Source organism: Pseudomonas sp. FG98, from assembly GCF_057808595.1.
The window spans coordinates 56,266-106,829 of sequence record NZ_JBMDIJ010000015.1 but is presented as its reverse complement, the minus strand read 5'-3'; the positions used below and the strand labels follow the sequence as shown (position 1 = coordinate 106,829).

At 64.0% G+C, this 50,564-nt stretch carries 44 protein-coding genes (1 of these 44 running past the window's edge); 31 read left to right on the top strand and 13 right to left on the bottom strand.

Features of this window, described 5'->3' with window-relative positions; translation table 11 throughout:
• Positions 1–300: 300 nt before the first annotated feature.
• The 8 genes from ACODSK_RS12880 to ACODSK_RS12845 all read left to right on the top strand — a co-directional run bounded on the left by ACODSK_RS12880 (position 301) and on the right by ACODSK_RS12845 (position 10,796).
• The gene (locus ACODSK_RS12880) at positions 301–2,418 is read left to right on the top strand and encodes a TonB-dependent receptor family protein (protein WP_489016490.1); all 2,118 of its coding nucleotides are present in this window, start codon (positions 301–303) and stop codon (positions 2,416–2,418) included.
• Between the two features lie 133 nt (positions 2,419–2,551).
• The gene (locus ACODSK_RS12875; protein ID WP_489016488.1) at positions 2,552–3,805 is read left to right on the top strand and encodes a cystathionine gamma-synthase family protein; all 1,254 of its coding nucleotides are present in this window, start codon (positions 2,552–2,554) and stop codon (positions 3,803–3,805) included.
• A gap of 139 nt (positions 3,806–3,944) precedes the next feature.
• A complete protein-coding gene (locus ACODSK_RS12870; protein WP_489016486.1) occupies positions 3,945–5,384 on the top strand; it encodes an amino acid permease in 1,440 nt (479 codons plus the stop codon).
• A gap of 49 nt (positions 5,385–5,433) precedes the next feature.
• Positions 5,434–6,324 carry a LysR substrate-binding domain-containing protein gene (locus ACODSK_RS12865; protein ID WP_489016485.1) on the top strand — a complete coding sequence of 297 codons (891 nt, stop codon included), beginning with the start codon at positions 5,434–5,436 and terminating at the stop codon, positions 6,322–6,324.
• Positions 6,325–6,342: 18 nt separating this feature from the next.
• Positions 6,343–7,698: a threonine synthase gene (thrC, locus tag ACODSK_RS12860; RefSeq protein ID WP_489016483.1), complete on the top strand. Its 1,356-nt coding sequence runs from the start codon at positions 6,343–6,345 to the stop codon at positions 7,696–7,698.
• Positions 7,695–8,132, top strand: coding sequence for an Lrp/AsnC family transcriptional regulator (locus tag ACODSK_RS12855; protein ID WP_489016482.1), 438 nt, complete (start codon positions 7,695–7,697; stop codon positions 8,130–8,132). The genes thrC and ACODSK_RS12855 overlap by 4 nt, the downstream gene beginning before the upstream one ends.
• Positions 8,133–8,328: 196 nt before the next feature.
• Positions 8,329–9,366 (top strand): homoserine dehydrogenase, encoded by a 1,038-nt coding sequence (locus ACODSK_RS12850; RefSeq protein ID WP_489016481.1) that lies wholly within the window; start codon positions 8,329–8,331, stop codon positions 9,364–9,366.
• A gap of 11 nt (positions 9,367–9,377) precedes the next feature.
• On the top strand, positions 9,378–10,796 hold the full coding sequence (locus ACODSK_RS12845) for an aldehyde dehydrogenase family protein (protein WP_489016480.1): 1,419 nt from the start codon (positions 9,378–9,380) through the stop codon (positions 10,794–10,796).
• Here the strand turns inward: ACODSK_RS12845 and ACODSK_RS12840 are convergent.
• Both ACODSK_RS12840 and ACODSK_RS12835 read right to left on the bottom strand, forming a co-directional pair.
• Positions 10,788–11,687 carry a DMT family transporter gene (locus tag ACODSK_RS12840; RefSeq protein ID WP_489016478.1) on the bottom strand — a complete coding sequence of 300 codons (900 nt, stop codon included), beginning with the start codon at positions 11,685–11,687 and terminating at the stop codon, positions 10,788–10,790. The two genes, ACODSK_RS12845 and ACODSK_RS12840, sit on opposite strands and share 9 nt — an antisense overlap.
• A gap of 22 nt (positions 11,688–11,709) precedes the next feature.
• Complete coding sequence (locus tag ACODSK_RS12835) at positions 11,710–12,336, bottom strand: glutathione S-transferase family protein (protein ID WP_489016476.1); 627 nt, start codon at positions 12,334–12,336, stop codon at positions 11,710–11,712.
• Positions 12,337–12,420: 84 nt separating this feature from the next.
• Here ACODSK_RS12835 and ACODSK_RS12830 point away from each other — a divergent pair, with 84 nt between their 5' ends.
• Positions 12,421–13,248 carry an AraC family transcriptional regulator gene (locus ACODSK_RS12830; protein WP_489016474.1) on the top strand — a complete coding sequence of 276 codons (828 nt, stop codon included), beginning with the start codon at positions 12,421–12,423 and terminating at the stop codon, positions 13,246–13,248.
• Positions 13,248–13,934: a TraX family protein gene (locus ACODSK_RS12825; protein WP_489016472.1), complete on the top strand. Its 687-nt coding sequence runs from the start codon at positions 13,248–13,250 to the stop codon at positions 13,932–13,934. The genes ACODSK_RS12830 and ACODSK_RS12825 overlap by 1 nt, the downstream gene beginning before the upstream one ends.
• 113 nt (positions 13,935–14,047) lie before the next feature.
• Here the strand turns inward: ACODSK_RS12825 and ACODSK_RS12820 are convergent, their stop codons facing one another.
• Positions 14,048–14,587: an RrF2 family transcriptional regulator gene (locus ACODSK_RS12820; RefSeq protein WP_489016471.1), complete on the bottom strand. Its 540-nt coding sequence runs from the start codon at positions 14,585–14,587 to the stop codon at positions 14,048–14,050.
• A gap of 152 nt (positions 14,588–14,739) precedes the next feature.
• On the opposite strand from ACODSK_RS12820, the gene ACODSK_RS12815 reads away from it, so the two are divergent.
• The gene (locus ACODSK_RS12815) at positions 14,740–15,927 is read left to right on the top strand and encodes an NAD(P)/FAD-dependent oxidoreductase (RefSeq protein WP_489016469.1); all 1,188 of its coding nucleotides are present in this window, start codon (positions 14,740–14,742) and stop codon (positions 15,925–15,927) included.
• 280 nt (positions 15,928–16,207) lie between these two features.
• On the opposite strand, the gene ACODSK_RS12810 is transcribed toward ACODSK_RS12815, so the two are convergent.
• A complete protein-coding gene (locus ACODSK_RS12810; protein ID WP_489016468.1) occupies positions 16,208–16,819 on the bottom strand; it encodes a hypothetical protein in 612 nt (203 codons plus the stop codon).
• A gap of 328 nt (positions 16,820–17,147) precedes the next feature.
• Between ACODSK_RS12810 and ACODSK_RS12805 the strand changes: the two genes are divergently transcribed.
• Both ACODSK_RS12805 and ACODSK_RS12800 read left to right on the top strand, forming a co-directional pair.
• Positions 17,148–18,014: a phytanoyl-CoA dioxygenase family protein gene (locus ACODSK_RS12805; RefSeq protein ID WP_489016466.1), complete on the top strand. Its 867-nt coding sequence runs from the start codon at positions 17,148–17,150 to the stop codon at positions 18,012–18,014.
• Entirely contained in the window at positions 18,011–18,733 is a 723-nt protein-coding gene (locus tag ACODSK_RS12800; RefSeq protein WP_095156909.1) for a TylF/MycF/NovP-related O-methyltransferase, read from the top strand. Before ACODSK_RS12805 ends, ACODSK_RS12800 begins: the two co-directional genes overlap by 4 nt.
• A gap of 165 nt (positions 18,734–18,898) precedes the next feature.
• Here ACODSK_RS12800 and lpdA read toward each other — a convergent pair whose 3' ends face one another.
• From lpdA to ACODSK_RS12780, 4 genes are read right to left on the bottom strand one after another with little or no spacing between them, the layout of a single operon-like run.
• Entirely contained in the window at positions 18,899–20,287 is a 1,389-nt protein-coding gene (gene lpdA, locus ACODSK_RS12795) for a dihydrolipoyl dehydrogenase (protein ID WP_489016464.1), read from the bottom strand.
• A gap of 2 nt (positions 20,288–20,289) precedes the next feature.
• The gene (locus ACODSK_RS12790) at positions 20,290–21,585 is read right to left on the bottom strand and encodes a dihydrolipoamide acetyltransferase family protein (protein WP_489016462.1); all 1,296 of its coding nucleotides are present in this window, start codon (positions 21,583–21,585) and stop codon (positions 20,290–20,292) included.
• Complete coding sequence (locus ACODSK_RS12785) at positions 21,586–22,644, bottom strand: alpha-ketoacid dehydrogenase subunit beta (RefSeq protein WP_489016460.1); 1,059 nt, start codon at positions 22,642–22,644, stop codon at positions 21,586–21,588.
• Between the two features lies 1 nt (position 22,645).
• Positions 22,646–23,878, bottom strand: a complete 1,233-nt coding sequence (locus tag ACODSK_RS12780; protein WP_489016458.1) for a 3-methyl-2-oxobutanoate dehydrogenase (2-methylpropanoyl-transferring) subunit alpha — start codon at positions 23,876–23,878, stop codon at positions 22,646–22,648.
• 199 nt (positions 23,879–24,077) lie between these two features.
• Here ACODSK_RS12780 and bkdR point away from each other — a divergent pair, with 199 nt between their 5' ends.
• The 3 genes from bkdR to ACODSK_RS12765 all read left to right on the top strand — a co-directional run bounded on the left by bkdR (position 24,078) and on the right by ACODSK_RS12765 (position 27,650).
• Positions 24,078–24,569, top strand: coding sequence for a Bkd operon transcriptional regulator BkdR (gene bkdR / locus ACODSK_RS12775; protein ID WP_489016457.1), 492 nt, complete (start codon positions 24,078–24,080; stop codon positions 24,567–24,569).
• A 344-nt stretch (positions 24,570–24,913) separates the two neighbouring features.
• Complete coding sequence (locus ACODSK_RS12770) at positions 24,914–26,155, top strand: glutamine synthetase family protein (RefSeq protein ID WP_489016495.1); 1,242 nt, start codon at positions 24,914–24,916, stop codon at positions 26,153–26,155.
• A gap of 151 nt (positions 26,156–26,306) precedes the next feature.
• Complete coding sequence (locus tag ACODSK_RS12765; RefSeq protein ID WP_489016455.1) at positions 26,307–27,650, top strand: MFS transporter; 1,344 nt, start codon at positions 26,307–26,309, stop codon at positions 27,648–27,650.
• Positions 27,651–27,689: 39 nt separating this feature from the next.
• Here ACODSK_RS12765 and ACODSK_RS12760 read toward each other — a convergent pair whose 3' ends face one another.
• The 4 genes from ACODSK_RS12760 to flgA form a co-directional block, all read right to left on the bottom strand.
• Positions 27,690–28,433, bottom strand: coding sequence for a flagellar brake protein (locus ACODSK_RS12760; protein WP_489016453.1), 744 nt, complete (start codon positions 28,431–28,433; stop codon positions 27,690–27,692).
• A gap of 75 nt (positions 28,434–28,508) precedes the next feature.
• Complete coding sequence (locus ACODSK_RS12755; RefSeq protein WP_489016452.1) at positions 28,509–28,976, bottom strand: flagella synthesis protein FlgN; 468 nt, start codon at positions 28,974–28,976, stop codon at positions 28,509–28,511.
• A gap of 45 nt (positions 28,977–29,021) precedes the next feature.
• On the bottom strand, positions 29,022–29,339 hold the full coding sequence (gene flgM / locus ACODSK_RS12750) for a flagellar biosynthesis anti-sigma factor FlgM (protein WP_489016450.1): 318 nt from the start codon (positions 29,337–29,339) through the stop codon (positions 29,022–29,024).
• A gap of 180 nt (positions 29,340–29,519) precedes the next feature.
• A complete protein-coding gene (gene flgA / locus ACODSK_RS12745) occupies positions 29,520–30,272 on the bottom strand; it encodes a flagellar basal body P-ring formation chaperone FlgA (protein WP_489016448.1) in 753 nt (250 codons plus the stop codon).
• 67 nt (positions 30,273–30,339) lie between these two features.
• Here flgA and ACODSK_RS12740 point away from each other — a divergent pair, with 67 nt between their 5' ends.
• Both ACODSK_RS12740 and cheR read left to right on the top strand, forming a co-directional pair.
• Positions 30,340–31,272: a chemotaxis protein CheV gene (locus tag ACODSK_RS12740; RefSeq protein WP_489016446.1), complete on the top strand. Its 933-nt coding sequence runs from the start codon at positions 30,340–30,342 to the stop codon at positions 31,270–31,272.
• Positions 31,273–31,324: 52 nt separating this feature from the next.
• Entirely contained in the window at positions 31,325–32,152 is an 828-nt protein-coding gene (gene cheR, locus ACODSK_RS12735; RefSeq protein WP_489016444.1) for a protein-glutamate O-methyltransferase CheR, read from the top strand.
• Positions 32,153–32,416: 264 nt separating this feature from the next.
• Here cheR and ACODSK_RS12730 read toward each other — a convergent pair whose 3' ends face one another.
• The gene (locus tag ACODSK_RS12730; RefSeq protein ID WP_489016493.1) at positions 32,417–35,023 is read right to left on the bottom strand and encodes an autotransporter family protein; all 2,607 of its coding nucleotides are present in this window, start codon (positions 35,021–35,023) and stop codon (positions 32,417–32,419) included.
• 343 nt (positions 35,024–35,366) lie between these two features.
• Between ACODSK_RS12730 and flgB the strand changes: the two genes are divergently transcribed.
• The 13 genes from flgB to ACODSK_RS12665 all read left to right on the top strand — a co-directional run.
• Positions 35,367–35,777, top strand: a complete 411-nt coding sequence (flgB, locus tag ACODSK_RS12725; protein WP_489016442.1) for a flagellar basal body rod protein FlgB — start codon at positions 35,367–35,369, stop codon at positions 35,775–35,777.
• Positions 35,778–35,780: 3 nt separating this feature from the next.
• Positions 35,781–36,221 (top strand): flagellar basal body rod protein FlgC, encoded by a 441-nt coding sequence (gene flgC, locus ACODSK_RS12720; RefSeq protein WP_009402938.1) that lies wholly within the window; start codon positions 35,781–35,783, stop codon positions 36,219–36,221.
• A 15-nt stretch (positions 36,222–36,236) separates the two neighbouring features.
• Positions 36,237–36,962: a flagellar hook assembly protein FlgD gene (gene flgD, locus ACODSK_RS12715; protein WP_489016440.1), complete on the top strand. Its 726-nt coding sequence runs from the start codon at positions 36,237–36,239 to the stop codon at positions 36,960–36,962.
• 27 nt (positions 36,963–36,989) lie between these two features.
• Positions 36,990–38,321: a flagellar hook protein FlgE gene (flgE, locus tag ACODSK_RS12710; protein ID WP_489016438.1), complete on the top strand. Its 1,332-nt coding sequence runs from the start codon at positions 36,990–36,992 to the stop codon at positions 38,319–38,321.
• A 75-nt stretch (positions 38,322–38,396) separates the two neighbouring features.
• On the top strand, positions 38,397–38,579 hold the full coding sequence (locus ACODSK_RS12705; protein ID WP_489016437.1) for a hypothetical protein: 183 nt from the start codon (positions 38,397–38,399) through the stop codon (positions 38,577–38,579).
• Positions 38,580–38,795: 216 nt separating this feature from the next.
• Positions 38,796–39,536, top strand: coding sequence for a flagellar basal body rod protein FlgF (locus ACODSK_RS12700; RefSeq protein WP_489016435.1), 741 nt, complete (start codon positions 38,796–38,798; stop codon positions 39,534–39,536).
• A gap of 46 nt (positions 39,537–39,582) precedes the next feature.
• Complete coding sequence (gene flgG, locus ACODSK_RS12695; RefSeq protein ID WP_489016434.1) at positions 39,583–40,368, top strand: flagellar basal-body rod protein FlgG; 786 nt, start codon at positions 39,583–39,585, stop codon at positions 40,366–40,368.
• 52 nt (positions 40,369–40,420) lie between these two features.
• Complete coding sequence (flgH, locus tag ACODSK_RS12690) at positions 40,421–41,116, top strand: flagellar basal body L-ring protein FlgH (protein ID WP_489016432.1); 696 nt, start codon at positions 40,421–40,423, stop codon at positions 41,114–41,116.
• A gap of 12 nt (positions 41,117–41,128) precedes the next feature.
• Positions 41,129–42,238 (top strand): flagellar basal body P-ring protein FlgI, encoded by a 1,110-nt coding sequence (locus tag ACODSK_RS12685; RefSeq protein WP_489016431.1) that lies wholly within the window; start codon positions 41,129–41,131, stop codon positions 42,236–42,238.
• Positions 42,239–42,250: 12 nt separating this feature from the next.
• Positions 42,251–43,456 (top strand): flagellar assembly peptidoglycan hydrolase FlgJ, encoded by a 1,206-nt coding sequence (gene flgJ, locus ACODSK_RS12680; protein WP_489016430.1) that lies wholly within the window; start codon positions 42,251–42,253, stop codon positions 43,454–43,456.
• Between the two features lie 10 nt (positions 43,457–43,466).
• The gene (flgK, locus tag ACODSK_RS12675) at positions 43,467–45,515 is read left to right on the top strand and encodes a flagellar hook-associated protein FlgK (protein WP_489016429.1); all 2,049 of its coding nucleotides are present in this window, start codon (positions 43,467–43,469) and stop codon (positions 45,513–45,515) included.
• Between the two features lie 14 nt (positions 45,516–45,529).
• On the top strand, positions 45,530–47,101 hold the full coding sequence (locus tag ACODSK_RS12670) for a flagellar hook-associated protein 3 (RefSeq protein ID WP_489016427.1): 1,572 nt from the start codon (positions 45,530–45,532) through the stop codon (positions 47,099–47,101).
• 115 nt (positions 47,102–47,216) lie between these two features.
• A protein-coding gene (locus ACODSK_RS12665; protein ID WP_489016426.1) for a glycosyltransferase crosses the window boundary here: on the top strand, positions 47,217–50,564 show its 5' portion. Its footprint extends 237 nt past the window's final position; 3,348 of the gene's 3,585 nt are visible here — the first part of the coding sequence; its start codon is at positions 47,217–47,219; its stop codon lies off the right edge, out of view.

Genomic DNA, 50,564 nt, shown 5'->3' with positions numbered 1-50,564 from the left:
TGCTGGCCTCATCGTCGGCAAGCCGACTCCCACAGGGATCTGGGCCAGCCACAGTGTCTGTGCCTGGCTCGGTTCCTTTGGGAGATTCCATGGTGGCAGGCAAGCAGATAGATGTTGTGACTGCTGGCCTCATCGTCGGCAAGCCGACTCCCACAGGGATCTGGGCCAGCCACAGTATTTGTGCTTGGCTCGGCCCCTGTGGGAGCTGGCTTGCCAGCGATAGCTATGGTGAGTTCAGCAATGATTACCTTGGTTCATCCGCACCAGATTTTCCTACATCGTTTTCGCAGATTTTTTCTTATGCCCAATCCGCCCAAGCACCCAGGCCGTTTCACGGCCCGTGTTCCGCACCTTTGTTTTTGCATCGCCTCTCTTGCAACCGCCACCCCAGCTCTGGCCGAGGACCAGCCACTCACCCTCGACCCGCTCGCCGTGACCGGCACCTACCTGCCGTCCGCCACCTTCGACGTCCCGGCCTCGCTGGATATCGTCGGGCGCGAGCAGTTCAGCGACGGCCAGGCGGGCGTCAACCTCTCCGAAGCGCTGTCGCGGGTACCCGGGGTGGTGGTGCAGAACCGTCAGAACTACGCCCAGGACCTGCAGATTTCGACCCGGGGCTACGGCGCTCGCGCCGCCTTCGGCATCCGCGGCATCAAGCTGCTCAGCGACGGCATCCCCGCCAGCACCCCGGACGGACAGGGCCAGGCCGCCTCGCTCAACCTGGACGTGGCGGACCGTGTCGAAGTGCTGCGCGGCCCGGCGTCGGCGCTCTACGGCAGCAATGCCGGCGGGGTGATCCAGATGTTCAGCAAGGACGGCAGCGGCCCGGCGACGATTGGCGCGAGTACCCTGCTGGGCAGTGATGGCTTCCTCAAGAACCGCCTGTACAGCCAGGGCGGCAACGACCAGGCCGGCTTCGTCCTGGATGCCTCGCGCATGGACACCGATGGTTACCGCGACCACAGTTCGGCGCGCCGTGACCAGACCTTCGCCAAGGTCCATGTGCGCCCCGACGACGACAGCCGCCTGGCGCTGATCTTCAACACCCTGGAGCAGAACGGCACCGAGGACCCGCTTGGCCAGACCTGGAGCGGCTACCGGCAGGACCGCCGCTCGGTCATCCCCCAGGCCGAGCAGTACGACACGCGCAAAAGCATCCACCACCAGCAGGTGGGCCTGAACTACGAGCGTGATTTCGGCGACGCCACCCTGCAGTTCAATGCCTATGCCGGCCAGCGCAGCGTGATCCAGTACCTGTCCATTCCGCGTGGCACCCCGGCCAACGAGCGCGGTGGCGGCGTGGTGGATTTCGACCGCGAATTCCATGGCGGCACCCTGCGCTGGATCCAGCCGATCAGCGCAGCACCGGGTAACCTGACCCTGACCGTCGGCGCCGACTACGACCAGAGCCGTGACGACCGCCGTGGCTACCAGAACTACAGCGGTACTACCCTCGGGGTGAAGGGCGAACTGCGCCGCGACGAGATCGACACCGCCACCAGCCTCGACCCCTACATCCAGGCCCACTGGGAACTGCAGCGCTGGACCCTCGACGCCGGCCTGCGCTACAGCAGCATGGAGATGGAGGTGGATGACCGCTACCTGTCCAACGGCGACGCCAGCGGCTCGAAAAAATACCAGCGGACCACGCCGACCCTGTCGCTGATGTACGCCTTCACCCCGGAGCTGCATGGCTATGTCAGTGCCGGCAAGGCCTTCGAAACCCCGACCCAGGCGGAAATGGCCTACGCGCCGGGCGTCAGCGAAACCTTCAACTTTGCCCTCAAGCCGGCCACCAGCACCCAGTACGAAATCGGCGTGAAGGCCCGGCTCAACGAGCAGGCGCGGCTGAACATCGCGGTCTTCGAAATCCACACCGAGGATGAAATCGTCGTCGCCGGTTCCAACTCCGGACGCACCAGTTATGCCAACGGCGGCAAGACCCTGCGCCGTGGCCTGGAAGTCGGCCTGCAAAACCAGCTCGCCGAAGACCTCGAACTGAACCTGGCCTACACCCACCTCGACGCCACCTACCGTGACGATGTGACCGGTGGCAGCAGCACGATCGAGAAGGGCAACCGCCTGCCGGGGGTACCGAAGGAGAGCCTGTTCGGCGAGCTGGTATGGAAGCCAATGGCCGGGTTGAGTACCGCCCTGGAGGGCCAGTACCGCAGCCAGGTGTATGTCGAGGACAGCAACGAACAGAAGGCCGCACCGGCCTACACCGTGTTCAACTGGCGCGCGCGCATGGAGCAGCAGCTCGACCGCTTTACCGTCTACGAGATGGTGCGCCTGGAGAACCTGCTCGACCGCCACTACGTCGGTTCGGTGATCGTCGGTGACGGCAATGGCCGTTACTACGAGGCGGCGCCGGGCCGTTCGTGGTATGCCGGGGCGGGGGTGGAGTACCGTTTCTGAGCCCGGCTTCGAGCCATTAAAAAAAGCTCCCCTCAGGCCCGGATAACATCGTTTTTCATGAGGGAGCAGCCTCCCTATAGTCCTCGCAGACCAGTCGAAACACACGCCGTGTTTCATCGATGCGAGAACAGACATGAACAACGAAGCAAAAGCCGCCCAGGGCGCGCAGCCGGGTATCGGCACCCGGGTGGTGTGGGGCGGCGAGCAGGTCGAGCATCCGTTCAACGCCACCCAGGCGCCGATCGTCCTCAGCGCCGCCTACGGCTACCAGGACATCGACGCCTGGTACGACGTCGCCCTGGGCAAGGCACCGGGCTTTATCTACAGCCGCATGAGCAACCCCACCGTCGCGGTGCTGGAAGACAAGCTGTGCGCGCTGGAGGGTGCCGAATCGGCGGTGGCCTTCAGCACCGGCATGGCGGCCATCAGCGGCGTGCTGCACACCTTCCTCGGCAACGGCAAGCGCGTGGTCTCGACTCGCGACAGCTACGGCGGCACCAACAAGATCTTCGAAGAATTCCTGCCCCGTCAGGGCGTCGAGGTGACCCTGTGCGACACCCTCGACACCGAAGCCATCGAGGCGGAGATCGCCCGTGGTTGTGACCTGGTCTACCTGGAAACGCCGAGCAACCCGACGCTGAAGATCCTCGATATCCGTCGCCTGGTGGCTGCTGCGAAACGCGTGGGTGCCCTGGTCGTTGCCGACAACACCTTCGCCACGCCGCTGAACCAGAACCCGCTGCAATTGGGTGTCGACGTGGTGGTGCACAGCGCCACCAAGTTCCTCTCCGGACATGGCGACGTGCTCGGCGGCGTGGTCTGCGGCGCCGAGGAACTGATGGCCCAGGTGCGCCATTACCGGGAAATCAACGGTGCGTCGTTGGACCCGTTTTCCGCCTACCTGATCATCCGCGGGATCAAGACCCTGGCCCTGCGCCTGCGCCAGCAACAGGCGAGCGCTCAGGCGTTGGCGGAGTACCTGGGCAGCGAGCCGCTGGTGGAGTCGGTCAACTACCCCGGCTTGCCCAGCCATCCCGGTCATGAGGTGGCCCGCTCGCAAATGAAGGGCTTCGGCGCGATCGTCAGCTTCGTGCTGGTCGGCGGCATGGACAGCGTGGTCAAGCTCCTGCCGTGCCTGCGCTACGCCCACCGGGCCGGCAATCTCGGTGCGGTGGAAACCATCTACGGGCCGGCACGGACCACCAGCCATGTGGAAAACACCCTCGAAGAGCGCCAGGCGCTGGGCATCTCCGAGGGCCTGGTGCGGATCTCGGTGGGCATCGAGGACACCGCCGACCTGCTCGCCGACCTGCGCCAGGCCTTCGCCACCCTGCGTGCCCGCCAGGACGACGTGCACGGTACTCGGCACAACGCCGTAACTGCCTGACCCCAAGGGCGGCCGGACCGGGATAGCCGGCCGCCCTGTTTCATGAAAGCCATAACAACAACAGCTGTTGGCACATCGATTTGTACTGCCTCGTTGTCGGTTTCAAGTTCATTGCCAGACACTTCATGAGAATCCAACCATGTCCAGCGAACACTCCTCTACGGCTTCGGCTCATCCGGCCGGCTACAAGAAAGAAATGCACACCCGCCATATCGTCATGCTGGCGCTTGGCGGGGTGATCGGCACCGGCCTGTTCCTCACTTCGGGCTATACGGTCAACCAGGCCGGCCCGCTCGGCGCGGTGATCGCCTATATCGTCGGCGCGGTGATGGTCTACCTGGTGATGGTCTGCCTCGGCGAACTGGCCGTGCAGATGCCGGAGACCGGCTCGTTCAGCAGCTACGCCACCCGCTACCTGGGCGCCGGCACCGGCTATACCGTGGCCTGGCTGTACTGGCTGACCTGGGCCGTGGCCATCGGCTCGGAGTTCACCGCGGCGGGCATCCTGATGGTGCGTTGGTTCCCCGATACACCGGTATGGATCTGGAGCGCGCTGTTCGCCGTTACCGTGTTCATGCTCAACGTGATCTCCGTGCGGCTCTTCGCCGAAACCGAGTTCTGGCTGTCGCTGATCAAGGTCCTCACGGTGGTCGCCTTCATCGTGATCGGCGCCGGGGCGATCATCGGTGTGTTCAATGTCCAGCATGTGCAGGGCATCGGCTTGTCCAACTTCACCCGCGAGGGCCTGTTCCCCACCGGGTTGCTGCCGATCGCCATGACCCTGCTGGCGGTGTCGTTCGCCTTCTCCGGCACCGAGCTGATCGGCATCGCCGCCGGCGAGGCGCGTGATCCGCAGGTCAGCGTGCCGCGGGCCATCCGCACCACGGTGGTCCGCCTGGCGCTGTTCTTCGTCGGCACCATCATCGTCCTCGCCACCCTGTTGCCCCGGGAGCAGGCGGGCTTGGTGGAAAGCCCGTTCGTGATGGCCTTCGACCTGATCGGCATCCCGTACTCGGCGGACATCATGAACTTCGTGATCCTCACCGCGCTGCTGTCGGCGGCCAACTCCGGTCTGTACGCCGCCTCGCGCATGCTCTGGACCCTCAGTGACCAGGGTCATATGCCGCCATGCTTCGCCCGCCTGTCGTCACGCGGCACGCCGGTCAACGCGATCATCCTGAGCATGGCCGGCGCGGTGGCCTCGCTGTTCAGCAGCGTGGTCGCGCCGGACACGGTGTACCTGGCCCTGGTGTCGATTTCCGGCCTGGCCGTGGTGGTGGTGTGGATGAGCATCGCCGCCAGCCAGATTGCCTTCCGCCGGCATTACATGGCCAACGGCGGTCGGGTCGAAGACCTGCACTTCCGCGTGCGCGGTTACCCCTGGGTACCGCTGGGAGCGATCGCCTGCTGCCTGCTGGCCTGCGTCGGCATCGCCTTCGACCCCGAGCAGCGGGTGGCGCTGTATTTCGGCCTGCCCTTCATCGCCTGGTGCTACTTCGTCTATTGGGTCACCCGCAAGAAGCGCGAGCAGCGCCTGGCGGCCCTGGCCCCGGCGCGGCCCGGTGTTGGCGCGATCTGATCGTTCAGGTCCATGATGGGCGGATCCCACCGCGAACGAGGTCGTGCCGATGAAACAGAAATCCCTGCCGCCACTGAACTGGCTGCGCTCTTTCGAAGTGTCGGCGCGATCATTGAATTTCACCCATGCGGCCGAGGAACTGCACCTGACCCAGGGCGCAGTCAGCCAGCAGATCCGGCAACTGGAGAGCCACCTGGGCGTGGCCCTGTTCAAGCGCCTGCCCCGGGGGCTCGACCTGACCGAGGAAGGGCAGTCCTATCTGCCGGTGGTGCAGGACGCCATCAGCCGCCTGGCGGTCGGCACCAATGAGATCTTCGGCCAGCACAAGCGCCGGCCGGTGAAGGTGCGCGGCAGCCTGTCGTTCCTGCAGTACTGGCTGGCGCCGAAGCTGGCCGGTTTCAGCCGTGAACATCCGCAGATCGACATCCGCTACATCAGCAACCTGTGGGTCAAGGCACCGGATGGCGAGGACGATCTCGAAGTGCGCTGGGGCAACGGCGAATGGCCGGGACTGCATGCCCAGCGGCTGACCTGGGACCACCTGGTGCCGGTGTGTTCCCCGGCGCTGCTGGCGCGCTCGCCGATCCGCCAGGCGCAAGACCTCCGGCACCATCCGCTGCTGCATGTGCTGGGTTACGAAGAAGGCTGGGGTTACTGGCTGCAGCGCATGGGCGCCGATCAGGTCGACTACTCGCGCGGGCTACAGTTCGACACGTTGATCTCGACCATCCGCATGGCGGAACTGGGGCAGGGCGTCGCGCTGGCGCGCTCTTCGGTAGTCGAGGACCTGCTGCGTGAAGGGCAGCTGGTCGCGCCCTTCAGCCAGCGCATCGAAGCCAGCGAATCCTTCTACCTGGTACGCGAGCAAGGGCGGCCGCTGCCGCCCGATGCCGCGCTGTTTTCAGCCTGGCTGGTGGCTCAGGCCCACCGGCCTTCTTGATGTTGTCCTGGAGCGTTCATGCACTATGTGAGTACCCGTAATGGCGCCGTTCGGGCGGATTTTCGCGAGGTCGTGCTGTCGGGGCCTGCCGCCGATGGCGGGTTGTACGTACCGGCCTGGTTGCCGCAGATCAGCCCGGAGGAAATCGCCAGCTGGTCGTGGCTGCCGTTCGACGAACTGGTCTGGCGGGTAATCGCACCCTTCGTCGGTGATGCCGTGGACGAGCGCACCTTGCGCGCCCTGCTCAGCGACAGCTACCGCGGCTTCAGCCATCGCGCCATCACGCCGTTGCAGCAGATCGGCCACAACGAATGGATTCTCCAGCTGTTCCACGGCCCGACCCGCACCTCGAAGGACTTCGCCGCCCAGCTCCAGGCCCGGCTGATGCGCCACTTCCTCGCCGACTCGCAGGAGCCGGCATTGGTGGTCGGTGCCACCAATGGCGATACCGGCGTGGCGGCCATCGAGGCGTTCGCCACATGCCCGAACCTGCGCCTGGCGATTCTCTATCCCCGCGATCAGGTTCCCGCCGATCGCCTCGCGGCCATGCAGGCGGCCGATCCCGAGCGGGTCCAACTGCTCGCCGTCGATGGCAGTTTCGATGATTGCCAGACCCTGGTGGCGCGGCTGTTCCGCGCCTGGCCGCTGGAGGGGGTGACCGCGGCCTGTTTCAACTCCAGCAACTGGGTCGGCGTGCTGGCCCAGATCGTCTTCTACTTCCATGCCGCCCTGCAGTTGGGCGGTGGTACCCGTCCGGTCGGGTTCAGCGTGCCGGCGGCCAGTTTCGCCGAGATCTACGCCGGTTTCGTCGCGCAGAAAATGGGCCTGCCGATCAACCAGGTGATTGTTTCGACCAACAGCAACGATGCACTGCACCGCTTTCTCCATCGCAACCGCTACGCCGCCCACGCCAGCCAGCGCACGCTGGCGCCGGGCATGGACTTTTCCCTGTACTCGAACCTGGAGCGCTTCATCTGGGAGTTGTACGGGCGCGACGGCGAGAGCGTCAGGACGCTGATGGAGCACTTCGAGGCCTGCGGCGAACTGAGCATCGGCAACCCGCAGTGGTTGCAGGCGCGGGTGCTGTTCGATTCCTACGCGGTGGACGAAGCCGAGGTACGGCGTGAGGTCGTCAGGTTGCGCGAAGAAAGCGCGACGGTGGTCGACCCGCAGGCCGCAGTCGGGGCGCTGGCCGGGCGCATGCACCGACGCAGCCTGGGCGCACCGATGGTGACCCTGGGCCAGATCGCACCGGAAAAGTCCGCCGTGTTGTCGGCGCAACCCACCAGAGATCCGCTGCCATCCACCTTGCGTCGCGACGACCTGGACGGCTTGTGCCAGGTGCTGCTGGCGGCGCAGTCGAGGTCGGCATGAAGCGCATCCTCGATCCACTGGACGAGCGCATCCTCGCCGAGCTGAGCGCCAATGCACGGATTGCCCATGCCGAGCTGGGGGCCAAGGTCAACCTGTCGCGCAATGCGGTGCGCCAGCGCATCGAGCGTCTGGAACGCGATGGCGCGATCCAGGGCTACACGCTGAAGCTGGGTGAATCGCGGCGGCCATCGTCGCTGATCAGCGCGGTGATCTTCGTCTATCGCCACGACCGCATGCGCGGTGACGATGTGCTCAGCACACTGCGCAGCCTGCCCGAGGTGGTGCAGTGCGAAGTGCTCAGTGGCGAGTTCGACCTGATGCTGCGGGTCAACGCGGCCAGCCCCGAGCGGGTGCATGCGGTGTGGAAGGACATCGCCGCCATGCCCGGGGTGGAAAATACCCTGACTTCCTTCGTGCTCTCCGCGGTTTTCTAAGACCTTTACGGCTGATGCCAGTCTGGGGCCACAAAGTGGCCCTAACTGACTGTCATTACCCTTTCCGCCTGGCTTCCTGCGCCCGCTCGGACCTTGGTCAGATCGCCCAGCAAATACAGCGTTCTGACCAATTCAACTGCCCTGGCCCACCTCGTACGCTGATTCCCATCGAACAACAGCAAAGAGGAATGCCTTCGTGACTGAATACAAGATTGCCCTGGTCGGCTTTGGCGGCGTGAACCGTGGTCTGGCCCAACTGATCGCCGAACGCAATGCCAGCTGGAAAGCCGCGCTGGGCTTCGGCTTGACCATCGTCGGCGTGACCGACCTGTTTCTCGGTTCGGTGGTGAATCGCAACGGCCTCGACGCCGCCGAGCTGGCCGCATTGCCGGCTGAGAAGGGCGCGTTGGCGCGGATTGCCGGCGGCACCGCCGAGGCGTTCAACGAGACCGTGATCAAGCAGTCCGACGCCGACATCATCGCCGAGGCCACCTTCACCAATCCCGTGGATGGCGAGCCGGCGGCGACCTTCTGCCGCTGGGCGCTGGAGAGCGGCATTCATGTGGTGACCACCAACAAGGGACCGATCGCGTTGCATGGCGCCGAGCTCAAGGCGCTGTCCCGTCGGCACCAGGTAGCGTTCGAGTATGAAGGCTCGGTGATGAGCGGCACGCCGGTGATCCGCCTGGCCCGCCAGGCCCTGGCCGGTTCGCAGATCCACGGCTTCGAGGGGATCCTCAACGGCACCTCCAACTATGTGCTGACCCGCATGAAGGACGGCCTGTCGTTTGCCGACGCAGTGGCCGAGGCGCAGCGCCTGGGTTACGCGGAGGCCGACCCGACCGCGGATGTCGAGGGGCACGACGTGCGCCTGAAAGTGGTGATCCTGGCCAACGAGTTGCTCGATGCCCGCCTGACGGTCGCCGACGTGGCGTGCTCGGGCATCAGCGCCATCACTGCCGCGGACATCGCCGAGGCCGAGGCGGCAGGGCAGTGCTGGAAACTGATCGGTTCGGCGCGCAAGGCGGCTGATGGCTCGGTCTCGGCCAAGGTCGAGGCGCGGTTGCTGCCGGCGGCGCATCCGCTGGCCGGGATTGCCGGCGCGGTCAATGCCGTGTCGTTCAACACTGACCTGCTCGGCGCCGTCACCGTGTCCGGACCCGGGGCAGGGCGTATCGAGACGGCGTTCGCCCTGCTCTCCGACATCATCGCCCTGCACACCCGCACCTGCTGAACGGAGGTCTTATGAATGTCTCTCACCTCGCCAGCGTTCAACCCCTGGCACCCAGTCATATCGATGTGCTCAGCCCGTTCGATGGCCGCCTGGTCGGGCGTGTGCCTTGCCTGGGCGCAGCCGACGTGCCGGCGCTGCTGGCGGCTGCCCGCAAGGGCGTGATCGACAGCGCGGCCATGCCCCGGCATCGCCGCGCGCGCATTCTCGAAGAGGCTGCGCGGCGGGTCGAGGCCGACGCCGAGGCGTTTGCCCGGTTGATCGTGGCCGAGGCCGGCAAGACCCTGCGCCAGGCGGAAAAGGAAGTGAAGCGCTGCGTCAACACGCTGAAACTGTCCGCCGAGGAAGCACGGCGCAATGCCGGCGAAGTGGTGCCGTTCGAGGCCTACGAGGGCTCGGAAGCACGGCAGGGCTGGTTCAGTCGCGAGCCGTTGGGCCTGATCGTGGCGATCACTCCCTACAACGACCCATTGAACCTGGTGGCGCACAAGCTGGGGCCGGCGATTGCCGGTGGCAACGCGGTGATTCTCAAACCGTCCGAGTTAGCGCCGTTGTCGGCGTTGAAACTGGTGGAGTGCCTGGTCCAGGCCGGGTTGCCGGAGAGCGTGGTGACTGTCGCTACCGGTGGTGTCGAGCTTGGCAGGGCGTTGGTGGCATTGCGCGAGGTGCGGATGATTTCCTTCACCGGCGGCTTCGTCACAGGCGAATCGATCGCCCGCGAGGCCGGGCTGAAAAAGCTCGCCATGGACCTGGGCGGCAACGCGCCGGTGCTGGTGCTGGAGGATTGCGACCTCGGCCTGACGGTGGAGTCCTGCGTGTCCGGCGCTTTCTGGGCGGCGGGGCAGAACTGCATCGGCACCCAGCGCATCCTGGTCCAGCGGCAGCTTTACCCGGCGTTCCGCGAACTGTTTGTGGCCCAGTCCGCAGCGCTGAAGAGCGGCGACCCGGCCAGTCGGGAAACCGATGTCGGGCCGATGGTCAACGAGCAGGCCGCGCGGCGTACCGAGTTGCTGGTGGAGGAGGCGCTGGCGCAGGGCGCGACCTTGCTCTGCGGGCATCGCCGCGACGGCGCGCTGTATGCGCCGACCGTGCTGGAGCAGGTCGGTCATGACAGCCGCCTTTGGCAGCAAGAGGTATTTGCGCCGGTGGTGATCCTTGAGCCGTTCGACGATCTCGACCAGGCCGTGGCCCTGGCCAACGCCCCGGAATACAGCCTGCATGCCGGGGTGTTCACCCGTGATCTCGGTACCGCCCTGAAGCTGGCCAAGCGTATCGAGGCCGGCGGGGTGATGATCAACGACTCGTCCGACTACCGCTTCGACGCAATGCCTTTCGGCGGTTTCAAATACGGCAGCCTGGGGCGGGAAGGGGTGCGCTTTGCCTATGAGGACATGACCCAGCCCAAGGTGGTGTGCATCAACGACCTAGGCTGATTCGGCCGTGGTCTCGGCGCGTTGCGGCGGCTTCAGCGAGCCGATGTACACCGCCAGCACCGTCAGCAGCGCGCCACCGATCTGCACCGCCGAGCTGGGCTTGCCAAGGAAGGCCACGTCGACGAAGTAGGTGATCACCGGCTCCAGCAGCAGGATCAGCCCGGCCAGGCCGAGGCTGATGAAGGCGATGGAGCGATTGACCATCAGCCAGCCGACGAATTGCACCATCACCCCGTAGATCACCAGCATCAGCAGGGTCTGGCCATCGCCGATGGCCAGGCTTTCGCCGCGCAGCAGGGCATAGCCGAGCATGATCAGGCCGGCCCAGAGGCTCAGGTTGAGCATCTGCGCGAGCGTGTCGCCGCCGCCTTCGGGCAGGTTGCTGGCGGCTTTCAGGTAGTACACGCAGATGGCGTAGGCCAGGCCCGAGGCGATGCCGAATGTCACCCCGCGGATACCGAGGCTGCTGGTCATTTCCGGAGCCAGCAGCAGGTACAGGCCGAAGAACGCCAGGACGATGGCCAGGCTGAAGTTCAGCGACGGTTTTTCCTTGAGCAGCCAGAGGCCGAGCAGGGTCATGAAGAACACCTGGCAGTTGGTCAGGATCGAGCCGATGCCCGGGCCGACGATGTAGATGCTGTGGTGCCAGAGGATCAGGTCGATGGCCAGGAATACCCCGGCCAGTGCGGTGAGTTGCGCGGCCTTGCGGCTGGGCAGGCGCACCGGCACCTTGCGCCACTTGAGGGTGAGGTAGAACAGGATCGAGGCGAACAGCATCCGGTAGAAACCGGCGCCGCCCGCGCCGATGTCGGCGAAGGCCACGGCCAGCGCCGAGAGGCTGAGCATCAGGCCGCCAAGGGTCAGTTCGAGCAGAGCGCGTTTGTTGTGCATGACAGGGACTCGCGAATCAGGATCAGGGCCGGGTGGTGGCCAGGTGCAGCCAGGTGCGTACGGGGCCGAAGTCGAAGATGGCGTCGGCATAGGGCTGGAGCGCTTCCGGCAGCTCGATGCCGAAGCGGCGGAAGCGGAACAGCACCGGGACGTACATGGCGTCGACGATGCCGAAGTGGTCGCCGCACAGGTAGGTGGCGTGGCCGCTGCGGGCGCGCAGGTCGGTCCAGATCTGCAGGATCCGCGCGATCTCCTCGCGGGTCTGCTCGGTCAGTTCCGGGCGTTGATCGCCAGTGCCCAGGCCGAAGGACATCTGTGTGCGCAGATTGACGAAGCCGGCATGCATTTCCGCCGCGGCAGCGCGGGCGAGGGCGCGCAGGTCGAAGTCCTCGGGCCAGAGGTCGGCATCGGGATGCAGGTCGGCGGCGTACTCGGCGATGGCCAGGCTGTCGTTGATCGTCAGGTCACCGTCGATCAGTACCGGCAGCTTGCCCGAGGGCGAGTGGGCGAGGATGTTGGCCCGGGTGTCGTCCTGCTCCAGCAGGACCTGTTCGAGGTCCGCCTCGATTCCGGCTGCGGCCAGCACCAGCCAGGCGCGCAACGACCAGGAAGACTTGTTGAAATCACCGATTACCAGCTTGATTGCCATGGAAGGGAAACGCCTGTTAGCTTGAATGGAAATCAAACTTAACAAGTTGTTTCGTGCGTCGATTGTACGAAACTGGACAGCCGCATGAACGACGGATCGCCCACCACCGCCAAGGACTTTTCCAGCTTCCAGCGCATCCCCGAGGGCCGCTGCGAGCTGCTCAGTGCGCGCTACAGCCAGCAGCATTTCGGTCGCCATTCCCATGATCGCTATGGGTTCGGTGTGATTACCCGAGGGGTGGAGAAACTCTGGTACCGCGGTGCCCATCAGTTCGGCACGGCGGGTACGGTGGTCACCCTCAGTCCCGGTGAAATCCACGACGGCGTGCCGGTGGATGGCGCCGGTTGGGAGTACCGCATGCTCTATGTCGATCCGCAGTGGTTGAACGATGTGGTGTTGCACGGTGCTGGCGGCGCTGCCTCGATTCACCTGTTCCGTGAGGCCATGGCGGACGATCCTGGCCTGGCTGCGCGCCTGCTGGACGCGCACCACCGCATCAGCACGTCGCAGCTGTCGCTGGAGCGCGAGACGGTGTTGATCGAAGTGCTGGCGGCGTTGTTCGAGCGCCATGGTCATGCCGCGCAGCCACTCCGGCGTCCGGAGCGTGCGGCGGTCGCGCGGATTCGGTCACTGCTCGACAGCGAGTCGGAGCTGAACCTGTCCCTCGAATCCCTCGGTGAGGAAGTGGGCATGGACCCGCTCTACCTGATCCGTGTGTTCAAGCGCGAGGTCGGCGTGGCGCCGCACAGCTATCAGATCCAGATGCGCGTCGCCCGGGTGCAGGCCTTGCTGCGGGGCGGCATGGACCTGGCCGAGGCGGCCGTGGCCTGCGGATTTTTCGACCAGAGTCATATGGCGCGCGCCTTCAAGAAGGTCGTCGGGGTCACCCCGGCGGCGTTCCGTTCGCGCTGATGGCCCGCTCGGCCTCCCTCGACCTGCTCAAGTGGCTGGCCATCGTCAGCATGATCGGCGATCACCTGCGCTATCTCTGGCCACAGCAGGACTGGTTGTTCATCAGCGGGCGCCTGGCGTTTCCGTTTTTCTGTCTGGCGCTGGCGGCCAACGTAGCGCGCTCGACGGCTGTCAGATGGCATTACCTGTGGTGGTTCCTGGGTTTCTCGCTGCTCTCGGAAGTGCCGTATCGCTGGCTCGACAATGGCTCGCAGACCCTCAACGTCATGCCCACCCTGACCCTCGGCCTGCTGCTCGCCTGGGGTGTGCACCTGCGCACTCGCGTCACCGCTGGCATGGCGCTGCTGGCGGTGGTCGTCGGCGTGTTGGGGAATGACTGGCTGATGTATGGCTTGCCCGGGGTGCTGTTGCCGGCGGCTTTGCTGATGGCGGTCAAGGACGGGCGCCATACCTGGTTGGCGGGTTTGCTGGCGGTGGCGGGCAATCTGACCAACAGCTGGCTGTTCCACCACCCTTTGGCGCCGGTGTCCTTGCTGGTGATGGCGGTGGCGTTCATGGCGGTGTTTTTCGGTCTGGAGTTGCTGCGCCGCGAATGGCCCGGGCGCGTGCCGCCGGTGGGGCGCTGGGCCTGGGTGTTCTATCCGCTGCACCTGGCGGTGATCAAATTGCTGAGTGCTGTCGTGTAGCGGCTGGCCCCATCGCTGCATGGGTATCTACACATCTCGAGCACAGATACTGTGGCAGACCCAGCACTCTGTGGGAGCCGGCTTGCCGGCGATGAGGCCAGCCGCTACACCACTCAGGCTTCAACCAGCGGAATATCCCCGGCGCCTTTCCTGTCTCGCCGTCCACCCATCCAGTCATCGACCTGCGCACTGAACCCGGCCGGGGCCTTGCGCCCGACCCGGCGCGCCAGGTCGAGCACGGTCTGCTGGGCCAGGGCTTCTTCCATGCGCTTTTGCGCGGTGATCATCGCCGCATGTACCGCACACGGACCTTCGGTGGCCCAGCCCGGCGGTTCGCCGTCGAACAGCGCGCAGCGCCCGCGGATTTCGCGGCAATCGAAAATCAGTTTCTGCCCGTCGATGGCGCCGACGATATCCAGCAGGGTGATTTCGTCGGCCGGGTGGGCCAAGCGAAAGCCGCCGCGCACGCCCTCGGTGGCCACCACCAGCCTGGCCTTGGCCAGCTTGGTGAAGATCTTCGCCAGGTAGTCCTGGGGCACGCCTTGCAGCTCGGCCAGGTCGCGCACACTGGCGTCACGGCTTTCGCCACCGTCCCCGACCAGGAATATCAGGCAATGAATGCCGTATTCGACCCCCGCGCTGTACAACGACATCTGCCTATCTCCGACTGAACTGGTCGCCAATAGTAGCGCCTGATCCGAACCACAGCAAAGCAGGCTGCCGACCAATGGTGGCTTGATTTTATAAACTACGACTAATACAGTCGTAGTTATTGAATCGAACCTCACTGATGCGGAGCAACACGATGAAGCAGCACATTCTTGTTCTTGGCGCCGGCTTCGGCGGTCTGTGGAGCGCCCTCAGCGCTACCCGCCTGCTGGAGATGCACGGCCGTGCGGATATCCAGGTCAGCGTCCTCGCGCCCCAGGCCGAGCTGCGCATTCGCCCGCGCTTCTACGAGCCTGATGCGGCCAGCCTCATGGCACCGCTGGGTGAACTGTTCGCGGTGACCGGAGTGCGCTTTGTCCAGGGCCTGGCACAGCAGATCGATGTGGCTGGCAAGCGCGTCGAGTACCTGGACGGGCACGGCCAGGCGGCGGTCGCGCATTACGATCAACTGGTACTGGCGACGGGCAGCGGGCTGGCCCGCGCGGTCGAGCATGCCTTCGACGTGGACCGTATCGAGGAGGCCGTGCGCCTGGAGGAGCATCTGAAATCCCTGGCCCAGCGCCCCGATTCACCAGCGCGCAATACCGTGGTGGTAGCCGGCGGCGGCTTTACCGGGATCGAGACCGCCACCGAGATGCCGGCGCGCTTGCGCGAGGTATTGGGTGAGGACGCCCAGGTGCGGGTGGTCGTGGTCGACCGCGGCCAGGCCATCGGTGCCTCCCAGGGCGTCGAGATCGCTCGCTCCATCGCCGAGGCCAGCGCCGAACTGGGCGTGGAATGGCGCTTGAACGCGTCGGTGGAAGTGGTGGACGCCGAGGGCGTGACCTTGTCGGATGGCCAGCGCATCGAGGCCAGCACCGTGATCTGGACCACCGGCGTGCAAGCCAGCGCGCTGACCGCGCAGATCCCTGGCGAGCGTGACCGCATGGGCCGCCTGCATGTCGATGAGCACCTGCGGGTGATCGGTCAGGACGCGATCTTCGCCGCGGGGGATACCGCCTATGCGGCTACTGACGATCTGGGTAACCACGCGCTGATGACTTGCCAGCACGCCATCCCGTTGGGGCGCCATGCCGGCAACAATGCGGCAGCGCAGTTGATCGGGGTGGAGTCGACGGTCTATCGCCAACCGAAATACGTCACCTGCCTCGACCTGGGCGGCTGGGGTGCGGTGTTTACCGAAGGCTGGGAGCGCCAGGTGAAGCTGGTGCGGGAGGAGGGCAAGGCGCTGAAACGGCAGATCAACACCCAGTGGATCTACCCGCCGGTGGCGGACAAGGCCGTGGCCCTGGCGGCTGCGGATCCGTTGATTCCGATTGCCTGAAGCTGTTGTGTAACGGCTGCCGGCCTCATCGCCGGCAAGCCGGCTCCCACGGGGTCCCGGTCGACTACAGGACCGAGACCAGACACAAATCTTGTGGGAGCTGGCGTTGCCAGCGATGAGGCCCGCAAGAACAACACAAGCCAAAGCGATCGATGTCGAGGCAGATGGCCTCATCGTCGGCAACGCCGACTCCCACAGGGTCCCGGGTCGGCCGCAAGAGTCAGGCCAGCCACAGAACCTGTGGGAGCTGGCATTGCCAGCGATGAGGCCCCAAGGCTCATCACACCTTGAACGGATCCTCCCGGTCTTCCTTGTCCTTGCGCAACTGCGCAGGATCCGTTGCCTCCACCTCGCTCACCGGCCTGATCAAGGTCTGTGCCGCCACGGCGGCCTGCATCTGCGGCTCCACCTGGGCCATGGACTTGATCTCGCCTTCTTCCTTCATGCGCTGGGCAATCTGCTTGTCGATGGCGTCCTTCTTCTCCGGCGGCAGGGCCTCGTAGTCTTCCTCGGTCAGCCCCAGCTCGTTGAGCATCTTCAAGCGGATCTTCTCTTCCGGCGACAGCGCCATGTAGTCGCGGAACTCCTGGGCCGCGGTGCGGGTGGTCGGGGTGCCTTCCTCCGACTCGCTGACGCTGGCGGACTCATTGCTGCCACTGTTCTGCAAGGCCACCTTGAGCTTGGCGAAGGCCTCGTCCTGGGCATCCTTGGCGTCCTGGTAGGTCGAGTCGGAGGCGCTGCGCGAAGCGGCGGCGCTGGCGACGGTGGTCACCGACGAAGCGGTCGCGGTTTCCGCCTGATAAGCTTGCCCGTCGACGCCGGACACGGCGGGAAGGCTACGTTGCTGCTGGATGGCTGCGTTCTGCCAGCCATGGCCATTGATGATGCTCACGGGATCATTCTCCTTGGTTGGGCACAGGTCATGGTTGCAGGGCAAGAGCTGTGCCAGGCTGGCGGAACCCTTGCAGGACGGGGCTTCGAGGATTTGCACAGGGTTCGCCATTGCCTTGCGGAGGAAGACCCTTGCCGCTGGCGGCAAGACTGGCGGCATTAAAGTTTGCCCCTGCGATGCCGATCACAAGAACACCAGAGCCGGGCCATGACCCGGATCCATGCGGTTGGAGTTCCCTGCCGGAAGGGCAGGGGGACGTCGCCTTGCGTCCACTTCAATTCATGGCCCGCCTTGCGGCGGGCATCAGTCTTTATGAGGAAGAGGCACTATGAATCTCTACATCAACCAGTTGCAGAAGAAGCCGGCATTCCGCGAGCGCGTCTATGCGGGCGACATCTTCCTCGATACCCAACTGCGCAGCGCCCACGAGCTCTGCGCCCTGGCCCGGCACAGCATCACCGAGGCCTTCGACGGCGAGACCGACCACGTCTCGCTGCACAAGAAGATGCCGGTGGAAACTTTCGTTGACCACGTCACCCGGCTCAAGCGCAAGTTCACCAACGGCCCGCAGGCCAAGGCGCTGATCCGCGACTACATCCTCGAAATCGGTGCCGACCCGCAGGACTACATCTTCGACGTGCCGCGGGTGCGCGTAGTGCCCAACTACGACTACCTGCACGCCGGCGTCAGCTATGCCTACAAGCCGCACCGCGACACCTGGTACGGCAGCGTCGACTGCCAGCTCAACACCTGGATGCCGATCTACAGCATCGAGCCCGAGCAGACCATGATGATCAACCCGGCCTACTTCACCCGGCCGGTGCAGAACTCGTCCCATGCCTGGAGCCTGACCGACTGGATCAACAACCAGCGGCTCAAGGCCAAGGACAACATCACCCAGGAAACCCGCGTGCATCCGGTGCCCCTGGAAGAAATCGACGACTCCTCGGAGATCCGCATCGCCGGCAACAGCGGCGAGATCCTGATGTTCTCCGGCGCCCACCTGCACGGTACCGTGGCCAACCATACCGACCGCATCCGCTTCAGCGTGGACTTCCGCCTGATCCACCTGCAGGACCTGATTCAGAAGCGCGGCGCAGCCAACGTCGACAACGGTTGTTTCGACGTCGAAGCCGGCTTCAAAGACCTTTTCCATGCCAGCGACTTTTCGCAATTCCAGGGAGTTAATCCATGACCAAGCGTCGCCTGACTGCTGCCGAGGTCGAGTACAACGAAAAGCGCGCCAGCGTGCTGAGCCGCGTCGATGCCCAATACGTGGCCGACGCCCCCTTCGTCTTCGCCAACCGCATCGCGGTGACCGCAGCACTGTCGCGCATCGAACTGTTCAAGATGGTCCAGGACATCCCGGGCGCCATCGTTGAATGCGGCGTGTACAAGGGCAACTCGTTGATGCTCTACATGCAGCTGTCGATGATCCTAGAACCCTATGCGATCAACCGTTCGATCATCGGCTTCGACACCTTCCAGGGCTTTGCCAGCATCGACCAGAAGGAAGACCCGGCGGACATCAACGAAAGCATGTTCTCCGACACCGACGAGACCCTGATCCAGGACATGATCGACGCCAACGACCTGGTGCGTCCGGTCAACCGCATCCCGCGCTGCGAGATCGTCAAGGGCGACATCCTCGAAACCGTACCGGCCTTCGTCAAGACCCGTCCGGACCTGGTGGTGGCGATGCTGATCCTCGACACCGATCTGTACTCCTCGACCAAGGTCGCTCTGGAAACCTTCCTGCCGTACATGCCCAAGGGCGCCATCGTGGTCCTGGACGAAGTCGCCTACCGCAACTTCCCCGGCGAAACCGCCGCCCTGCGTGATGTTCTTGACCTGAACAAGGTCGAGCTGAAGCGCCTGCCGTTCGATTCGTCGGTGGGTTACTTCCGCGTCTGACGGGACAGCACAAATAAAGAAGGCCGCTCATCGAGCGGCCTTCTTTTTGTCTGCGGACTTTGTGGGAGCGGGTTTACCGGAACTCCGGACCGCCGCGATTGCTTTAGTGGACTCACCTTCGTCATCGCGGGTGAACCCGCTCCCACAGTGGAGCGCGTCGTGCTTCTAGATATGCAACGCATGCCCCAACGCTCTCAGCGCCGCTTCCTGCACCGCCTCACCCAGCGTCGGATGAGCATGGATGGTCCCCGCCACATCCTCCAGCCGCGCGCCCATCTCCAGTGACTGGGCAAAGGCCGTGGACAGCTCCGATACGCCAACCCCCACCGCCTGCCAGCCGACGATCAGGTGATTGTCACGCCGCGCCACTACACGGACGAAGCCGCTTTTCGATTCCAGGGTCATGGCCCGGCCATTGGCGGCGAAGGGGAAGCTGGCCACCAGGCAGTCGAGGCCTTCGGCCTTGGCCGTTTCCGGCGTCAGGCCGGCCACCACCAGTTCCGGATCGGTGAAGCACACCGCGGCAATCGCTGCCGGGGTGAAGGCGCGCTGCTTGCCGGCGATCAGCTCGGCGACCATCTCGCCCTGGGCCATGGCCCGGTGCGCCAGCATCGGTTCGCCCGCTACGTCGCCGATGGCCCAGACATTGCGCATGCTGGTCTGGCACTGGGCGTCGATGGCGATGGCGGCACCGTTCATCTTCAGGTCGAGGGCTTCGAGGTTGAAGCCCTTGGTCCTCGGCCGACGACCCACCGCGACCAGCACCTGGTCGGTGTCCAGGGCCAGGCTCTGGCCGTCCGGCTGGCGTACCGTCAGGCGCTTTTCCTTCGCGTCGAAGCCTTCGACGCTGTGGCCGAGGTACAGCTTCACCCCGAGCTTTTTCAGTGACTCGGCCACCGGCTGGGTCAGCTCGGCATCATAGGTCGGCAGGATGCGCTCGCGGGCTTCGACCACGCTGACCTCGACGCCGAGCTTGCGATAGACGATGCCCAGTTCCAGGCCGATATAGCCGCCGCCGACCACGGTCAGGCGCTTGGGCAAGGAGCTTGGCGACAGTGCTTCGGTGGAGGAAACCACCGGACCGCCCAGAGGCAGCATTGGCAGTTCGACGCTGCTGGAGCCGGTGGCGAGCAACAGGTGTTCGCAGCGGATGCGCAGGTCCTGGCCGTCGATCTCCACCAGCTTGCCGTCGATGACCTTGGCCCAGCCGTGGATGACCTTGACGTCGTTCTTCTTCAGCAGGGCAGCGACGCCACTGGTCAGGCGATCGACGATGCCGTTCTTCCAGGCCACGCTCTGGCCGATGTCCAGGCTCGGCGCGGCGACCTTGATGCCGAGGCTGGACTGCTGGCTGTGCGCCTGGGTCTGGTGGAACTGCTCGGCTACATGGATCAGCGCCTTCGATGGAATGCAGCCGATGTTCAGGCAGGTGCCGCCGAGGGCCTGGCCTTCGACGAGGATGGTCGGGATGCCCAGTTGGCCGGCGCGGATGGCGGCGATATAGCCGCCGGGACCGCCGCCGATGATCAGGAGAGTTGTGTCGAGGGTCTGCATGCTCACTCCACGAACAGGCTGGCGGGTTGTTCGAGCAGGCCACGTACGGCCTGGATGAATTGTGCGGCGTCCATGCCGTCGACCACCCGGTGATCGAAGGAGCTGGAGAGGTTCATCATCTTGCGGATGACGATCTGGCCGTTGACCACCATCGGCCGTTCGACGATGCGGTTGACCCCGACGATGGCCACTTCCGGGGTATTCACCACCGGCGTGCTGGCGATGCCGCCGAGGGCGCCGAGGCTGGTCAGGGTGATGGTCGAGCCGGACAGTTCTTCGCGGCTGGCCTTGTTGCTGCGTGCGGCATGGGCCAGGCGCGAGATCTCGCTGGCATTGGTCCACAGGCTGCCGGCTTCGGCGTGGCGCAGCACCGGCACCATCAGGCCGTTGTCGCCCTGGGTGGCGATGCCGACATGCACCGCGCCATGGCGGGTGATGACCTGGCCTTCGTCATCGTAGGTGGCGTTGATCTGCGGGAACTCGCGCAGGGCCACGACCATGGCGCGGACCAGGAACGGCAGCAGGGTCAGCTTGCCGCGGCTGTCGCCCCATTTCTTGTTCAGGTGCTGGCGCAGCTCTTCGAGGGCGGTGACGTCGATTTCCTCGACGTAGCTGAAGTGGGCAACGCGGCGCTTGGCGTCCTGCATGCGCTGGGCGATCTTGCGGCGCAGGCCGATTACCGGAATCTGCTCGCTGTCCTCGCGCTTGGCATAGCCGCTCGGTGCGGCCTGGCCACGACTCGGCTGGGTGAGGAAGGCGTCGAGGTCTTCGTGGAGGATGCGCCCGGCCGGGCCGCTGCCATGCACGTAGCGCAATTCGATACCGGCATCCCAGGCGCGCTTGCGCACGGCGGGGGAGGCCAGGGGCTTCTCGCTGGCCGCGCGCGGCACGATGGGGGCGCTCTGGGCAGTGCTCAGCGCCGCGGCTGGCGCGGCAGGTGCAGCCGGGGTTTCCACCTTGGCCGGCTCTGGCTTGGGCGACGCGGCGGGTTTGTCTGCCGCCGCGCTGGCTTTCTCGGCGCCTTCCTGGTGATCGCCGGCCTTGTGGTTGCCAGCGCCTTCCACTTCGATGCGGATCAGCTCGCTGCCCACCGCCATGACCTCGCCGGGCTGGCCGCCCAGGGCGAGGACCTTGCCGGAGACCGGCGAGGGGATTTCCACCGTGGCCTTGTCGGTCATGACATCGGCCACGACCTGGTCTTCGGTGATGGTGTCGCCGACCTTGACGAACCATTCCACCAGTTCAACCTGTGCGATGCCTTCGCCAATGTCCGGCATCTTGATGACGTGCGTGCCCATTCAGACCTCCATGACCCGTTTCAATGCCGCACCGACCCGCGACGGGCCGGGGAAGTACGCCCACTCCTGCGCGTGCGGGTAGGGGGTGTCCCAGCCGGTGACGCGCTCGATGGGCGCTTCCAGGTGGTGGAAGCAATGTTCCTGGACCAGCGACACCAGTTCGGCGCCGAAGCCGCAGGTGCGGGTGGCCTCGTGCACGACCACGCAGCGGCCGGTCTTCTTCACCGAGGCGACGATGGTCTCCAGGTCCAGCGGCCACAGGCTGCGCAGATCGATGACCTCGGCATCGACGCCGGTTTCCTCGGCGGCGACCTGGGACACGTAGACCGTGGTGCCGTAGGTCAGCACGGTGACATCGTTGCCCGGGCGGGTGATCGCCGCCTTGTCCAGCGGCACGGTGTAGTAGCCGTCCGGCACGGCGCTGGCCGGGTGTTTCGACCAGGGGGTTACCGGGCGGTCGTGGTGGCCGTCGAACGGGCCGTTATACAGGCGCTTGGGTTCGAGGAAGATCACCGGGTCGTCGTTCTCGATCGAGGCGATCAGCAGCCCTTTGGCGTCGTAGGGGTTGGATGGCATCACCGTGCGCAGGCCGCAGACCTGGGTGAACATCGCCTCCGGGCTCTGGCTGTGGGTCTGACCGCCGTAGATGCCGCCGCCGCAGGGCATGCGCAGGGTCAGTGGAGCGACGAACTCGCCGGCCGAGCGGTAACGCAGACGGGCCATTTCCGAAACGATCTGGTCCGAGGCGGGGTAGAAGTAGTCGGCGAACTGGATTTCCACCACCGGGCGCAGGCCGTAGGCACCCATGCCCACGGCGGTGCCGACGATGCCGCTCTCCGAAATCGGTGCATCGAATACCCGTGACTTGCCGTACTTGTTCTGCAGTCCTTCGGTGCAACGGAACACGCCGCCGAAATAGCCGACGTCCTGGCCGTAGACGACCACGTTGTCGTCGCGCTCGAGCATGATGTCCATGGCCGAGCGCAGGGCCTGGATCATGGTCATGGTGGTGGTCGACATGGCGTTTTCAACCTGGATGGAAGTGTTGTGATCGTTCATGTCAGATCCCCAGTTCCTGGCGCTGCCGGCGCAGGTGCTCCGGCATTTCCTTGTAGACGTCCTCGAACATCGAGGCCGGGCTCGGCATCTGCCCGCCGGCGAGGGTGCCGTACTGCTCGGCTTCCTTCTGCGCCTTGATGATCTCGGCATCCAGTTCGGCGCTGACCGCCTGGTGTTCCTCTTCGGACCAGTGGCCGTTGGCGATCAGGTGCTGCTTCAGGCGCACGATCGGGTCGCCGAGGGGGAAGTGAATCCAGTCGTCGGCGGGGCGGTATTTGGACGGGTCGTCCGAGGTGGAGTGCGGGCCGGCGCGGTAGGTGACCCACTCGATCAGGGTCGGGCCGTAGCCGCGGCGGGCGCGTTCGGCGGCCCAGCGCGAGGCGGCGTAGACGGCGACAAAGTCGTTGCCATCGACCCGCAGCGAAGCGATGCCGCAGCCGACGCCACGACCGGCGAAGGTGGTGGCTTCACCGCCGGCGATGGCCTGGAAGGTGGAGATCGCCCACTGGTTGTTGACCACGTTGAGGATCACCGGGGCGCGGTAGACGTGGGCGAAGGTCAGGGCGGTGTGGAAGTCGGACTCGGCGGTGGCGCCGTCACCGATCCAGGCCGAGGCGATCTTGGTATCGCCTTTGATCGCCGAGGCCATGGCCCAGCCGACGGCCTGGACGAACTGGGTGGCGAGGTTGCCGCTGATGGTGAAGAAGCCGGCTTCACGCACCGAGTACATGATCGGCAGCTGACGGCCCTTGAGCGGATCGCGCTCGTTGGACAGCAACTGGCAGATCATCTCGGTCAGCGATACCTCGCGGGCCATCAGGATGCTCTGCTGGCGGTAGGTCGGGAAGCACATGTCGCTGCGGTTCAGGGCCAGGGCCTGGGCGCTGCCGATGGCTTCCTCGCCGAGGCTCTGCATATAGAAGGACATCTTCTTCTGGCGCTGGGCGACCACCATGCGGCTGTCGAACTGGCGCGTCTTCATCATCGCGCGCATGCCCTGGCGCAGGACCTGCGGGTCGATGTCCTCGGCCCAGGGGCCCACGGCATTGCCCTCGGCGTCGAGCACGCGGATCAGGCTGTAGGCCAGGTCGGCGGTATCGGCAGGTTCGACATCGATGGCGGGTTTGCGGACTTGACCGGCGTCGTTCAGACGCAGGTAGGAAAAATCGGTCTGGCAGCCTGGCCGGCCGGTGGGCTCGGGCACATGCAAACGCAGGGGGGCGTACTCGTTCATGCTTTTTACGCTCGCTCTGTCTTGTGTTTTTGTTGAGCTTTGAAGCGGTAGCTACCGAACCCCGGCTTGTGACCAGGGAGTCAGTCTTACTTAAATGATATTCCGACCCCGGAAGAATATTTTTCTGATGTTGGTTGCCTTTGAATGGGCGGGCGGATAAATATTCTGCAAAACAACAACAGGCAGGAGAATTTATCTGATGCGAAAACTGGATCGTACCGACATCGGTATTCTCAACAGCCTTCAGGAAAATGCCCGGATCACCAACGCCGAGCTGGCCCGCTCGGTGAATCTGTCGCCGACGCCCTGTTTCAACCGGGTCAAGGCCCTGGAAGAGCTGGGGGTGATCCGCCAGCAGGTGACCTTGCTGGCGCCGGAGGTGCTGGGGCTGGATGTGAATGTGTTCATTCATGTCAGCCTGGAGAAGCAGGTGGAGCAGTCGCTGCACCGTTTCGAGGAGGAAATCGCCGAGCGCCCCGAGGTGATGGAGTGCTACCTGATGACCGGCGACCCGGATTATCTGCTGCGGGTGCTGTTACCGAGCATCCAGGCGCTGGAGCGCTTTCTTGATTATCTGACGCGTCTGCCGGGAGTGGCGAATATCCGTTCCAGCTTTGCCCTCAAGCAGGTGCGCTACAAGACCGCGTTGCCGTTGCCGGCCAATGGGCTGACCTTGCGCGAGTCTCGTTGATTCCACTCTTGTGTTGCTCTTGAGGGCCTCATCGCTGGCAAGCCAGCTCCCACAGGGTTTTGCATACACCGCGAACCTTGTGGGAGCTGGCTTGCCAGCGATGAGGCCCTCAAGAGCAACACACTTGCAAAGTGTAGAAAATCACGATCAGGCACCTGCTTATGTGCTTGATATTTTGAACGCCCCCTGAGATGTTGTCCGGGTCGCCGTTTCCGGCATGCGAAAACAACAAGGACAGAGTCATGACGACCAATGTTCAGCGCTCCCTGGAAGAGCGTTTGACGGGCATTGATGAAATCGAATGCGTCACGCCAGACCTCAACGGCGTGCCGCGCGGCAAGGTGATGACCGCCGAGGGCTTCCTCGAAGGCCGGCGCCTGCAACTGGCGCGGGGCGTGCTGTTGCAATGCATCATGGGCGGCTATCCGCCGGCGCGCTTCTACGGTGGCGACGATGGCGACCTGGCACTGGTGGCCGACCCCACGCAGATCCACCGCCTGCCCTGGAGCGCCGAGCCGCGTGCCCTGGCCATCTGCGATGCCGACGAACTCAGTGGCGCAAGCTCCGGCCTGTCCACCCGCGGCCAGCTCAAGGCGGTGATCGCCCGTTACGCTGCTCGCGGTCTGGCGCCGGTGGTGGCGACCGAACTGGAGTTCTTCGTCTTCGCCGCCAACCCCGACCCTACCCAGCCGTTCCAGCCGCCTCTCGGCCTGGATGGCCGCCGCGAGGACGGGCATTCGGCTTTCAGCGTCAGTTCCAACAACGGCCTGCGTCCGTTTTTCCAGGAGGTCTACCGTTGCATGAAGGCGCTGGGCCTGCCGCGTGACACCTTCATGCACGAAATGGGTGTCAGTCAGTTCGAGATCAACCTGCTCCACGGCGATCCGCTGTTGCTGGCCGACCAGACCTTCCTGTTCAAGCATCTGCTCAAGGAAGTCGCGCTCAAGCATGGCCTGACCGTGGTGTGCATGGCCAAGCCGCTGGCGCATACACCGGGCAGTTCGATGCATATCCACCAGAGCCTGGTGGAGATCGCTAGCGGTCGCAATGTGTTCAGTGCTGCCGACGGCAAGCCTACCGACCTGTTCTATCAGTTCATCGCGGGCCAGCAGGCATGCATGGCGGACTTCACGGCGTTGTTCGCGCCTAACGTCAATTCCTACCAGCGCCTGTGCCATCCCTATGCGTCGCCGAACAATGCCTGCTGGTCGGAAGACAACCGCGCCGCCGGCCTGCGTATCCCGGCCAGTTCGCCGGTGGCCAGGCGGGTGGAGAACCGCCTGCCGGGTGCCGACGCCAACCCTTACCTGGCGATCGCCGCCAGCCTTGCCGCCGGCCTGCACGGTATCGAGCAGGGCTTGCAGCCTACTGCGGCGATCCAGGGTGAATTCGAGGTTCCGGATCATCTCTCGCTGCCGTGCACCCTGCATGCGGCCATCGATCGACTCAAGCGCAGCAGCCTGGCGCGGGAGTTGTTCGGCGAGGAGTTCATCGCCGGCTACATCGCCACCAAGACCCAGGAGCTGACCAGCTTCTTCGATGAGATCACGCCTTGGGAGCGACGCGTGCTGGCGGCCCAGGCCTGACAGCAAAGGCACGGGATAGAAGGCCGATTACGCTGTTTTCTGGCGTAATCGGCCTTTTGTTTTTTTCGCCAGGGCCGGCCGCGCCAGAGGAATAATCACTTATGCTTTCAGGCAGTTTTTCCACCAGCTCAAGAGGCCGTTCGGGACGCTGATGCGCACTATCTGGAAGTCTTTTCGCGCGCTGTATTTTGCCGCGTTGATGATGTTGATCGGCTCCGGCCTGTTGAGTACCTACCTGGCCTTGCGCCTCACCGCCGACCAGGTCGACAGCCTCTGGGTCGGTGCCCTGATGGCGGCCAACTACTTCGGCCTTGCTCTTGGCGGCAAGATCGGTCACCGCCTGATCGCCCGGGTCGGGCATATCCGCGCCTATGCCGCCTGTGCCGGGATCGTCGGCGCGGCGGTGCTGGGGCACGGGCTGGTCAGCTTCCTCCCGGCCTGGCTGTTCCTGCGGGTGATCGTCGGCCTCGGCATGATGTGCCAATACATGGTCATCGAGAGCTGGCTCAACGAACAGGCCGATGCCAAGCATCGCGGTGCGGTGTTCAGCGGCTACATGATCGCCTCCTACCTGGGCCTGGTGCTGGGCCAGCTGATCCTGGTGGTGCACCCGCAGCTCGGGCCTGAACTGCTGATGCTGGTCGCCATGTGCTTTGCCCTGTGCCTGGTGCCGGTGGCGCTGACCCGGCGCATCCACCCGGCGCCGCTGCGCCCGGCGCCGATGGAGCCGCGCTTCTTCATCAAGCGGGTGCCGCAGTCGTTGAGCACGGTGCTTGGCGCCGGACTGATTCTCGGCGCCTTCTACGGCCTTGCGCCGCTGTATGCCTCGAAGCAGGGCCTGACCACCGAGCAGGTGGGTATCTTCATGGGTGTGTGCATCTTCGCCGGGCTGCTGGTGCAGTGGCCGCTGGGCTGGCTCTCCGACCGTTATGACCGCGCGGTGCTGATCCGCAGCGTGGCCATCGGCCTGGCGGTAGCTTCGCTGCCGCTGGCGATCCTGCCCGGGGTGCCGATGCTGGTGCTGTTCGTCGCCGGTTTCCTGGTTTCGCTGCTGCAGTTCTGTCTCTATCCGCTGGCGGTGGCGTTCTCCAACGACCATGTGGAGGGCGAGCGGCGGGTATCGCTGACGGCGATGCTCCTGGTCACCTATGGCGTCGGTGCGAGCATCGGCCCGTTGGCGGCGGGGGCGCTGATGCAGGCCTTCGGCGACCAGATGCTGTATGCCTTCTTCACGTTCTTCGCTCTGGTGCTGGTCTGGCGGATTCGCCCGGATGCGGTTACCGGGCTGCATCAGGTGGACGATGCGCCGCTGTCCCACGTGGCCATGCCGGCGGCCAGTTCGCCGTTGGCTGCAGCCCTCGACCCACGGGTGAACGAGCAGGTGGTGCAGGAACAGATGCAGACGCCGGTGGCGGCCGAGGATACCGAAGCCGAGGAAGAGGCGGGGGAGGTAAAGCCGGAAGGGGCTGCTCAGGAGCCGGCCAAGCCGCTCTGAACGAAGCGGGGACCGCATGCGGTCCCCGTTGTCGATTGATCAGTAATCGTCTTTGTCGAAGCGCCGCGCTTCGCGTTGCAATTGATAGACGAAACTCTCGATCTTGCGTTGCATCTGACCGGTGAGGTTGTGGAAGCGCACGCCGGCGAAGGTTGCGCCCAGGCGCTCTTCGAAGTGCAGGTGGCGCAGCTCAACCGACATCTGGGTCAGGCCCAGAGGGGCACTTGCTGCGAATTTGTCGTAGACCTGGCCCAGTTGCAGGCGCTCTTCGATATCGCCGTCGAAACGCAGCTTGCAGCCGGTTGCGGAGATGTCCAGCAGCTTGCCACGGATGGCGCCAGCACCCTTGAGCTTGTCGCCATCGAGCACGACGTCGACCAGTTGCGACAGCTTGAGGGCGGCACGGAAGGCGTTGCGACGCTGGTGATAGGTCACTTCGACGGGCAGGGTGCCGCGGTAGCAGCGGACGTCACCGGAGTTATCGATGCTCAGCGGCTGGTTGCATTCCCAGGCGATCCGCACGCCGTCGTGGAAACCTTCGACCCGGAAGGGTTCGCCGTTTTCCAGGAAACGCTCGCCGTCACGCGGGATCATTTCATCCAGGGCCAGGACATTGTTATCGCGGTCGACCTCGACCACGTAGCTCTGGAAACGCTGACTGCGCTCATGGAAGGTAATGATCAGCGGATCATGGCTCTCTTGCAGCATCCGCAAGTTGGCGGCAATTTCCAGAGGCGTGGTGAACACCTTCGGAGGCTGCGGAGCTTCTACGTCATTGAACACGGTTGATGAATCTCCAGGCAAAAACGACACACGCAGCGGGCATTCTGCCAGCATGCGGTGTGCCTTGATAGAGGGTCACGCCTGGCTGAGCGCACGAGGCTTGGAGAGCGGCGAGGTCGAGCCCCGGCTGTCGTAGAGCGAAGGGGCTTCGCCGCCCATGAGGATTCTGATCTGGTTGGCCGTGCTGGCCTGCTGCAGCACGATGGATGCGCCGTTCTGCTCGTTGACCGCCTTGCACTCGTTGAGCAGATTGCCCAGCACATCGAGTTGTTGCAGCAATTGCGGGCCAAGGTGCGACTGGCTGGCCAGAACCTCGACGCCGGCGCGGTTCGGGGTCAGGCCCAGGCTGGCGAGCAGCTCGCTGCGCCGACGCCCGTTCTGATCGAGCAGCACTACCAGCGATTGCTTGTAGGCCAGGATGTCTTCCAGCGTCGGCATGTCCCGGCCGTGCAGGGCGACATATTCGTCCCGCAGCAGCTGGAGCAGCTGTTCCGCCGGGCCGATATCTTCTTCGATCAGTTGCAGCAGGGTCGTGTCGTGCATGGCTGGCTCTTGGTCTTGGCGTCCTTGAAGTCAGCGCGCCGAGGGCTAGCGCTGAGCTTCGAAATTGAGCAGTTTGCTGGCGACGCGGTTGGCGTCGACCTGGTAGCTACCGTCGGCGATGGCCTGTTTCAACGCGGCCACGCGGTCGCTGTTGACGATAGGCTGGTCGCGCAGCTTGTCGCTGACCTGTTGCAACTGCTGGGCCTCATGGCTGAGGTGTACGGTCTCCCCGCTCTGGGCGGTGGCGGCAGCCGCGTCGGACTGGCCTGCGCGGTTGCTGGCGGCGCTTTCCTGGCTGGTGCCAGTGCGCAGGCCGCCCGTCACTGACGGGGAGTTATTCAAACGACTGAAGTCGATGACCATGATCAGAAAACCTCTCGGGAATAGGACGCTTGCCCTTTTTTCGGCCAACCCGAAAAAAACTTTAGGCACGAATGAACGAACATTCGTGGCGGCGCCATCAGCCCGTAATACGCATAGTCTAGAAAATGCGCCTGCTGATCGCCAGCCTTCATCTGCGCCGTAGTGGCGTGCGTCACAAGGTCACATGGAAACCTCTACCTGTCCCGGTCCGGTTACCCTGGCCTTTACCACCCGCTTGGAGTTCAGGTTGCGTACCCGGATCTGCTCGCTGATCCCGCCCTTGCTTAGTGCTTCGCCCGGCATGCGCACGGCCAGCGTGCCGCTGCGGGCGGTGATGACCACATGATCACCCTTGCGGATCACCTCGGCCTGTTCCAGATGGACGGGCGTGACGATCTGGTCGATGACCATTGGTCGGACGACTTTCTGTCCTATGGCCTGGTCGAGGCTGGAGAGAAAACCCTGGTTGAGCAGGCCGACGTCGCGTTCACGCAGGGCCACGTCCTGTTCCACGACCACGGCGTCGCGCTTGAGCGGACGGCTGACCACCACCACATCGCGGAACAGCTTGACCTGGGCGGGTACGAAGACCGTCCATGGCGAACTGCCATCGCAGCGCACCCGCACGGTCACCCGGCCCAGGGGCTGGGCCGGGCTTTCCAGGCTGGCGCCGAGCTGTTCGCTGCACAACGGCATGCGCAAACGCGGGTCGAGGTTGTTGACCTGGATCTCGTAGCGACCCTCGGTCTGGCTCTTTTGCAAATAGTCTTCGACGGAGAACTCAAGAAAGCCCTGGGTGACACCGATAAGCACTTCAGGCAAGGTGAAGGTGTCAGCCAGAGTTCGAGCGCCAGGAGTCAATAAGCACAGCGCAGCAAGGAAGCCGGGCAGATGGCGGTGCAGGCGTCGGAAAAATGTCGTTTTCGTAATCATAAAAGTTGAAAAGCAAGGCGCGTGCCGACCGGGTACGCTGCCCCAAGCTTCGGTTGAGGAGTCTGGCATGGCTGGTGTTATGGATTCGGTGAACCAGCGCACGCAACTGGTAGGGCAGAATCGTCTCGAACTGCTGCTGTTCCGCCTGCGCGGCGAGCAGTTGTACGGGATCAACGTGTTCAAGGTTCGGGAAGTGCTGCAATGCCCGAGCCTGACGCTTCTGCCCAAGGCCAGCCGGGTCGTGCGCGGTGTCGCGAATATTCGTGGGGCGACCATCCCGATCCTGGATCTGGCGATGGCGACGGGTCTGCCTCCCCTGGAGAACCAGGATCCGAGCAAGAGTTTCGTCATCATTACCGAGTACAACACCAAGACCCAGGGCTTCCTGGTGCACTCGGTCGAACGCATCGTCAACATGAACTGGGAAGAGATCCATCCGCCACCCAAGGGGACCGGCCGCGATCACTACCTCACCGCAGTGACCCGGGTCGACAACAAGATGGTCGAGATCATCGACGTCGAGAAGATCCTGGCCGAGGTGGCGCCAGCGTCCGAATCGGTGTCCACCGGCGTGGTCAATGCCGAGGTGCACAGCAAGGCGGTGTCCTTGCGGGTGCTCACCGTGGATGACTCGTCGGTGGCGCGCAAGCAGGTCAGTCGCTGTCTGCAGACCGTCGGTGTCGAGGTGGTGGCGTTGAATGACGGTCGCCAGGCGCTGGACTATCTGAAGAATCTGGTCGACGAAGGCAAGCGTCCGGAAGAGGAGTTCCTGATGATGATCTCCGACATCGAGATGCCGGAGATGGACGGCTACACGCTGACGGCCGAGATTCGCAACGACCCGCGCATGCAAAACCTGCACATCATCCTGCATACTTCGCTGTCCGGGGTGTTCAACCAGGCCATGGTGAAGAAGGTCGGAGCCGACGACTTCCTCGCCAAGTTCAGGCCGGACGACCTGGCGCAGCGGGTGGTCGACCGGATCAATGCCACACATTAATGGCCGGGGGCGCAGGCCCCTGGCGTTGTACACGATTTAAGAGGCGGCACCATTGTCTACGGGTAATTTGGATTTCGAACAGTTCCGGGTCTTCCTGGAAAAAGCCTGTGGCATCCTGCTGGGCGAAAATAAGCAGTACCTGGTTTCCAGCCGTCTCAACAAGCTGATGGAACAGCAGGGCATCAAGACGCTGACCGAACTGGTGCAACGCATCCAGAGCCAGCCGCGCAGCGGTTTGCGCGAGCAGGTGGTCGATGCCATGACCACCAACGAAACCCTCTGGTTCCGCGATACCTATCCATTCGAAGTGCTGAAGAACAAGGTGTTGCCGGAGCTGGCCCGCAATAACCCGGGGCAGCGCCTGCGCATCTGGTCGGCGGCCTGTTCGTCCGGCCAGGAGCCTTACTCGATCTCCATGACCCTCGACGAGTACGAGCGCACCAACATCGGTCAGTTGAAGATGGGCGCGCAGATCGTCGCCACCGATCTCTCCGGTGCGATGCTGGCCAACTGCAAGACCGGCGAGTACGACAGCCTGGCGATTGCCCGTGGCCTGTCCCAGGAGCGCCTGCAGCGTTACTTCGATCCCAAGGGGCCGGGGCGCTGGGCGATCAAGGCGCCAATTCGCAGCCGCGTTGAGTTCCGCTCGTTCAACCTGCTCGACAGCTACGCCGCCCTGGGCAAGTTTGACATCGTCTTCTGCCGCAACGTGCTGATCTACTTCTCGGCGCAGGTGAAGAAGGACATCCTCACCCGCATCCATGCCACGCTGAAACCTGGCGGCTACCTGTTCCTCGGCGCGTCCGAGGCGCTGAACGGTCTGCCGGATCACTACCAGATGGTCCAGTGCAGTCCGGGGATCATCTACCAGGCTAAATGACGCGGTTCAGGTAGGAGCGTGGTTTACCCGCGATGGACCGCGCCAGCGGTCCCAAAACCATCCAGCACGAATATCTGTCATAAGCCAGTCCTGGTTTCAGCGCCTGCCTGATCGAATTTATCCAGATGTTCTGGTAGGGCAGGTTCTGGGACCGCTGCCGCGGTCCATCGCGGGTAAACCACGCTCCTACCTGGATCGCGTCGCCAAGAAAAAGCCCCCGGTCTCACAACCGGGGGCTTTTCATTTCATCCGATCAAACCGCGATCAGAAGTCGTAACGCACCTTGGCACTGAACACATCGGCATCGAAGCCCGATTTACCGATGTAGTCGTAGTTCACGCCCAGGGTGACGGCGCCCAGCTTGTAGTCGGTACCGATACCGGCTTCGTAGCTGTTGCGCACGGCCTTGGCGCCGGTGGTAACGAACGGCGTGTTGCCGAGCAGGAAGGTCGAGGTGCTGCTGGCCTGGTCGGCGGCGAAGTCGTGGTAAGCCATCAGCTTGACCTGCGGCTCCAGGGTGCCGGCACCGAGGTTGAAGCTGCCGGCAACACGTGCGCCTGCGCCCAGCTCGATCGCTTCGTAGCGCTGGTCTTCCACTTTCAGCGCCGCCGACGAACCCTTCTCGCGGTAACCGTCGATGTTCACCAGACTGTAGCGCGCGGCCAGGCGTGGTTCGACCAGCACTTGCGGGTTGATCTTCCAGGTGTAGCCACCGACCAGGTTCAGGCCGAGCAGGTCGCTGTCGTAGCTGGCCTTGGCCTGGGTGCTGGCGATCTGGCGCTTGCTGTCGTTGTCGTTGATGCCGTAGGTCAGGCTGCCGTCAACGAAGTAGTTGCCCAGCTCATAACCGCCGTACAGGGTGAAGGCGTGGCTGTCGACTTCGGTCTTGTTGCCGCTTTTGCCGTTCACGTCGGTGTTGATGAAGCTGTAGGCCAGGCCCAGGGTCAACTGGTCGTTCAGCTTGCCGTCTGCACCCACGGCGATACCGCGGCTGTAGGCGTTGTAGCCGGCCACGCCGTCACGCAGGTCCTGGGTGGCGTCGCTGTACAGGCTTTGTACCCAGACACCGGCTTCCTTGAAGGCTTCACCCGACGAGGCACCGCGCAGGCTGCTGGTGCGGCTGCCGGTGACGTTGCTGACCAGGTTCTGGCTGGTGGTGGCCGCCTGGGTGGCGCCGCCGTTGGTTTCCGGGGTCAGTTGCTCGGCGACGCGGGTCAGGTCGGCTTCGTTGGCGTTGAGCAGGGTTTGCAGCAGTGGGTCGTTGGGGTTCTGCTGGCTGATGCGACCGATCACACCGTCGTTGAGCAGGCTGCCGATGGCCTTCTGGCTGTTCGCCGAACCGCCGTTGCCGGTGATGATGTCGTTGATTTCGCTCTCGCCCTTGCCGGTGACGGTAGCCACCAGGGTGTTGTTTTCCAGCGTGTAGCTGTCGACGTTGAGCAGCGCGGAAGAGCTGACCAGATTCAGCTTGCCGTTCGGGTCGACCTCTTCGCCGTCAGCGGTCAGTACCTCGATCTGGCCGGCCTGGATCAGCGTGTACACGCTGCCGTTGGCGGAGAAGTCGCTACCCTGCGCGGCCAGCTTGATCTGCGCGTCCTTGCCGAATTGGGCGGTGCCGGTAACGCTCAGGACCGCTACGTTGGGGTTGGTGGCGCTGTACAGGTTCAGGCCCAGCGCGGAATTGCCGGCGACGTACAGGTTGCCATCCAGGCTGGTGTGAGCGCTCAGCAGGTTGAGCTGGGCCGGGGTTTCTTCGGAGACGCTGCCGACGTCGAGCCATTCGGTCTCGGGGTCCCACATGCGGATGTTGTAGCCATCGCTTGTGCTGTCGGTGCCGGTGAAGTCGACGTTGCCGGTTACCTCGATGTTGTCCAGGTCGATCAGGTTGCCGGTGATCTGGCTGCCGTCCTGCAGGATCAGATGAACGTCTTTGTTGGCCTCGCTAGCGTCCACGGCTTCGTCGGCGGAGATCAGCTTGCCGCTGTTGATGATCTGGATTGGCGCGTTCTGCTCGTTGTAGACGTCGATGTCGGTACCGCCGACGACGATAGCGGCATCGGTGGCCTGGATCGTGCCGGTGTTGATCAGGTGTGCATCTTTGCTGGTAAAGCTGACGCCGTCGATGCGGATGCCTTCGGCATCGTCGCCGCTGGCGATGATGGTGCCGTGGTTCTCGATGCCGCCCAGGTCGGCCATGTCGGAGGGCCAGGTGTGTTCGTTGGTGGTGATGTCGACGGCCGTGGCGCCATCACCGGTGACCTGGATCAGGCCGTCGTTGATGAGCTTGCCGACGATACTGCCGCCTTCCATGCTGATGCCCTTGGCGTTCGTGCCTTCGGCGATGATGCGGCCGCTGGCGGTATTCACCAGGTTTTTGGCGATGATGCTTGACCCGCTGATGTCGATGGCTCGGGCAGCATCGATGTCATTGTCGTCTTGCAGCGGCTCGCCCTTGGCATAGAGCAGGCCTTCGTTGATCACGCTGCCGCCGATAACGGCCGGGTCGATCAGCAGTGCGTTGGCTCCGCTGCCAATGGCGCTGATGCTGCCTTTGTTGGTGACGTCACCTGTGATGTAGGTGGGGTACCAATTGGTTGCCTGGCTAAAGGCGTCCATATCCACGCCGCCAGCGAAGTCGCCGGTGCTATTGATCGTCGCATTGAGGATCAGGTTCTTTTCCAGGTAGCTGCCGTTGAGCGCGATGGCGTCCTCATCGGCACCGCCGTTGTAGCTGCCGGTGATCTCCAGGTCTTCGGTATAGAACTGGCGGTCACTGACGAAGCCGGCATCGGTCAGTTGCACGGTCTGTGCATAGGCAGGAAGGGTAGTGGCGGTGATGGCCACGGCGAGCAGGGTCTTGCGGAAAAGCATGGAAGTCACGGTTCAGTCCTTAAACGTCTTGTAGTCATGATGCATTCCTTGCGTGGCAACAGCCGGGACGGTGGTAGTGGCTAATCGCCACGCAACGAGCGGGCGGATGTTAAAAGACTTGATATTAAAATGACATGTTTTTGGCGCCGGTTTTTTCGGCTGTGTTGCCGCTTTCTCCTGCCGCGGGCGGCATCCAGCGGAAAGTAATTGCCGCTTTTCCGTCATTGCCACCCCCGGCAAAATCGCAAAAGCCCCGGTTTTACTGGGGTTTCGTTTTTTGGCACAGGACTTGCTCTCTCATCGCCAACGAACCATCCGGTCAACCTTCGAAGGTTTCCCCGACATGAGCATCAGTTTCGACAAAGCGCTCGGTATCCATGAAAAGGCCCTGAGCTTCCGTGCCCAGCGCGCCGAGGTGCTGGCCAACAACATCGCCAACGCCGATACGCCGAACTTCAAGGCGCGGGACATGGACTTTTCCAGCGTGCTCGCCGCCGAGACCGAAAAGACCCAGAAGGGCGGTCATTTTGCCCTGGAGCGGACCAACGCCCGGCACATCGAGGCCGATGGCGTGAGCCTCAGCGACGAGGCCCTGCAATACCGCACGCCGGCGCAGCCGTCGATCGACCAGAACACCGTCGATGCGCAGATGGAGCAGTCCAACTACGCGGAAAACGCCGTGGGCTTCCAGGCCAGCTTCACGCTGCTCAACAGTAAATTCAAAGGGCTGGTTTCGGCCCTGCGCGGAGAGTAATCCATGTCCCTCGCCAGTGTTTTCAACATCGCCGGTAGCGGCATGAGCGCCCAGACCACCCGTCTGAACACCGTCGCCTCGAACATCGCCAACGCCGAGACCGTCTCGTCGAGCATCGACCAGACCTACCGTGCCCGTCACCCGGTGTTTGCCACCACCTTCCAGCAGGCGCAGAACGGCAGCCAGTCGCTGTTCCAGGACCAGGACGCGGCAGGGCAGGGCGTGCAGGTGCTCGGCGTGGTCGAGGACCAGAGCAACCTCGAGGCCCGCTACGAGCCGAACCACCCGGCGGCGAACAAGGACGGCTACGTCTACTACCCGAACGTCAACGTGGTCGAGGAAATGGCTGACATGATCTCGGCCAGCCGCTCGTTCCAGACCAACGCCGAGTTGATGAACACGGCCAAGACCATGATGCAGAAAGTTCTGACCCTGGGTCAGTGATAAGGGACCGCGCCAATGGCTAGCGTCAACGATACGACAGCAGGGGTGAACCTCAACGACGTCATCAAGGCGTCCGGGGTCAAGAGCACCACCTCGCAATCCGGCGTCGCCTCCGCCACCAACAGCTCCACCGGTGGCCAGACCCTCGGCAAGGACGCGTTCCTGCAGCTTCTGGTGACCCAGATGCAGCACCAGAACCCGCTCGATCCGCAGGACAACAGCGAATTCGTCGCCCAGCTCGCGCAGTTCAGCAGCCTTGAGGGCATCACCTCGCTGAACGAGTCGGTCACCGCGATTTCCAGCAACTACAAATCGTCCCAGGCCCTGCAGGCCTCGTCCCTGGTCGGTCGCTCGGTGATCGCCCAGACCGACAAGGCTGTGGTCGATACCAGCAAGAGCCTGAACGGTTCGGTGGTGGTGCCGCAGTCGGTCACCGACGTCAAGGTGACCATCACCGACAAGGACGGCAACACCGTGCGTACCCTGGACCTGGGCGACCAGTCCACCGGCAACGCCGCGTTCGTCTGGGACGGCAAGAACGAAAAAGGCGAAGTGGTCGCGCCGGACACCTACACCTTCAAGGCGACCACCACCGTCGACGGCAAGGCCATGGAGATGTACACCCTGCTCCCGGCCACCGTCAGCAGCGTCACCATCAGTCAGACAGGGGGCGAGATGATGCTCAATCTCGCCGGTCTGGGCAGCGTCGCGCTGTCCAAAGTGCAAACCATCGGTATATAGAGCCGGCTAACGGCACAGGAGTGAAAGATGTCCTTCAATATCGGCCTTAGCGGTCTCTATGCAGCCAGCAAGCAGCTGGACGTTACCGGCAACAACATCGCCAACGTTGCCACCACCGGCTTCAAATCCTCCCGCGCGGAATTCGAAGACGTCTACTCGGCGAGCAAGCTCGGCGTCGGCAGCAAGACCGTCGGCAACGGCGTGCGCCTGGCCGCGGTTTCCCAGCAGTTCGGCCAGGGTGACGTGAACAACACCGGCAACGTGCTGGACATGGCCATCCAGGGTCAGGGCTACTTCATTCTCAGCGACAACGGCTCGCTGAGCTACACCCGTGCCGGCGCCTTCCAGACCAACAAGGACAACTACGTCGTCACCTCCGATGGCCTGCGCCTGCAGGGCTACGCGGCTGACGAGAACGGCACCATCCTCAAGGCCGGCCTGACCGACCTGAAGATCGATACCTCGGCGCTGGCGCCCAAGGCCACCAGCCTGATCGACCAGGGCATCAACCTGAACTCCTCGTCCGACAGCATCCCGCTGCCGACCGCCACCCCGGCTGGTCCGGCCTTCGTGCCGACCGATGAAACCACCTACAGCAAGAAGTTCTCGACCGAGATCTACGATAGCCAGGGTAATAAGCACACCATGGAGCAGTACTATCGCAAGACCGACCAGAACACCTGGACCATGTACACCCTGATCGACGGTCGCAATCCGCAGAACCCGGCGAGCACCGTGCCCCTGACCGGCACCATGACCTTCAAGTCCGATGGCAGCATCAACACCATGACCGGTTCGGTCGCTCCGGATGACAGCTTCGAGGTGGTGAACAACGTCTTCACCGTGAAGGACTGGATCCCGGCGGCGTACAACGCCACCACCGGCACCTGGGCCTCGAACGGTTCCGCTGCCAACCCGGACGGCATCCGTCTGGACATGAATTCGACCACCTCCTACAACACCGAGACGGCGCGTCTGTCCCAGTCCCAGGACGGTTATGCCACCGGCATCCTGTCGAGCCTGAGCATCGACTCCACCGGCGTGCTGTTCGCCAGCTTCAGCAACCAGCAATCCCGCGCCATCGGCCAGCTGGCCATTGCCAGCTTCGCCAACGAGCAGGGTCTGGAGCAGCAGGGTGGTACCCGCTGGAAGGAAACCTACAACTCGGGTATCCCGGGCATCGACGTACCGAAGACCGGCACCCTGGGTTCGATCGCCTCCAACTCCCTGGAAGAGTCGAACGTGAACCTGACCCAGGAGCTGGTCGAACTGGTCAAGGCGCAGTCCAACTACCAGGCCAACGCCAAGACCATTTCCACCCAGAGCGCCATCATGCAGACCATCATCCAGATGACCTGATGCTGGCTGGATAGCGTGGCAAGGCGAGCCCCTTCCCGATTCGGGCGGGGGCTTGTCGTTTCAGTGAGGTGAGAAATGAAGCGTTGTCTCGTGATCGGATTGCTGGTGCTGCTGGGCGGGTATGCGGTGGCGGCCATGGCGCCCTGGTATCGCTGGGAAAGCCAGGCCGACGGACGTCTGGTGTGTGCCCAGCATTCGCCGGGGGAGGGGTGGCGGCGCTTTGCCGGGCCGTTCAACAACGCCGGGTGTCGGGACTGATTCCTGCTGTGCAGGGGGGGCGGGATCTTGCCGCCCTCCGGCAAACGTACCGCCGATAATTTGTCTTCTTCCTCTCCCGCGCGCTCTCCCGAAACCATCAAAGCCCCGAAAACACGGGCCTTTTCCGGTCTGTTCAAGATCTGGTTCGAAAATTGCTTCCATCGCTCGACAGCAGCGGTGAACGGCAAGTGTTCGCCAGCCCAGCGGAGGATGACTGTGGACAAGATGCTTTACGTGGCCATGACCGGCGCCAGCCAGAACGCGCTGGCGCAAAAGGCCCATGCCAACAACCTGGCGAACATTTCCACCAGCGGTTTCCAGCGCGACCTGGAGCAGGCGCGTTCGATGCCGGTGTTCGGTGACAGCTTTCCGGCGCGCGCCTATGCCATGACCGAGCGCCCGGCTACCGACTTCACTCCGGGTGCCCTGCAGGAAACCGGCCGTGACCTGGATATCGCCGTCGGCGGCGACGGCTTCATCGCCGTACAGGCGCCGGACGGTAGCGAAGCCTACGTGCGTACCGCCAGCCTGAACATCGATGCGGTCGGCGTCCTGCGTGCCGGCAACGGCATGCCGGTGATGGGCAATGGCGGTCCGATCGCCGTGCCGCCGGAGCAGAAGATCGAAGTCGGCCAGGACGGCACCATCACCATCCGCGCCATGGGCGAAGGCCCGCGGGTGATGGCCGAGGTCGACCGCATCAAGCTGGTCAACCCCGACCTGAAGAACATGACCAAGGGCCTCGACGGCCTGATCCACACCAAGAGCGGCCAGCCCGCCGACGCCGATGCCAACGTGCAGGTGGTGTCCGGTTTTCTCGAGGCCAGCAACGTCAACGCCGTGGAGGAAATGACCTCGGTGCTGGCGCTGGCCCGGCAGTTCGAATTGCACGTAAAGATGATGAACACGGCCAAGGAAGGCGACGAAGCCATGGCTCGGGTTTTGCAAATCAGCTAATTGACACAGGCGTAGCGCCGTAAAACAGGCGTACCAGGAGAACAGCATGCTTCCGGCTCTTTGGGTCAGTAAAACCGGTCTGTCCGCCCAGGACACCAACCTGACCGTCATTTCCAACAACCTGGCCAACGTCTCGACCACCGGCTTCAAGCGTGATCGTGCCGAGTTCCAGGACCTGCTCTACCAGGTCAAGCGCCAGCCTGGTGCCCAGTCGACCCAGGACAGCGAGCTGCCGTCGGGTCTGCAGGTCGGTACTGGTGTGCGCATCGTCGGCACCCAGAAAAACTTCATGACCGGCAGCCTGCAGACCACCGAGAACCCGCTGGACCTCGCGGTCAACGGCCGTGGCTTCTTCCAGGTCCTGCAGCCGGACGGCACCGTTTCCTATACTCGCGACGGTACCTTCCACCTGAACTCCGACGGCCAGGTCGTCACCGCCAACGGTTTCGCCCTGGAACCTGCCATCGTCGTACCGCCTGACGCGCAGACCTTCACCGTCGGTCAGGACGGCACCGTCTCGATCACCACCGCCGGCAACCCTGCGGCGCAGATCATCGGCAACATCCAGACCGCCGACTTCATCAACCCGGCCGGCCTGCAATCCCTGGGTGGCAACCTGTTCCTGGAAACCGCCGCCAGCGGCGCGCCGCAGATCGGTACCCCGGGCCTCAACGGCTTCGGTACCACCATGCAGCAGACCCTGGAAAACTCCAACGTCAGCACCGTGGAAGAGCTGGTCAACATGATCACTACCCAGCGTGCCTACGAAATGAACTCCAAGGTGATTTCCACCGCCGACCAGATGCTGTCGTACGTCACGCAGAATCTGTAATCGCATAGCCAGAGCCATTTCGCTCCATTCGTTACACCGTGAGGTCAGAGTCATGAACCGTTTGTTGTCCGTCGTCGCCCTGGGGGGGGCGGTGTTGCTGGCAGGTTGCGTCGGTCCGACGCCGAAGCCCAACGATCCGTATTACGCGCCAGTGTTGCCGCGTACGCCCCTGCCGGCGGCCGCCAACAACGGTTCGATCTACCAGGCCGGGTTCGAGCAGAACCTGTACAGCGACCGCAAGGCGTTCCGGGTCGGTGACATCATCACCATCACCCTCAACGAGCGGACCCAGGCGAGCAAGAACGCCAACTCGCAGATCGACAAGGACAGCAATGCCAACATCGGTCTGACCTCGCTGTTCGGCTCCAGCCTGACCACCAACAACCCGATCGGTGGCAATGACCTCAGCCTCAGTGCCGGCTACAGCGGCGAGCGCGGTACCAAGGGCGATGCCAAGTCGGCGCAGAGCAACACCCTGACCGGCTCCATCACCGTGACCGTGGCCGACGTGCTGCCCAACGGCATCATCGCCGTGCGCGGCGAGAAGTGGATGACCCTGAACACCGGTGACGAACTGGTGCGCATCGCCGGCCTGGTCCGTGCCGACGACATCAGCACCGACAACACCGTGTCCTCGACCCGGGTGGCGGATGCGCGCATCACCTATTCCGGTACCGGGGCCTTCGCCGATGCCAGCCAGCCTGGCTGGTTCGACCGTTTCTTCCTCAGCCCGCTGTTCCCGTTCTAGGTCCGGATGCCCATGCTCAACTTCAAGCAACTCGTCGCAGCGACCCTTCTGCTGGCCTCGGCATTCAGTGCCCAGGCCGAGCGGCTGAAGGACATCGCCAGCATTTCCGGCGTGCGCTCCAACCAGTTGATCGGCTACGGCCTGGTGGTCGGCTTGAACGGTACGGGTGACCAGACCACCCAGACCCCGTTCACCCTGCAGACCTTCAACAACATGCTCTCGCAGTTCGGCATCAAGGTGCCGGCGGGGTCGGGCAACGTGCAGTTGAAGAACGTTGCCGCAGTGTCGGTGCATGCCGACCTGCCTCCGTTCGCCAAGCCGGGCCAGGTGGTGGACATCACCGTGTCCTCCATCGGCAACTCGAAAAGCCTGCGCGGCGGCAGCCTGCTGATGACCCCGCTCAAGGGTATCGATGGCAACGTCTACGCCATCGCCCAGGGCAACCTGGTGGTGGGGGGCTTCGATGCCGAGGGTCGTGATGGTTCGAAGATCACCGTCAACGTTCCGTCGGCCGGCCGGATTCCCGGTGGTGCCTCGGTGGAACGCGCCGTGCCCAGTGGTTTCAACCAGGGCAACAGCCTGACCCTGAACCTCAACCGCCCGGACTTCACCACGGCCAAGCGCATCGTCGACAAGGTCAACGAACTGCTCGGCCCGGGTGTCGCCCAGGCCGTCGATGGCGGTTCGGTGCGGGTCACCGCACCCCTCGATCCGGGCCAGCGCGTCGACTACCTGTCGATCCTGGAAAACCTCGAGATCGATCCGGGCCAGGCGGTGGCCAAGGTCATCATCAACTCCCGTACCGGCACCATCGTCATTGGCCAGAACGTCAAGGTGTCGCCGGCGGCGGTGACCCACGGCAGCCTGACCGTGACCATCACCGAAGACCCGATCGTCAGCCAGCCGGGGCCGTTCTCCAATGGCCAGACCGCCGTGGTCCCGCGTTCGCGGGTCAATGCCGAGCAGGAAGCCAAGCCGATGTTCAAGTTCGGCCCGGGCACCACGCTTGACGAGATCGTCCGTGCCGTCAACCAGGTGGGCGCCGCGCCCAGCGACCTGATGGCGATCCTCGAAGCCCTGAAGCAGGCCGGCGCATTGCAGGCCGACCTGATCGTGATCTGAGGAACGGCGCCCATGGATCTGCCCAAGAGCACGATGTTCAGCACCGCCGACAGCGGTGCCTACACCGACCTCAATCGCCTCAATTCGCTGAAGGTGGGTGACCGCGACAGCGAGGGCAACCTGCGCAAGGTGGCGCAGGAATTCGAGTCGCTGTTCCTCAACGAAATGCTCAAGTCGGTACGCTCGGCCACCGACGTGCTGGCCAAGGACAACCCGCTCAACACCGAGACCACCAAGCAGTACCAGTCGATGTACGACCAGCAGCTGGCGGTGAGCCTGTCCCGCGAGGGCGGGGGCATCGGTCTGCAGGACGTGCTGATGCGCCAGTTGTCCAAGCAGAAGTCGAGCAGCGTCAATACCAGCCCGTTCCCCCGCGTGGACACCGAGCAGCGCGCGCTGTGGGCAAGCAAGGTGGCCGAGCCGGCGCGCAAGGCCGAGGAAACCGCCAGCACCCGCAACGACGTCGCCGCCCTCAATTCGCGGCGCCTGGCCTTGCCGGGCAAGCTCACCGACCGCCTGCTGGCCGGTATCGTGCCGTCTGCCAACGGCAATGCCGCGACCACCAATACCGCGGCCATTCCCGGGCGTACCACGGCCATGACCGACGCGGTGGTCAAGGGCGACTGGGAGCCGGCGCAGACCTTCGCCGCGCCCGGCTCGTCGATGCGCGTCTACGGTCGCGCCGTGGCCCAGCCACCGTTGGCACCGGCGAAGAAGGCCTTCGACTCCAGCGACGATTTCGTCGCCACCATGCTGCCGATGGCCGAGCAGGCAGCCAAGCGCATCGGTATCGATCCGCGCTACCTGGTGGCCCAGGCGGCCCTGGAAACCGGCTGGGGCAAGTCGGTCATGCGCGCCTCCGATGGCAGCAGCAGCCACAACCTGTTCGGCATCAAGGCCACCGGCAACTGGCAGGGCGATTCGGCGCGGGCGATCACCAGCGAGTTCCGCGACGGTCAGTTCGTCAAGGAGACCGCGGCGTTCCGCTCCTACGACTCGTACCAGGACAGCTTCCACGACCTGGTCAGCCTGCTGCAGAACAATTCGCGCTATCAAGATGCGGTGAAGTCGGCCGATAACCCAGAACAATTCGTGCGAGAGCTGCAAAAGGCCGGGTACGCAACCGACCCGAACTACGCCAGCAAGATCTCGCAGATCGCAAAACAGATGAAGTCGTACGAAAGCTACGCGGCGATTAGCCCAACTACGAAACTATAAGGTTTGAACCATGGCGAGTTTGATCAGCATCGGGATGTCGGGACTTGCGGCTGCCCAGTCGGGCCTGCATACCACGGGTAACAACATTTCCAACGCCGATGTTGCCGGCTATTCGCGCCAGCAGAACGTCCAGACCACGGCCGGCTCGATCCGCTACGGCCAGGTATTCATCGGCTCCGGTACCACCCTGGCCGACGTGCGCCGGGTGTACAACGCCTTCCTCGACAACCAGTTGCAGACCAGCACCTCGCTCAACAGTGACGCCGCGTCCTACCTGAGCCAGATCAGCTCGGTGGACAACCTGCTGTCCGATGCCAACACCGGCGTCACCGGTGCCCTGAAGAACTTCTTCACCGCCCTCCAGGGCCTGTCCGCCAAGCCCAACGACGATGCCTCGCGGCAGTTGCTGCTGACCAACGCCGAAGCGCTGGCCAACCGCTTCAACACCATCAGCGCGCAGTTCAAGGAACAGAACAGCAACATCAACGGCAACCTCAAGTCGATGACCGAACAGGTCAACAACCTGGCCAAGACCGTTGCCCAGTTGAACGAGCAGATCGCCAAGGTCGCGGCAGTCAATGGCCAGCCTAACGACCTGATGGACCAGCGCGACGAGACCATCCGCCAGCTCAACGAACTGGTCGGCGTGCAGACGACCAACCGCAACGGCAACATCGACGTGACCCTGGCCAACGGCCAGTCCCTGGTCCTCGGTACCAGCGTCAACGCCCTGAGCGTGGTGACCAGCACTACCGACCCGAGCCAGGTGTCGATCAAGCTGGGCTACAACAACACCACCGTGGACGTGACCAACTCCCTCACCGGTGGCGAGATCGGCGGCCTGCTGCGCTATCGCAAGGAAACCCTGATCCCGGCGCAGAACGAGATCGGTCGCCTGGCCCTGGTCATGGCTGACAAGATGAACACCCAGTTGGCCCAGGGCATCGACAAGAACGGCGAGTTCGGCTCGGCGCTGTTCAACGATATCAACAGCGCCGCCGACATGGCCGGGCGCAGTCTGGCCATGACCGGCAACAGCACCGGCTCCGGCAACCTCGACGTGGTGATCAAGGACACCGGCCTGCTGAGCACCAGCGACTACCAGGTGACCTTCACCAGCGCCACCAGCTATACCGTGCGCAAGCTGCCGGACAACACCAGCATGGGCACCTTCGATCTCAACGATGACCCGCAGCCGGTGATCGACGGCTTCAGCCTGAATCTCAACGGTGGTGCGGTCAGCGCCGGCGACAGCTTCAAGATCACCCCGACGCGCAATGGCGCGGCCAATCTCGACGTGGTCATGACCGACTCGAAGAAGCTGGCCATGGCCGCGCCGCTGACCGCCACCTCTGGCGGCAGCAACACTGGCACCGGCGTGATCGCCCAGCCAGTGCTGACCTCGGTCCTCGACATCGCCGACCCGGCCCAGCGCCTGGAACTGCAGAACGGCATCAAGTACTCGACGCCGGTGCGCCTGGTCTTCGGTGACAGTACCGTCTCCCCGCAGACCTATCAGGTAGTCGACTCCAAGGGCACCGCCATCGGCAACGGCACCTTCCTGCCAGGGCAGAGCAACACGCTGCAGATCAATGTGCCCATGGTCGACGCCAATGGCGCGCCGGTGCTCGACGGCAACAACGTACAGAAGAACTTCAGCTTCACCATCGATGTCAGCGGTGCCCCGAAAACCAACGACAGCTTCACCGTGTCCCTGACTGGCGCGGCTTCTTCGGACAACCGCAACGGCCTCAGTCTGCTCGAACTGCAGAACAAGCAGACCGTCGACGTCGGCAGCGCCACCAAGGGCGTCAGCCTCACCGATGCCTACGGCAAGCTGGTGGAAAGCGTCGGCGCCAAGACCAAGCAGGCGCAGATGGACAGCTCGGCCACCGAGGCCATCCTGACCCAGGCCAAGGCCTCGCGCGACTCCCTGTCCGGCGTGCAGCTGGATGAAGAAGCCGCCAACCTGGTCAAGTACCAGCAGTACTACACGGCATCGTCGCAGATCATCAAGGCGGCGCAGCAAATGTTCGATACCTTGATCGGTTCACTTTAAAGGAGACGTAGACCGTGCGTATTTCCACTTCCCAGTACTACGAATCCAGTACCGCCAACTACTCGCGCAACTATTCGAACATCGTCAAGACCAGCGAGGAGGCCAGCGACCTGATCCGCGTGCGTACCGCCGCCGACGATCCGGTAGGGGCGGCGCGCCTGCTGCAGCTCGAACACCAGAGCTCGTTGCTCGACCAGTACGCGACCAACACCACCTCGGTGCGCAACAGCCTGAGCCAGTCCGAGACCACCCTGAACTCGATCAACACCATCCTCCAGCGCGTCAACGAGCTGGCGCTGGGGGCGGGCAACGCCACCTTCACCGACACCGAGCGCAAGGCCACGGCCACCGAGCTGGGCAAGCTGGAAGAGCAACTGTTCAGCCTGATGAATACCCGTGACGAGAACGGCCAGTTCCTGTTCTCCGGGTCCAAGGGCGAGACCCAGCCGTTCGTGCGCAATGGCGATGGCACCTACACCTATCAGGGCGACAACACCCAGTTGCAGCTGCAGGTCGGCGACATGCTGACCATGGCCAGCAACGACAGCGGCTTCGCCACCTTCCAGCAGGCGATCAACACCAGCCGCACCGAGACCACCCTGACTGCGCCGACCAATGCCGCCGACGTGCGCATGACCCTGTCCAACGGCCAGGTCTCGGCCAACATCGGCTACAACGACGCGTTCCGCGCCAATGAGCCGTACACCATCACCATGGTCAGTCCGACCCAGTTCTCCATCACCGACCAGGCCGGCAACGACTACACCAGCGAAGCCACTGCCGCCGGGGTGATCGACCCGAACACCACCGGCAGCATCGCCATCACCTTCCGTGGCGTCGACCTCAAGCTGAACGTCAACCTCAAGGAAGGCGAGACCACCGCGGCGCTGACCGGCCACAGCTTCACCCTGGCCTCCAAGCCGGACGAGATCAACGGTACCCGCAGCCCGGGCAATACCTCGACCACCCAGATCACCAGCACTTCGGTGAGCGACTCGGCGCTGTATGCCAAGGCCTTCCCGGAAGGCGGCGCCGTGCTCAAGTTCGGCACCGGCGGTACCTACGCGCTGTATGCCCAGCCGATGACCGCCGATAGCCGGCCGGTCAGCGAAGGCACCCTGGCGGCAGGGGCTACCAGCCTTACCGCCGCCGGCGTCACCTTCAACTTCAGCGCCACGCCAAGCGACACCGACCAGTACAGCGTCACGGTGAACAAGCACCAGACCCAGAACATCCTGGAAACCGTCAGCCAGTTGCGCAAGGCCCTGGAACAGCCGGTGGACGGCGATCCGGTCGCACAGCAGCGGTTGAGTGCCAGCCTGGATTCGGCCATTGCCAACATCAGCAGCGGGCAGAACCAGCTTGGCTACACCGTCACCTCCATCGGTGCCCGCGGCAAGGCGCTCGACCTGCAGGAGCTGGCCAACGAAAGCCTGAGCATCGCCAACTCCAGCACCCAGTCCTCGATCCGCGACTCGGATCCGGCCGAGGTGATGACCCGCCTGACCCTGCAACAGACCATGCTCCAGGCCTCGCAGGCGGCGTTCAGCCGGGTCAGCCAACTGAGCCTGTTCAACAGCCTGTAATGCCGCGTCTTCGCCGCGTCGCCAACCCGGCGCGCGGCGGGGCGTAGCCGCCACCTCCCCACGCTCCAGGCTGTTCCGATTCTCCCGAGGGCAGTCACCGGTCGAGAGATTCCCCGTGAACCCAGCGCCCCTTGTCAGTCTCGTCATTCCCGCCAGCAGCTCGCGTTTTTTCCGCGATGCCCTTGTCAGTGCCCTGGCACAGAGCCATGAACACCTCGAGGTCATCGTCTGCGACGAAGGCCGCGACGAGGAGATCAAGGCCATCGTCGACGAACTGGAGCCACTGGCCCGCTGCCCGCTGTACTACCAGCGCAACCCGCAGCCCCTGGGCCTGCCGCGCAATCTGCTGGCGGGGCTGGAACTGGCCCGTGGCGAGTATGTGCAGTTCCTGTGCGATGACGACCGGCTGCTGGCTGACTGCATCGCCAGCGAACTGAAGCTGTTTCTCGCCAATGATGATCTCAGCCTGGTCACCACGCGTCGCAGCCTGGTGGATGGCGATGATTTTTCCTTGGCCCAGCGCCTGGAAAACAGCTGGTTCACCTGGGGCGATACGGTCTATCACGGCAACGACCTGCTGGACTTCTTCGAAAGCAATCCGCTGAATTTCATCGGTGGTTTCAGCAATACCCTGATGCGCGCAAGCGACCTCAACGAGCTGCTGCCGGCACTGGTCGAGGCAGGCTTCCATGCCCATATCGACTTCGCCCTGTTCGTCTGTCTGCTGCGCCGCGGCCACCTCGCGGTCACTGCCCAGGTCAACTGCATCGAGCGTATCCATCCCGACCAGTTGCGTCGCCACGCCGATTTGCAGGCGGCCCGTGGCAACGAGCTGCAATGGCTGCGCAGCATGTTCGCCGCCCGCCCGCCGGCCACTGAAACCTTCTCCGGCTGGGTGAAGATCCATGTACTGCCGGTGGATGGCCGGATCGTTGCGCGAACCTGGGAAAACCTGTTCCTGGTTCATGTGCTGCGGAGCTTGCAGGCGATCCAGGAATCCCAGGTGGGCAATGACAGCGACACCTTTGCCGACCTGTACCGGCAATGGCTCGACTGCCGCCAGGACCCGTTGGTGTTGCGCCGGCTGATGCGCCTGAGCGAGCACTGGGAATGGCGTCCGCGAATTGCCGTGGTGGTGCTCGATAGCGAGGGCGACGCGCAGATGCGCCAGCGCACCCTGGAGAGTATCCAGCGTCAATGCTATGGCGCCGCCAGCACGCTGTTGCTGAGTGCGGGGCGGGTTGGCGCCGGTCTCGATGAACAGCTGATCAGCCGGCCGTTGCAGGGCGATTGGGCGCAACAACTCAACGAACTGTTGCCCGAGCTGGACGGCATCGACTGGTTCTACCTGCTGCGTGCCGGTGACCGTCTCGGCGAGTTCAGCCTGATGCTGCTGGCCGAGCGCATCGTGCGCCTGGGCGAGATCGCCTGTGTCTACGGCGACGAGGGTGGCCTGGACGATGAGCTGTCCACCGAGCCGGTGTTCAAGCCCGACTTCAACCTCGACCTGCAGCGTGCCTATCCCTTTACCGGGCGGGCGCTGGCGTTCTCGCGCGCGCACTATCTGTCGGCGGGCGGCTTCGCCAGTGGCTATGAGGAACTGGCCCCCCATGACCTGCTCTGGCGCCTGCTGGAGAACCATGGCCCGCAGGCCATCGAGCACATTCCGGAAGTCCTGGTGGAGTCTGCCTTCGGCTTTGCCACCTGGGTGTCCTCGCCGGCCGTGGTCGCGGAAAACCCACGGATCCTGGAGGCCCATCTGCGCCGCCTGGGCCTGGACTACCGCCTGGAAAACCAGACGGGCAGTGCCATCAACCAGATTCACTACCTGCACCCGAGCCAGCCGCTGGTGACCCTGGTCATCAGCTTCCGCGACAAGGTCGCGGCCCTGGAGCGCTGCCTGGAAAGCGTGCTGGGCAACACCGCTTACCCCAACTACGAAGTGCTGGTGATCGACAACGCCAGCCAGCGCGAAGAGTCCCGCGCCTGGCTGACCGCCATGGCGCAGATGGGTGAGCGCCTGCGGGTCTTGCGTCTCGACCAGGAAACCTCCTTCGCTGCCCAGCAGAACCTGGCCGCCCGGCATGCCCGTGGCGATTACCTGCTGATGCTGGATGCCTTCACCGTGGTGACCGAGGGTGATTGGCTGGATGTGCTGCTCGCTCATGGCCAGCGTCCGGAAGTCGGCATGGTCGGTGCCGAGCTGGTCAATGCCCAGGGTCTGGTGGTGAATGCCGGCGGCATCCTCGGTCTGCGCGGCGCGGTGTATTCGCCCTTTGTCGGCGAGATGAGCCAGGCCGGTGGCTACATGCAGCGCCTGCAGGTAGCGCAGAACTATTCGGCCCTGGGTGCCGACTGCCTGCTGGTACGCAAGCAACTGTTCCTTGACCTGGGCGGCCTGGATGAGACGGCCTACAGTGCCGCGTTCAGCGATGTCGACCTGGGCCTGCGCATGCGCCAGGCCGGTTATCTCAGTGTCTGGACGCCGCGCACGCGCCTGGTGCTGGACCGCCCGCCCGGACCGGCGCTGGACGCGGAGCAGGAGGCGCAGCGGCAGAAGCTGCTGGTCGAACAGCACGAGACCTTCCAGCAGGCGTGGATGCCGCTGATCGCCCGCGACCCGGCGTACAACGTCAACCTGTCGCTCAAGGAGTCGGCATTCCGCCTGGATCCCGGGCTCAAGGATGGCTGGCTGCCCTTCGTCGGTCGTTCACTGCCCCATGTCCTCGCCTTGCCGATGAACAAGTCCGCGGTCGGTCACTACCGGGTGATCAAGCCGCTGACCGAGCTGGAGGCGGCGGGCTGGATCACCCAGCAGCAGTATTTCGAGATCCCCAGCAACGTCGAACTGGCCCGCAGCGCGCCGGACGTGGCGATTTTGCAGGGTCGCTATACCGAAGGCTTCATCAAGGAAATCGAGCGGCTGAAGACCTACTCCAAGGGCTTCGTCATCTACGAGCTGGACGACTACGTGATCAAGGTGCCGAAGAAGAACGGCCACCTCAAGCACACCCCGCACGACCTCGAAGGTTCGCTGCGCCGCGGCATCGCCCGCTGCGATCGCCTGGTGGTGTCCACCGAGCCGCTGGCCGATGCCCTCAGCGACACCCATCACGACATCCGCGTGCTGCCGAACATGCTGGCCGAGGAACTGTGGGTCGGGCGTCGTGCCCAGCGGCGCACGTCGAGCAAGCCGCGGGTCGGCTGGGGCGGGGGGACCAGTCACACCGGCGACCTGGAAGTCATCGCCGAGGTCATCAAGACCCTGGCCAACGAGGTCGAGTGGATCTTCTTCGGCATGTGTCCGCCGGCCCTGCGGCCGTACATCCACGAGTTCCACCCGCCGGTGGGCCTGGGGGCCTATCCGGCCAAACTGTCCAGTCTCAACCTCGATCTGGCCCTGGCACCGCTGGAGTTCCACATCTTCAACGACTGCAAGAGCAACCTGCGGCTGCTGGAGTAT

Bases quoted from the DNA above. Each gene is read 5' to 3' on its own strand.
- ACODSK_RS12880 (WP_489016490.1), top strand. From the start codon at position 301: ATGCCCAATCCGCCCAAGCACCCAGGCCGTTTCACGGCCCGTGTTCCG.
- ACODSK_RS12875 (WP_489016488.1), top strand. From the start codon at position 2,552: ATGAACAACGAAGCAAAAGCCGCCCAGGGCGCGCAGCCGGGTATCGGC.
- ACODSK_RS12870 (WP_489016486.1), top strand. From the start codon at position 3,945: ATGTCCAGCGAACACTCCTCTACGGCTTCGGCTCATCCGGCCGGCTAC.
- ACODSK_RS12865 (WP_489016485.1), top strand. From the start codon at position 5,434: ATGAAACAGAAATCCCTGCCGCCACTGAACTGGCTGCGCTCTTTCGAA.
- thrC (WP_489016483.1), top strand. From the start codon at position 6,343: ATGCACTATGTGAGTACCCGTAATGGCGCCGTTCGGGCGGATTTTCGC.
- ACODSK_RS12855 (WP_489016482.1), top strand. From the start codon at position 7,695: ATGAAGCGCATCCTCGATCCACTGGACGAGCGCATCCTCGCCGAGCTG.
- ACODSK_RS12845 (WP_489016480.1), top strand. From the start codon at position 9,378: ATGAATGTCTCTCACCTCGCCAGCGTTCAACCCCTGGCACCCAGTCAT.
- ACODSK_RS12840 (WP_489016478.1), bottom strand. From the start codon at position 11,687: ATGCACAACAAACGCGCTCTGCTCGAACTGACCCTTGGCGGCCTGATG.
- ACODSK_RS12835 (WP_489016476.1), bottom strand. From the start codon at position 12,336: ATGGCAATCAAGCTGGTAATCGGTGATTTCAACAAGTCTTCCTGGTCG.
- ACODSK_RS12830 (WP_489016474.1), top strand. From the start codon at position 12,421: ATGAACGACGGATCGCCCACCACCGCCAAGGACTTTTCCAGCTTCCAG.
- ACODSK_RS12825 (WP_489016472.1), top strand. From the start codon at position 13,248: ATGGCCCGCTCGGCCTCCCTCGACCTGCTCAAGTGGCTGGCCATCGTC.
- ACODSK_RS12820 (WP_489016471.1), bottom strand. From the start codon at position 14,587: ATGTCGTTGTACAGCGCGGGGGTCGAATACGGCATTCATTGCCTGATA.
- ACODSK_RS12815 (WP_489016469.1), top strand. From the start codon at position 14,740: ATGAAGCAGCACATTCTTGTTCTTGGCGCCGGCTTCGGCGGTCTGTGG.
- ACODSK_RS12805 (WP_489016466.1), top strand. From the start codon at position 17,148: ATGAATCTCTACATCAACCAGTTGCAGAAGAAGCCGGCATTCCGCGAG.
- ACODSK_RS12800 (WP_095156909.1), top strand. From the start codon at position 18,011: ATGACCAAGCGTCGCCTGACTGCTGCCGAGGTCGAGTACAACGAAAAG.
- lpdA (WP_489016464.1), bottom strand. From the start codon at position 20,287: ATGCAGACCCTCGACACAACTCTCCTGATCATCGGCGGCGGTCCCGGC.
- ACODSK_RS12790 (WP_489016462.1), bottom strand. From the start codon at position 21,585: ATGGGCACGCACGTCATCAAGATGCCGGACATTGGCGAAGGCATCGCA.
- ACODSK_RS12785 (WP_489016460.1), bottom strand. From the start codon at position 22,644: ATGAACGATCACAACACTTCCATCCAGGTTGAAAACGCCATGTCGACC.
- ACODSK_RS12780 (WP_489016458.1), bottom strand. From the start codon at position 23,878: ATGAACGAGTACGCCCCCCTGCGTTTGCATGTGCCCGAGCCCACCGGC.
- bkdR (WP_489016457.1), top strand. From the start codon at position 24,078: ATGCGAAAACTGGATCGTACCGACATCGGTATTCTCAACAGCCTTCAG.
- ACODSK_RS12770 (WP_489016495.1), top strand. From the start codon at position 24,914: ATGACCGCCGAGGGCTTCCTCGAAGGCCGGCGCCTGCAACTGGCGCGG.
- ACODSK_RS12765 (WP_489016455.1), top strand. From the start codon at position 26,307: ATGCGCACTATCTGGAAGTCTTTTCGCGCGCTGTATTTTGCCGCGTTG.
- ACODSK_RS12755 (WP_489016452.1), bottom strand. From the start codon at position 28,976: ATGCACGACACGACCCTGCTGCAACTGATCGAAGAAGATATCGGCCCG.
- flgM (WP_489016450.1), bottom strand. From the start codon at position 29,339: ATGGTCATCGACTTCAGTCGTTTGAATAACTCCCCGTCAGTGACGGGC.
- flgA (WP_489016448.1), bottom strand. From the start codon at position 30,272: ATGATTACGAAAACGACATTTTTCCGACGCCTGCACCGCCATCTGCCC.
- ACODSK_RS12740 (WP_489016446.1), top strand. From the start codon at position 30,340: ATGGCTGGTGTTATGGATTCGGTGAACCAGCGCACGCAACTGGTAGGG.
- ACODSK_RS12730 (WP_489016493.1), bottom strand. From the start codon at position 35,023: ATGCTTTTCCGCAAGACCCTGCTCGCCGTGGCCATCACCGCCACTACC.
- flgB (WP_489016442.1), top strand. From the start codon at position 35,367: ATGAGCATCAGTTTCGACAAAGCGCTCGGTATCCATGAAAAGGCCCTG.
- flgC (WP_009402938.1), top strand. From the start codon at position 35,781: ATGTCCCTCGCCAGTGTTTTCAACATCGCCGGTAGCGGCATGAGCGCC.
- flgD (WP_489016440.1), top strand. From the start codon at position 36,237: ATGGCTAGCGTCAACGATACGACAGCAGGGGTGAACCTCAACGACGTC.
- flgE (WP_489016438.1), top strand. From the start codon at position 36,990: ATGTCCTTCAATATCGGCCTTAGCGGTCTCTATGCAGCCAGCAAGCAG.
- ACODSK_RS12705 (WP_489016437.1), top strand. From the start codon at position 38,397: ATGAAGCGTTGTCTCGTGATCGGATTGCTGGTGCTGCTGGGCGGGTAT.
- flgG (WP_489016434.1), top strand. From the start codon at position 39,583: ATGCTTCCGGCTCTTTGGGTCAGTAAAACCGGTCTGTCCGCCCAGGAC.
- flgH (WP_489016432.1), top strand. From the start codon at position 40,421: ATGAACCGTTTGTTGTCCGTCGTCGCCCTGGGGGGGGCGGTGTTGCTG.
- ACODSK_RS12685 (WP_489016431.1), top strand. From the start codon at position 41,129: ATGCTCAACTTCAAGCAACTCGTCGCAGCGACCCTTCTGCTGGCCTCG.
- flgJ (WP_489016430.1), top strand. From the start codon at position 42,251: ATGGATCTGCCCAAGAGCACGATGTTCAGCACCGCCGACAGCGGTGCC.
- flgK (WP_489016429.1), top strand. From the start codon at position 43,467: ATGGCGAGTTTGATCAGCATCGGGATGTCGGGACTTGCGGCTGCCCAG.